This is a genomic window from Uliginosibacterium silvisoli, assembly GCF_036017035.1.
GTDB lineage: Bacteria > Pseudomonadota > Gammaproteobacteria > Burkholderiales > Rhodocyclaceae > Viridibacterium > Viridibacterium silvisoli.
In genome coordinates this window covers 359324-414485 of sequence record NZ_JAYXHS010000001.1, presented here as the reverse complement: position 1 = coordinate 414485, position 55162 = coordinate 359324, and the positions used below count along the sequence as shown (strand labels likewise).

Sequence of the window (55162 nt, the reverse complement as noted above, 5' to 3'; positions counted from 1 at the left end):
GCTGCTGCTCCGGATCACCTCGACAAAGCTGCGCAGTTTGGCTGGGTAGAAGGGGGCGAATGGGTAGATGAGGTGGACGGGCAGGGCGGGGGCTTGCCAGTCGGGGACGAGTTGCACGAGTGCGCCGCTGGCGAGGTCGTCGGCAACGATCCAGGCGGAGATGGCTGCCACGCCTACGCCGCGCACGGCGGCACTGCGCAGGGCGTAGACGCTGTCGGTGATGATGCGCGGGGCAATCGTCAGCACGTGCTCTTCGCGGCGCGCGTTATGCAGCATGACTTCCTTGCGGTAGTAGGGGCCGAGGGCGATCCATGGTAGTGCGGCGAGCGCTTCGGGCTTGCGTGGGGTTTTCTGGTTCTGCAGCAAGGCGGGTGCGGCAACGACGATGCGCGGCACTTCGGCGATCTGGATGGCGACGGAGGAGGGGTCGGGCACGCTGCCGACCTGGATCGCGCAATCGACGCCCTCGCCGATGAAGTCCGGCGGCGTGTCGTGCAGCAGCCACTCCACGGCAACCTTCGGATAGCGCGCGAGGAATTCCGCCAGCGGGCCGACCAGCTGATGCTGGCCGAAGGCGTGCGGCACGACGACGCGCAGCGTGCCTTGCGGCTCGTCGACGGCGCCACGCAGATCCGCTTCGAATTCGCTCCATGCGACCAGCAGCTCGCGGGCGCGCGCGTAGTAGCGTGTGCCGGCTTCGGTGAGCTTCATCGCATGCGTGGAGCGATGCACGAGCTTGAGCCCGAGCGAGCGCTCGAGGGCGAGCAGGCGGCGGCTGATGGTGGGCTGGGTGGTGCTCATCTGCGCCGCTGCGGCCGACAGACTGCCGGCCTCGACGATGCGGATGAAGGTCTGCATGAGGGTCAGGCGGTCCGGGGCTGACTTTGACGCGGGGGTTTGCATGCGGGGCTCCGTCGGCGCTTGCTCGAGCTCGTTGAAAAGCGGCCTGTCATCCAGGCCTTGTCGGGAGGATGACGGGCTTGTCGGCGTGCGCCCCGGCCTGCTGCTCTTGAAGCGCGGGTGCGAGCCGGTCTGCTTCATGCGCTGAATGTATAACAGTTCTGTACTGCATACGTCTTCCGTTCTGCTGCGCTGCGTCGCAGACTGCGCTCCATCCTGAACGCATCCGGCAGCACGCATCATGAACGCTCGACTCGATACACCGCCCCTGACCACGCCACCGCTCGCGCCGCCCGCCGCGCCGGCCGTGACGCTGGACAAGGCACTGGTCTTCCTGCTGGCCTGCGGGGCCGGTCTGGGGGCGGCCTCGCTGTATTACAACCAGCCCATCCTCGGCACGCTGGCGACGGAATTCAATGCATCGCCAGCGGCCATCGGACGCATTCCCACGCTGACGCAGGTCGGCTACGCCATCGGTATCCTGCTGCTGGCGCCGATTGGCGATCGCTACGACCGTCGCAAGATCATCGTAGCCAAGGCGGCTGTGCTGAGTCTGGCGCTGTTGGCGACGGCCGCAGCGCAATCGCTGTTGCAGCTGGGTTTGCTGAGCGTGGTCATCGGTATCGCGGCTTCGCTGGCGCAGGACTGCGTGCCCGCAGCTGCGGCGCTCGCCCCTGAAGCGCGACGCGGCAAGATCGTCGGCATGGTGATGACCGGGTTGCTGCTGGGCATCCTGCTGTCGCGTGTGTTCAGCGGCGTGGTGAGTCAGATGTTCGGCTGGCGCAGCATGTTCGTGCTGGCGGCAGGGCTCATCGCGACGCTGGCAGTGGTTGCCGCGCGGCGTCTGCCAGCTTTCGCACCCACGACAGACATGCCCTATGGCGCCTTGCTTGGCTCGCTGCTCACGCTATGGAAGCGCCATGCGGGCATGCGCCGCGCGGCGCTCGCGCAGGGTTTGCTGAGCGCTTCGTTCAGCGCCTTCTGGTCCACGCTGGCGGTGATGCTGCATCAACCACCTTTCGGGTTCGGCAGCTCGGTAGCCGGGGCTTTCGGTCTCGCCGGCGCGGTGGGGGCGCTGGCAGCGCCGATTGCGGGTGGCATTGCGGACCGCAAGGGGCCGGAGCTGGTGACGCGGATCGGCGCGGTGCTGGTGTTTGTGAGCTTCATGGCTTTTGCCATCGCGCCACAGAACCTGTGGCTGCTGGTGGCCGGCACGCTGGTGTTTGATCTCGGCGTGCAGGCTGCGCTGATCGCGCACCAGAGCATCATCTACAGTCTCGAGCCCGCCGCGCGTAGCCGCCTGACGGCTTTGCTGGTCGGTGCCATGTTCATCGGCATGGCCAGTGGCTCGGCGCTGGGCAGCATGGCGCTGAGCGTTGCGGGCTGGCGCGGGTTGAGCCTGCTGGCTGCGGCAACGGGGCTGGCTGCGCTTGGCGTACGTTTGTGGCCGGCACGTACGAAGCGGGACTGAGCTTTTCTGGCTTCGCGGTGGCCGGGCTACACTGGGATGGTTCCCCGTCCCGAAAGCTCCGCCATGCGTCACCTCGCCATCCTGCTTGCCCTGCCGCTGTGGGTTCAGGCTGCGGCCTATAGCGGCCCGCTGTTCGACACGCATCTGCATTACAACGAGGAGGCCTACACGGCCGCCTTTCCGCTGGCCGATGTGCTGGCGCGCATGCAGCGCAGTGGCGTGCGCGCCATCATTGCCAACAGTCGCCCCAATGACGGCACGAAAAGCCTCACCAACGCACGTGATGCAAGCCGGGCCATCGGCCTCACCGTCGTGCCTTTCGTGCGCCTGTATCGCAACCGTGCCGACTACACCAACTGGTTCCGCGACGAGAGTATCTACACGATGGTGGAGAGTGAGCTTGCTGCGGGTACGGCGGCCGGGCCTTATCGCGGTCTCGGCGAATTCCATCTCTACGACAGCCGCAATGCCAACGGCCCGGTGGCACGCAAGCTCATGCAGCTAGCGCAGGCACGCAACCTTGCGGTGCTCGCCCATGTCGATGATGACGCCATCGATCTGCTGATGGCGCATGCGCCACAGGCCCGATTGATCTGGGCGCACACGGGCATCGGCGGCGCGCCGGTCGAACGCGTGCGTGCGCTGTTCAAGCGCCATCCACGCCTGATGGGCGAGCTGTCGTACCGACCGGGCCTCACGGCCGCAGATGGACAGCTCAGCTCTGAGTGGCGCGCATTGATTACCGAAATGCCGGATCGCTTCCTGATCGGCTCCGACACCTGGATCAACGAGCGCTGGTCGGACTACGAAAACATCATGCAGGCGGCGCGTGTCTGGCTGGGCGGCTTGCCGCCAGAGATGGCGCGCAAGATAGCCTGGGAGAATGCGGCCGGCCTGTTCGGTCTGACGGGAAAGCCGGACTGAGCCGACAGGGAGAGAGGCGCTGACGCGTTGCATGCCTGCGTCGTCAGTGCCGCGCCCGCGCGAATCCGGGGGCGTCGCGTATCCGCAGGCTAGCCACTCGACTCTTGCGTTTGCAGGTAAAGCGCGAACGCCTGCTCCCGACAATGTGACGGTGTTTTTCTGACAAGCGCTTGTGGTTGGCAAAACAGCGTGCCGCGGCACTCAAGTTTCGTTCCCGCCGTTCCGCTATCGATTGGATATCAGTCGATCCGGGGGATAGGTGATGGGCCAGAAAGTTGCGGCAGGGGCGAGCACGCAGGAGCATGACCGTCAGGTCGTGCGTCACATGCAAGCCGTGCAGTCCTACGACGAAGGCTTCCGCAATCTGCAGACCGGCTGGGACAATCTGACCCTGCTCGGGCAGCTCTCGGGCACCGGCATCGACACCAGCAATATCCGCCGCGACTTCCACGAACTCACTGGCCAGCTCATCGAGCAGCTGGCGCAAGAGATCCTCAGCAAGACCGTGCTCGAGGGACACGCCAAGGCGCAGGTCGCCATCGACATCCTCGTGCGCAACCTCTTCGAGCGCACCGCCGACATCGGCTTTCTTGCGACCGACCAAGACATCCGCGACTACCTCGCCTCTTCTGCCGAGTCGCGCGCCCAGTACCATGCCCGCAAGGAGCTGCGGCTACGCGAGGAGCAACTGCGTGCGCGTTTTGCCGAGTACGTGGCGAAGTATTCCGTGTATCACGATGTGGTGTTGATGGACACCGAGGGCAATGTGCTCGTGCGTCTGGATGCGACGCAGGCGGTCGAGCGCTCGACGCATGCTTTGGTCGCCGAGGCGCTGACGACGAAGGCGGCTTATGTCGAGAGTTTCGGCGCGATCGACCTGCTGCCAGAAGTGCCGCGTGCCCTCGTGTATTCCAGCCGCGTCACGGATGCCGAAGGCGAGGCACTTGGTGTGCTGTGCCTGTGCTTCCGTTTCGACGACGAGACGACACGCATTTTCAGGAATCTTGTCGGCGCGGAAGACTGGTCCGTCATTACCTTGCTCGATGCCTCCGGCTGCGTGATCGCCAGCTCCGACATGCACCACGTGCCGGTGGGCGCGCGCTTCGCCTGCGTGCTGGATGCGGAGTATGGCATCCAGCGTTTCGCGGCAAGCGAGTACGTCGCCACGACAGCACAGGCAGCGGGCTACCAGGGCTATACCGGGCCGGGCTGGTTCGGTCACGTCATGGTGCCCTTGCAGCACGCCTTCGAGACGCAGGCGGCATCCTTGCTCGAGAACGTGGATCCGCAGGTGCTGCAGACCATCATGCACAACCCGACCCTGTTCGGCGAAGCGCTGCGCAACATCCCCGAACGGGCCGAGGAGATCGTGCGCAACCTGAATCTGTCGATATGGAATGGGCATATCAGCATGAGTCGCCTCAAGCACACCATCAACCCGACGTTCTCGCGCGTACTGCTGCAGGAGGTCGGCGTGGCGGGCGGGCGCACACGTACCCTGTTCCGCGAGTCGATTGCCGATCTGCACGAGACGGTTGTCTCTGCCATCCTGCAGGACAGCGCCTTCCTTGCCTCGCTGGCGATGGACATCATGGATCGCAACCTCTACGAGCGCGCCAACGATTGTCGCTGGTGGGCGCTGACCGGCGCCTTCCGCAGTGCCTTGTCGGCGGATCACCTGAGCGATGAAGCTGCCGACAACTGTGGCCAGATCCTGCGTTACATCAACAGCCTCTACACCGTGTACAGCCAGCTCGTGCTCTTCGATACGCGCGGCCGCCTGGTGGCCAGTTCGAATGCCTGCCCGGTGATGCGTGGCGAGCAGATCGGTGCCGAGTGGGTACAGCGCGCGCTGGATATCGAGAACTCGCAGGGCTACGTGGTATCGGAATTCGTGCCTTCACCGCTGTATGGTGATGCGCCGACCTATATCTACGCAGCCGCCATTCGCTCGACCGATGGCGAGCGCGTAGTGGGGGGCGTGGGCATCGTGTTCGATTCGACGCCGCAGTTCCAGGCCATGCTGCAGGACGCCTTGCCGCGCGAGAAAAGCGGCGAGGTGGTGCCCGATTGCATCGGCGTGTTCGTCGATGGTGAGGGCCTGGTGATCGCCAGTACGCACGCAGGCTTGCCGGCGGGCAGCAAGTTCCTGCCCGAGCGCGAACTGTGCAGTTTCTCGACCGAGGCGCGCTTCGGCATCATCTGCTGGCAAGACAAGTTCTACGCCCTGGGCATTCGAGGTGCTGCGGGTTACCGTGAGTTCAAGTCGGCCGACGACTGCTATCACGACTCCGTTCAGGCCATCGTCATGATCCCCGTGTGCGACAGCGTCGAGCATGTGACGCAGTTGAGCGTGCCGGCACTGGGCGTGAAGAGCGAGCACGGCGTGCGCGACGGTCTCGAGCTTGCCACCTTGCGCATCGGTGACCGCTGGATGGCGCTCAAGCCGGTGGAGATCGTCGAAGCGATGGAGCGCCGCGGGCTGCTGGAGATTCCTGGTGCCGGTGCCGACTTCGCGGGCTACCTGATGTATCGCGGCGTGCCCGTGCCGGTGTTCAACATCCAGGGCATGGCGCAGGCGGGCCGCGTGCCGGGCGCCAGCGAGGCCACGCAGGTCGTGTTGCTACAACGCAGTGAATCGTCGTGGCTGGGCATTCTTGCCGACGAACTGGGGGCCATCATCGAGTTGTCTGCGTCGCGCATGCAGACCGTGCCGGAGATGATTGCTGGCGCTGGCGTGATAACAGATGCCATCGTGCCCTTCGGCGACAAGGAGCAACTGCTGCCGGTGCTCAGCGTCGAGCGTATCGCGCGACGCCTTGGCGCCAATCACTTCGACAAGCCGCTGTCCGAGATCACGCCGCTGCGTGTCGCGAACAGGGCCTGAGCTTCGCCACCGATCTGCCGCGTTCAATTTGCCTGCGTCACGCCGTAGCGTGTGGCCGCGTGTGCGCGTGACAGATTGGGCTGCAGGGCGGCGCGTGCTGCGGAGAATGCATTCCAGTCAGCGACATCCGGCAGGGAAGGAATGGTGACCACTTCGCCGAGTTCAAAACCGGCGAGAGCGGCGTCCACCAATTCGTGCACTTCCATGATCATCTCGGCGGGCAGCCCGTGCATGCCGACACCGGAACGATCCCAGATCTCGGTGCGGGTGATGCCCGGCAAGACGGCCTGGACCTGTACGCCAGCATCGTGCAGCTCGCTGCTCATGGATTGGCTGAGATTGAGGATATAGGCCTTGGTGCCGCTGTAGGTGCCGCTGAAACCCTCAGGCATCAGTGCCGTGACCGAGGCGATATTGATGATGGCGCCCCTGCCACGTGCGCTGAATGCCTTGGCCGCCGCGTGGGCCAGGCGGGTCGGAGCGGTGATGTTGAGTTGCAGCATGCTGTCGACGCGGTCTACATCGGTATCGACGAGCTTGCCGGGTACCGCAACGCCTGCGTTGTTCACCAGTACGCCGATGTCGGCATCTTCGCGCAGACGGCTTTCAACCCTGGCGAGATCGGCAGGTGAAGTCAGATCAGCCTGCAATACATCCACTTTCACACCTGTATCGCGTAGCCGTGCTGCCAGCGCTTCAAGGCGCGACAGATCACGCGCCACCAGAACCAGATCGTGCCCGCGCTGCGCAAGGCGTTCAGCGTAGGTGGCGCCAATTCCGGAGGATGCGCCGGTAACGAGTGCCTTGCCGTTCAATGTATTCGTGCTGTTGCTCATGTCGCGACTCCTTGAGGTTGTTTTGATGACGATCATCATGATTAAATTATATGACGGTCATCATTTATAATGTCAACAACTTCTTACCCAGGCATCCGGGAGCAGGCATGAGAGTCAGCAAGGAACAGGCGGCCGAGAACCGCGAACGCATTCTCGATATGGCGGCGAAGTTATTTCGCGAACGGGGTTTCGACGGGATCGGCGTGGCCGACCTGATGAAGAGTGCCGGCCTGACGCATGGCGGCTTTTATGGACACTTCAAGTCCAAGGAGGATCTGATGGCGCAGGCGGCTGCGCGCGCCGTGGATGCCAGCCTGGCGGGCTGGAACGAGGTTGTCGCCTCGGCGGGCGAGGGCGCGTTGGCTGCGTACGTGGATTTCTACACCAGCCCGGCGCATCGCGACGAACCGGGCGCGGGCTGCATCATGGCGGCGCTGGGGGCGGAGTCGGCGCGGCAGGTTGCACCAGTCAGGCACGCTCTCACGGAGGGCGTGAAGCGCCTCTTCGAAGGCTTGTCGCGCGTCGTGCCAGGTCGCAGCGCAGCCGCGCGACGCGAGAAGGCGATCGTTACCTTTGCGAGCCTTGTTGGCGCAATGGTGCTGGCGCGTGTGGTGGATGACGAAACGCTGTCAGAGGAAATCCTGCAGGTCGTGGGCAGTACCGCCAAGCGCTGAGAAGTTGCGCATGATCCCTGCAGACGCGCTCAGCGAAGACTCCTGAGGGGGTATTTCTCTGAACAGATGCGCCATCCCGGCTTGCAACGGGATGGCGGGCGTCTTTCAGAGAGCGTGAGCAGCCGCTGAAGCGCTTGTACGAAGTCGCGCCGTGCTTTCGCACAGCGCGAGGGGATGACTAGTGTGCGCCGGTGAGAATCTCGATCAGCGCTGGCGTCATGGCGAAAGCCAGGGAAGCGGTGACGCCTGCGGCGACTTTAAGCAGGTCAAGGGCGGTGGTAGGTTGCGTGTTCATGGTCTTGCTCCTTCAACTTCACTTCTAACGTCGGCACTGAAATGCTGCCGATGTATCCAGTATCGGCCGTAATCACAAAAGCACCATTCGATGTTTTGGATGGATTCATGCACACCGTTTATGCGCAAAAACAAGGGCTTCCGATCACAAGTTGCTGAGCCCCGGAAAGCCGCACGAGGCCTTGATTCGCAATGAGTCTATTTCTCATTCTCAAGCGTGTTTTGCGACCCATTCGCAGCTACAAAACAGCCCGGAATTTGAATGCATTGATGACTAGAGTTATCGGGTAAGCTCCACGAAAATCGTGAGGCCAGACGCAAGAGCCGGTCCGAAAATGCAGCACGCGATGCGGTGCGAACTGTTAGTCGAACGGCATTTCCGGACACGCTTTTCAACCCTTCGAATCAACTCTGGAGAGAATCATGGATGACGCAACCACAGCTACTGCCATCGACGCACTCAACAAGATCATGGAGCTCGAACTGGCGGGCGTCGTGAAGTACACGCACTACTCGCTGATGGTCTACGGCTACAACCGCATTCCCATCGTTTCGTGGCTCAAAGGCAATGCCGATGAAAGCCTCGCGCATGCACACAAGGCTGGCGAACTCGTCACCCTGCTGGGCGGTCATCCATCGTTGAAGATCGGCCCATTGCTCGAGACGGCACAACATGACATTGGCGATATCCTGCGCGAGAGCCTGGATCACGAGAAGGCCGCACTCGCGGCCTACTACGATCTGCTGAAAATTGCCGAAGGGCAATCAGTGCTGCTCGAAGAGTATGCGAGGGAGATGATCGTGCAAGAAGAGCTGCATCTCGATGAAGTGAACAAGATGCTGCGCCGCCCGGGATCGATCGACTCCTTCAAGCCCTGAGGGTCAGACAAGCCCGCTTCGGGGCAAGCCAGAAAAGGCGGGCACATGTGCCCGCCTTTTTTATTGGCGCTTTCGTCGCCTGACGATCCAGAGGGTTGCTCTGCGGTGCCGGGTATTGTTGCGTGTGAAAGGCTGCTGGATGTGTTGCATCAGCAGCCGAGCTTCATTCGCTTTCGCTCTTGGAAAATGCAAGTGGAATTTGTCGTCGCGCATCGCGGGCCAGGTCGGCGCGACCGGATGCCGCGAATACGATGCCATTCGTGAGCCTGATCATGAACTTGACGTAGGTCGTTTCGTCGACCATGGTGAATGGCGATATGACGCCGTGTGGGTGCGGTATCTGCTAGGCGGACATCGCGATCCGGCAGGCGGGAATAGGGCTATCGATCCCGGCCGCCATGCCGAAGCAGACAAAAACCACACCCAGGAGACACGTCGTGAAAATCCATCAACTTGCGTTGACTGCCTTGCTATGCGTGCTTGCAAGCAGTGTCCAGGCGGCCAACCGGCCCACCGGTTTCGTCACCGTCTGCAACGAGGGCAAGACCTGCAGCGTTGCAGCCTCCACCAATGTGGCCTTCGGCCGCGCCGATACCTTCTTCTACAAGGTTCTCAGCGGTAGCTTCGTGTGCAATGAAGCTACGTTTGGCGGCCGCGTGGCTGGCGGCGTCAATGAGTGTTCGCGTGCCGGCACCAGTTCGTCCAGTACGTCCGCCAGTTCCAGCAGCAGTTCATCCTCGTCGTCCTCTTCGGTGCCGTCGTCTTCATCGTCTTCATCGTCATCTTCATCGAGCTCCAGCAGCGCTCCGCCGAGTTCGTCCTCCTCCAGCAGTACCTCCAGCATCCCGATGGCGGCCGGCCTGGTCGGTTTTGCGACGCTCAACCGCGACGGCCGTAACGGCACCACGGGTGGTGCAGGCGGCCCCACGGTGGTGGTATCGACGTTCGCAGCGCTGCGCGATGCCATCGCTGACAACAACCCGCGCATCGTGCAGATTTCCGGGGCGATTGCTGCCGAGGGTGGTGTGAAGATGCTCAACGTCGGCTCCAATAAATCCATATTGGGTATAGGTGTAACAGCGAAACTGACCGGTTTTGGTCTCGACGTGAGCGGTTGGACGGTGGCTGTGCGCGCGGCCAATGGCGGCACGGAGTGCACGCCAGACAAGGCCGCGCTGTTCACGCATGTGGAGAACGTCATCATCCGCAACATCACCTTCAGCGCGCCGACCGATGATGGCATCCAGGTGTCTTGCTACTCGCACCACGTGTGGGTCGATCACAACACCTTCACCAAGGGCTACGATGGCTCCGTCGACATCAAGCGCGGGTCGGACTGGGTGACCGTCTCCTGGAATCACTTCTCCGGTACCGACAAGACGATGTTGCTGGGGCACGACGACAACAATGCCGCGCAGGATACCGGCAGGCTGCACGTTACCTATCACCATAACTTCCTCGACAAGAGCACGCAGCGCAATCCGCGTGTGCGCTTCGGTCAGGCGCACGTATACAACAACTACGGCAACCAGATCAGCAGCTACATGATAGGTCTCGGTGTGGGTTGCGATGTCTATGCAGATGGCAACTACCTGCAGTTTGCCGACAACGTCACTGATGATTTTGGTGGCAGCAAGTTCACATGGGCTGCCAGCAATGTGGTGATCGAAACTGACAAGGCCGCAGTCTCCCTTAATAACGCGTTCAGCCCCGCCAGCTACTACAGCTACACGCTGGATGCGGCGGCGAACCTGCCGACGGTCGTGCCGTTGGGGGCGGGGGTGGGCAAGATCGTTCCCTGATTTTCTTGTCTTTCTGAATGAGAAGAGCGCCCCGTGGGGCGCTCTTTTTCCTGGTGCGATGCCTGCGTGATGCTCAGCCGCGGCATGCCTGACGGCCGCCTTCGTGCGGGCTCTCCTGCAGCGGTGTATCTGGATCCGTCGCGTGTCTCTGCGGTATTGCTTCCGTCCAGTGCGCGATCTCGCGCGTGCTCATATTGCCGAAGGGCCGCATACGGCCATCCCGATACCCCTGTTGTTCGATGTCGTGAAGGTATTGCTCGCGCGACAACAGCGTGCCCTGACACAGGCGTGCGGGCGGCTGCTCGCCATGCGTCTCCAGCGTCAGCCGGTCGTTCAGGTAGTTCATGACCCATTGCGGAATGAGCGTCTGCTCGTCGGGGTAGATGAAACCGAAGAGGACCAGGTGACTGAGCAGCACGCGCCAGTGCGTATCGAAGCGGCGCAGCAGGCGCTCCCAATCGAGCTGTCGCGAGCGTACGTGCAGCAGATGTGCCACGTCGGCGCCGTCGTAACGCTCGCGCTCCATGATGAAGGCCTTGGACCAGATCATCTCTTCGACGGGGGCAATCCTGACTGGCACGCCCAGCACTTCGGCATCGCTGGCGTATTCGAACCATTCGTCATCCACGGTGGAGATGCCATTGCCCGAGCTGAAGATCACATCGATGAAAGCCTCGTCGAGACGGATCTTCGCCAGCCAGTGCGAGTAGGTCAGGTCTGTCTCGTAGCCGGCTTCGCGCATGATATTGGAGATGTACGGGTAGTCCGATTTGCGGATGAAGAGATCGAGGTCCTTGGTGGGGCGCTGACTGCCCGTGTAGCAACTCTGCGCATAGGTGCCGCCGACAACGAAGGGCGCGCTCGCGGCCTGCAGTATCTCCAGCACGCGACGATAGAAGGCCGCCGTCTCCACATCGAACTCCTTGCAGCATGAGGACAGCACCGGTGGTTGCACGGATGGCTGCACGAGTGGCTGTGAACGCGACGACATGTGCTGCGCGGCACTGTCGTTCATCTTGTTGTTCATGATTTCTCGCATGGTCTCTCTACCGTGAAGGAACGTTAGATGCTTCTCTGCAAGTGCTATGCCGCACATCTGCAGGCTCGCTCAGTGTTCATAGGTACGCAGGCGCTGTTGCAGCGCGACGAAACCGCTTTTCTACCGACACCAGGACGAATTTACATACTGCTCGGGCAGTGGAGGCAATGATGATTTCTGAAGACAGTGTTCGCTTCGCCGCCGTGGGCGACATCCATTGCAAGACGGAGTCCGTAGGAAAATTGCGCGAACTCTTTGCACAGGCAGCAGCAAGTGCCGACGCGCTATTGTTATGTGGCGACCTCACCGACTACGGCTTGCCGGAGGAGGCAGACGTGCTCGTCGCCGAACTTGCTGCCGCCTCGTCCATTCCCATCGTTGCCGTACTCGGCAATCATGACTTCGAGTCGGGCAAGCAGGATGAGGTGCGCGAGATCCTCATCAAGGCCGGGGTGCGTGTGCTCGATGGCGAGGCTTGCGAAATACATGGCGTCGGCATAGCCGGCGTGAAGGGGTTTGCGGGTGGTTTCGGGCGTGGCTCGCTCGGGCCTTGGGGTGAGGGTGCCATCAAACTGTTCGTCAATGAGGCGATCCAGGAAGCGCTGAAGCTGGAAGCCTCGCTGGCCAAGCTGCGCACGCCGCATCGCATCGCGCTGCTGCATTACTCGCCGATCGCCGCCACGGTCGAAGGCGAGCCGCACGAGATCTTTCCGTTCCTCGGCACCAGCAGGCTGGAAGATCCGTTGCTGCGCCACCCCGTCACGGCGGTGTTTCATGGGCACGCGCATCGCGGTACGCCGGAGGGCAAGACGGTGAACAATATCCCCGTCTACAACGTCGCCAAGCCGCTGCTCGAGCGGACGTTCCCCGATCAACCCGCGTTCAGGATCTTCGACGTGCTGCGCAGTGCCGAGCCTGCCGCCAGCGCGGCCGAGATGGGTGTCAGCGTATAGCGCGTGCTGCGGGGATCAACTCGCCGCGCGGCTGAGTTCGAGGATGGTGCTGATCAGCACGTTGGGCCGCATGGGCTTGGCGCAGTGCGCATCGAAGCCTGCCGAGATGGCAACCTTCTGGTCCTCGGGCCGGGCGAAGGCCGTCAGCGCGATGGCAGGCAGGTGGTGCGTGCCGGCAAGCGCTTCACGTCGGCGCAGCTCGCGGATGAGCGCGTAGCCGTCCTTGCCCGGCATGCCGATGTCGCTGACCAGCACGTCGGGTCCATGCTGGCCGATGCAGCGCAAGCCCTCTGCGTAGTCGCCAGCCTCGGTGACCAGCGCGCCGCGGTCGCGCAGGATGACGCCAAGCATCTCGCGCGCCTCGGCGTCGTCGTCGACCACCACGATGCTCAGGCCGGCCAGGGCCGCGTGCAGGATGTCTTTGTCATTCAGTTCGGCATCCGCAAGGATCACCGGTGAAGGCGACGCGCGTGATGCGTGGCGCGCAGGAATGGTGACGACGAACGTAGCGCCTTGTCCGATGCCTGCGCTGAGTGCCGTGACCTGCCCGCCGTGCAGCTCGACCAGCTGCTTGACGATGGATAGTCCGAGACCCAGGCCACCGTGATAGCGATTGCTGGAGGAGTCGCTTTGCGTGAAGCGGTCGAAGAGATGCGGCAGGAAGTCCGGCTTGATGCCCTGGCCTTCGTCCTGCACGGTCAGCGTCAGCCCGCCATCGTTCTTGCCGCCTTCTTCCTGTATCAGACTCACGTAGATGTGTCCGCCGCGGCTGGAGAACTTGATCGCATTGGTCAGCAGGTTCCATACGATCTGCTGGAGGCGCGCGGCATCAACGATAACGGGGCGTGCGACGCCGGCCACGTCGACCACTACATCCAGCTCCTTTATCTGCGCCGAACCGCTGAGCGCGCTGACCGCGGAGGTGACCAGCTCGGCGGCGTCGACTGTCTCCAGATCGAGGCTGAGCTTGCCGAGGTCCATGCGCGACACGTCGAGGATGTCGGAGATCAGGCGCGTCTGCGTCTTGGCGTTGCGCTCGATCGCATCCAGCCCACGTTCCAGGCTGGACGTGGCGGCCGGTTGTTTGAGCACATGCACCCAGCTGAGAATCGCATTGAGCGGTGTGCGCAACTCGTGCGACAGCACCGCCACGAACTCGTCCTTGGAGCGGCTGACGCGTTCGGCGGAGGCGCGTGCTGCCTGTTCGCGTTCGAGCAGATCCTCACGCTGGCGTGACAGGGCCATGCGCTCCGATATATCGGAAGCGATGGCCATGTTGAGACCCGGTTCGACGTGGGCCGAAAGGCTCCACTCGAGATAAACCGGATTGCCGGTCGCATCCTGCAGGGGAAACTCGCCGCCCCAGTTGCCTTGCTGGCTCTCTTCCAGATAGCCGGTGATGCGGGTAACCCATTCCGGCGGCGCAAAGTCGACAATGCGCTTGCCGACTACGCCGTACTGATCGCGCTTGAGCAAGGCCAGCATGGCGGGATTGGCTTCGATGAAGGTGCCGGCCGTGTCGATCAGGCAGATGCCGTTGAGGGCCTGGTCGTAGATGGCGCGGAAGCGCGCCTCGCTGCGGCGCATGCTCTCCTCGGCCGTGCGTGCGCGTACCAGTGCGTGTAGCGTGGCCACCAGCAGGGCCGGATCGGCCGGGTGGGTCATGTAGGCATCTGCGCCGGAATCGAGGCCGCGTACCTTGTCCTGATTGCCGACATAGGCTGCGGAGAGATGGATGATGGGCAGGCGCGCCGTGTGGTATTGCTCGCGCAACAGGCGGCACACTTCGAAGCCGCTCATGTCGGGCAGATGCACGTCGAGGATCACGCCGGCGATCGTGCCGTCGGCCTTGTCGAGCGCATCCTGGCCCGTGCTCGCATCGCGCGTGCGATAGCCAGCCGCACGCAGAACGCGCGAGGTCGAGTAGCGCGTTACGGGGTTGTCATCGACGACCAGCACTTCGGGCGCCAGCGGTGCAGCTTGCTCCGGGGCGGGCGATCCAGCCGATCCAGTAGAAATGGGCTGAATCTCCTGATCGCTCATGACTGCGTATCGCTTTCTGGCGCGGCGTTGCCCACTTCGGAGGGCATGGGAAAGCGTAGCGGCACGGTGACCGAGAACGTGGACCCGACTCCCAGCTCGCTGCGCAGTGCGACCGAGCCGCCCAGCAGTTCGGCGAGCCGCTTGCTCAGCGACAGGCCCAGCCCGGTGCCACGCAGGCGTTGCTGGATCGGCGAATCGACCTGCACGAAGTCCTGGAAGATGGCGTGGTGGAATTCCGCATCGATGCCGATGCCGGTGTCGGCCACCGCGAAGGTGACGGTGTCATTGTCGTTGCGTCGCGCCGAGACGCGCACTTCGCCCCGCTGCGTGAACTTCAGCGCGTTCGACACGAAGTTGCGCAGGATCTGCGCGAGCTTGCGATCGTCATTGAACAGCGGCGGCACATCCTGCGGCTCCTCGAAGACGAGTTGCACGTCGGGGTTGGTCAGCACTGGCTTGAACATGCCACGCAGGGCGGAGAACAGGTCGACCATCTCGAACCATGCCGGCGAGATCTCCACGCGACCGGCTTCCACCTTGGCGAGGTCGAGCAGGTCATCGACCATGTCGGAGAATTCGCTGGCGGAGCTCTGGATGAAGCGCACCTGCGTCTCCTGCTCTTCGGTGAGCGGGCCATCGACGCGGTCCATGAGCAGGCGGGCGATGCTCAGGATGGCGCCGATCGGCGTGCGGAATTCATGGCTCATGTAGGCCAGGAAGCGGCTCTTCAATTCAGTCGTGTGACGCAGCTCGTCCGCTTGCACGTCGAGTTCGGCGTAGAGCGCCAGCACGCCGCGATTGGTCTCGTCGAGTTCGGCGCGCAGGGCGTCGAGCTCGCTCGTGCGTGCGTCCAGTTCCGCTTGCAGTTCGGCAGCCGAGCGTATCGGCGTATCGGCGGTGTGGGTCTCGCCCATCATGCAGTCCTTCTTTTCAAGACCACGACGGTTGCATCGTCGCGGCCACGGCAATGGTCGCGGATCAGCCAGCCGGCGATCAGCGCGGGGTGATGTTGCAGGATCTCCACGGCATCCTCGAGTTTCCAGCGCGTGGTCAAACCGTCGGAATGCATGACGAGGATGGCGTGCGAGGGCCACTCGTAGCGCACGTCCTGCAGGCGGCCGATCTGCATGCCCGCCGTACCATGTTGCGACATCAACGAGCGGTCTTCGATACCCGAGATCAGGCGCCCGACGATATTGCCGGCGCCGGAGAACAGCACGACCTCGTCATTGCTGTCGATGTCGGCCATGGCCACCGCCGCACCACGTGTGGCGCGCAGGCCCTCGTGCACCTTCTCGATCACGCCGCTGGGCCCGGCAAACGGCATGCGTTCGAACACATCCGTGGCCGCAACCGAAGCCTCTGCCGCATACGGGCCATGTCCCAGCCCATCTGCCACCAGCAGGGCGGCACGATCATCGTGCCGTACGACTGACCACGCGTCACCGCAGACGATCTCGCCGGGGGCTGCCAGTGCTACACCGGCGACGGAAAACGCGGAAGGTGTTGCGCTGTCGCCGGGGGCAGCGCCGCTGACGTGTGTGAGTCTTGCCGCCACGCGCGACAGGATCACCGTGCCTGCAGCGGTGCGCGAGAAAACGTCGAACTCGTCGGAGAGGCGTTGAACGGCACCGAGCCCGGTGCCGGGCGTGCCGCCAGTCGAGTACCCGTCGGTCATGCACATGAGCGTGTTGGCGATGCCGGGGCCATGGTCGAGCGAAAGGATCTCTACCACCATGGCGCCGCTGTCGTTTGTCACTGCGGCGACGAGCAGTCGTCCGCGTTGCGCATGCCGCACGAGGTTGTTGCCTAGCTCGGTGACAACCAGCGCCACGCGTCCGGCAGCGGACTCGTCGAAGTCGAGCCCCTCCGCTATGCGCACGGCGGCACGGCGCACCTCACCAACCTGGCTCGCTTCGGTAACGTCGAAGCTTACATGGCAAGCGGGCCGCATTACTTCCAGCGTGTAATCGTGACGCAAGTGCCTTCACCCACAGCCGTGCGAACTTCGAATTCATTGACGAGGCGCTTGCTGCCCGTCAACCCCATGCCGAGGCCACCGCCCGAGGTCCAGCCATCCGTCATGGCCTTCTCCATATCGGGAATGCCGGGGCCCTTGTCCTCGAAATGCAGGCGCAAGCCGCTGCGCAGGCCATCGCTTAGGATCTCCCAGCGCATCTCGCCGCCGCCGCCGTAGACGACGGTATTGCGCGACAGCTCGCTGGCGGCCGTAATCATCTTTGTCTGGTCAACGATGGAGAACTTCAGCTCCTGCGTCAGCTTGCGTACGGTCTGCCGGCTTACCACGATGTCCTGCTCGTTGCGCACCGGCATCGCGCCACTACTGGTCGGCGTCAAGTTGCTTCCCCTGGTGCGTCTTCGCTCTCGGCTTGTTCCTCGTCGTCTGCGTCGAGTGCGAAGGCCGCGTTGAGCAGCTGCATGCCGCGTTCGACATTCAGTGCCGTGCGCACACCTTCGAGCGACAAGCCTAGCTCGACCAGCGTGATCGCCACGGCGGGCTGCATGCCGACGACGACGGTGGTGGCGTCGAGCACGCGCGCGATGCCGGAGATGCTGGCCAGCATGCGGCCGATGAAAGAGTCGACGATCTCGAGTGCAGAGATATCGATCAGGACGCCCTTGGCGCCGGTCTTTTCGATCTGTCCTGCGAGATCATCCTGCAGTGCGAGCGCGGTCTGGTCCTGCATGTCGACCTGGATGGTGACTAGCAGGCATTTGCCCATGCGCAGAATTGGAATGCGGTCCATCGCTGATCTCCGTCAGGCTTTTTTGGGACGGGTGACGACAAAGCCGTTGGTCTTCAGCGCCAGTGAAAGCGCGTCGGCCAGCGTTGCCTTGGTGATGATGCCCTGCAGGTTGATGCCCAGATGCACGATGGTCTGCGCGATCTGCGGACGGATGCCACTGATGATGCAGTCGGCGCCCATCAGGCGGATCGCCGTGACGGTCTTGAGCAGATGCTGGGCGACAAGCGTGTCGACGGTGGGTACGCCGGTGATGTCGATGATGGCCAGCTCGGAGCCGGTCTCCACGATACGTTGCAGCAGGGCCTCCATGACCAGCTGCGTGCGGCTGCTATCGAGCGTGCCGATCATGGGTACGGCGAGCACACCGTCCCACAGCTTGATGACGGGCGTGGACAGCTCCAGCAACTCCATCTGCTGGCGACGGATGACATCTTCACGTGTGCGCTGGTAGGCGCCCACAGTGAACTGCGCCATGCGGTCGGCCAGCGAGGTGCTCCACAGGATGAGATCCATCAGGCTTTGCGGGTCTTTGGCGCGTTCCTGCAGGCCGATGAAGAGCGGCTTCTTGATCGCCAGCACGAACTGGCTGGTGTCGGCGGCAGAGGCGCCCTGCGCCGCTCGCGTGGAGGACAGCGAGGAAAGTGCTTCACGCAGGCCGGCCCATGCGGGACCGTCGAACTGGGCCGCTTCGCCGTCGGCGCGCACACCTTCGCGCAAGGCAGCCAGCAGGGTCTTCGCTTCGGCAGCCAGCGAGCCGGCCGCCTTCGACGAGCCGCCGCTGGCGATCGATTCGGCAAGCCAGTCGCTCAGAAACTTGTCCTGATCGACCTGCAGCAACTCGTCGATCGCAATGTTCTGCGTTTTCATAAAGTCCCTCTTGTTGTATTCAATTGTCTTCGGATGTCAGGCGTGAGCGAACGCAAATAGGTGAGCGCCGTCAGGCTTTCTGGCTCTCGCACGCATGATGGCACGCAATCGGCGCTATTCCGTTGTGCCAGACCGACAGCGACGAGAAACACCTGCGGATTGAAAGAATGAACAAGCTTTGTTCACTATTTACAATTCCGACCGTGTAAATCTTTCCGATCTGCCTGTCATGCAGAGAGTGAGCAAGGGCAAAAGCAGGCTTCGTGCCGTGTTGGCAAAACGCCCGGAACAAAAGGGCGAACCGTGGTTCGCCCCTTACTCATCCAGCACGGATGTGTCCCACATGCAGTGAGGTTTTTCAGGTCGAACGCGCAAAGGCCTCTGCATCGATCAGGGCGGTCGGTAGGTCGCCTGCGAGATGGCGCCGGATGTTTTCCAGCGCGAAGGCGCCTGCGTCGCGCTGGCGGTCGGTAGTGGGGCCTGCCAGATGTGGCAGCAGCGTGACATTGGACAAACCGCGCAGGCCGGAGTCCAGCGGCAAGGGTTCTTCGGTAAAGACGTCGAGCGCGAACTGCACCTTGCCTTCGCGTGCCACGCGGACCATCGCCGCCTCATCCACCACGGCGCCGCGGCCGATGTTCACGAACACACTGCCGGGGCGCAGACGACGCAGCATGGCTTCATCGACGATGCCGCGATTACGCGGCGTCAGTGACGCGAGTTCGATCACCACCTCGTTGTCGTCGAACAGGGCTTCGAGAGAAGCTGCGCGTTGCACCCCGAGCGCAGCCAGTTCGGCCTCCGGCACGCTGGGCGACCAGGTCTGCAGCTTCACGCCGAAAGGCTGTATGAGGCGCAGCAGTTCGCGCGCGATCGCGCCGAAGCCATGCAGGCCGACACGGCGTTCGAAGAGCGAGAAGAATTCCGTGTTGCCGTCTTTCCAGCTGCCTTCGCGATGCATGGCGAGCGCCCAGTGGCTGGCCCGGCGCAGCGCGGCAATGGTGAGGAACAGCCCGCACTCGGCCATCACGCGACTGACCGAGTTGCCCCAGTTGCTGACCAGCAGGCCGCGCCGCAAGTGCGTGTCGCTCACCAGATGCTTCACCGAGCCAGCCAGATGGCATACGTAGCGCAGCCCATCGCCCCCGATTGCAATGTCGTCCGGCAGCATCGGCGTCTTACGGCCGGTGATGATCAGCTGCGGGCGGAATTCCGCGAGCAGTGTGGCCCAGTCATCTGCCTTCAGGCTCAGCGGATCGACGATGCGATGTGCAGGTAGCAGCGACAGCAACTCGTCGATGAGGGGCGCGGGCAGGAAATGCTGCCGCTCGTGATCGGTGATGACAATCAGGGTGCGTGTCATGGAAAAGCCAGAAAGGTCGGGTGCGGAGAGGGCGAGAGGACGCACTCAGGCGCCGTCCAGCATCTCCCGCACCTTGTTCGCCAGCCCGGCGATCTCGAAGGGTTTTGTCATCACCTGCATGCCGTGCGCCATCAGACCGTTGCCGACTGCGACGGTCTCGGCGTAGCCGGTGATGAACAACACTTTCAGCTCGGGGCGATGTTCGCGGCCTGCGTCGGCGACCTGACGGCCATTGAGGCCACCGGGCAGGCCGACGTCAGTGATCAGCAGGTCGATGCGGCCCGCGCCCTGCAGGATGCGCAGGCCCGAGGGGCCGTCCGGCGCCGACAGCACGCGGTAGCCCGCTTCGCCCAGCACTTCGGTCATGACGCTGCGGATCGTCTCTTCATCCTCGATCAGCAATATGGTTTCGTCATCACCTGTCGCGACCAGCCGTGCGGATGTGTTCTCTTCGCTCTCGTCGGCATTGCCGATGTGGCGCGGCAGGTAGATGCACATCGTCGTGCCACGACCGAGTGCGGAATCGACACGCACCTGGCCGCCCGACTGGCGCACGAAGCCATACACCATCGACAGGCCGAGGCCCGTGCCCTGGCCAAGCGGCTTGGTGGTGAAGAAGGGATCGAAGATGCGTTTGACGAGGTCCGGCGGAATGCCGCTGCCGGTGTCGGTGACGCTCAGCGAGACGTACTCGCCGGGCGGCAGTTCGCGCTCGCGTGCGGCGCGCTCGTCGAGCGATCTGTTGGCCGTCTCTATCGCCAGCTTGCCGCCCTGCGGCATCGCATCGCGCGCGTTGATGCACAGGTTGAGCAGGGCGTTTTCCAGCTGTGGTGCATCGACCTTGGTGGCCCACAGGCTGTCAGCGCCGCGCACTTCCACCTCCACCGATGGCCCGACGGTGCGACGTACCAGTTCTTCCATGCCGCTCATCAGACGATTGATGTCCGTGGGTTTGGGGTCCAGCGTCTGGCGGCGCGAGAAGGCCAGCAGGCGTTGCGTCAGTGCAGAAGCGCGTCGCACCGAGTTCTCGCTCATGTCGATGTAGCGATCAATGCCCGCCGTATTGCCGCGTTCGAGCTTCACCTTGATCAGCTGCAGGCTGCCGCTGATGGCCGCCAGCAGATTGTTGAAGTCGTGGGCGATGCCGCCGGTGAGCTGGCCGACCGCTTCCATCTTCTGCGCCTGACGTAGTGCTTCCTGTGCGGAGAGCAGTTCGCGTTGTTCGCGCAGACGCTCGGTAATGTCGGTGCTCATCATGAAGGCGCCGATCTGCACGCCGAACTTGTCGCGCAGCACCTCGAAGCGCATTTCGTAATAGCGTCGGTCGAGCGACGGGTCGCCAAACTCGTCCTGCTCCGTGAAGGATTCGCCTGCCATGGCTCGGCCCCACAGGGCGCGGGCGTTTTCGCGATCACGCGGGCCTGCCGCGTTGTCGAGCAAGGCCAGCAGGTTGTCGCCCACGGCGGGCCTTACGCCGAACACGCGTTCGTACTCATTCACGTTCGCCTTGTTGATGGCGAGGAAGCAGTAGTCGAGATCGAGCACCTGAATGAAGGCGTCCGTCGTGCCGACGATCTCCGCCAGCACGTCGCGCTCCGCCGTGCGCTCGGCCAGCGCGGCAGCGTGTTCCTTTTCTTCCTGCACGTCGCGCGTGATGCAATACACCTTACCGTCTTCCGGCACGGCCACCCATGACAGCCAGCGGTAGTTGCCGGTCTTCGTGCGGTAGCGATTCTCGAAGCGCAGCACCGGCAGCCCACGTTCGCTGGCGTCGATCCATGCGCGGTGAGATGGTTCGATGTCTTCCGGATGTACGAAATAGGTATACGGCGCGCTGGCCATTTCTGCTTCCGTCCAGCCCAGGGTGCTCTCCCACGCCGGGTTGGTGAGTTCGAAATATCCATCGGCGTTGATCACGCAGAGCATTTCCGGGCTGACCTGCCAGGCGCGTCCGCGCGCCAGCGTGCGCTCGACCACGCGGCGCTCGAGTTCGATGTTCAACTCGCGCAGGCTCGTCTCAGCCACCACACGGTCGGTCACGTCGTAGCCGCCGACGAAGATGCCGGTGACGACACCGTTCTCGTCGCGAATCGGTTCATAGATCAGATCGACGAAGCGCTCTCCCGGCTGCTGGTCGAGGCGGACGGGGTTGGCTGATACGCTCAGCCCCTTGCCGGTGCTGAAGACGCGATCGAGTCGCTCGTAATAGCCCTGACCTTGCAGCTCAGGGAATGCCTCGCGTACAGAGCGGCCGATCAGTTCGCGTGGACCGACAAGCTTGATGTAAGCGTCATTGACGTAGGCGAAGACATGCTCAGGCCCCGACAGCAGGCAGGCAAAGCCGGGCATCTGTGCCAGCAGCGCCTGCTGGCGTTCGCTGTCCTGACGGGATTGCCGCTCGGAAAGGACTTTCTCGGTCGTTTCCACGACCGTGTCCAGCATGCCGGCCACGTTACCGTGCTCGTCGAAGACAGGGCTGTAGCAGAAGGTGAACCACGCGTCTTCGATAAAGCCGCGGCGCGCGACCGGGACAAGGAAGTTCTCGATGAAAGTCGACTCTCCAGCGAGCGCTTTGTCCGTGATGGGTTTCAGATCTGCCCAGGCCTCGCTCCAGGTTATGCGTAGCGGCTGGCCGAGCGCTTCTGGCTTCTGGCCCAGAATGGGTATGAAACTGTCGTTGTAGATCGCGATGAGGTCTGGGCCCCAGAACAGGCAGGTCGGGAAACGCGACGCCAGCATCAGATCCACCGCGACACGCAGCCCGGTCGGCCAGCTCTCTATCGGCCCAAGCGGGCCGGAGGCCCAGTCAAAGCTACGGATTCTGGCGCCCATGGCGCCACCTCCCGAGCGGAAAGCGGAGGCTGCAGCGGGGGAGGGAAGCGTAGGCATGCTGCAGGATAGCATCGACGTAATGCGGCTGATCGCTTCAGGGGTGGGTGCCGTGAAGGTGCCGGCCCGGGTCTCACAAAGAAAAAGGGCGGGCCCCTGACAGCGGGCCCGCCCTTTGACTACTTCATCAACTCACGCTGCTTCCAGGTGTGCTGGCAGCTCGCCGATCGCATGACTGACTGCATCCTCTACGCGATCCAGCAGCACGAAGTTCAGCTTGGCACGCGCTTCGGCCGGCACGTCGTCGAGGTCGCGTGCATTGCGCCTCGGCAACATCACCGTGGTGATGCCGGCACGCAGCGCCGCCAGCGTCTTCTCCTTCAGGCCACCGATCGGCAACACGAGGCCACGCAGGCTGATCTCGCCCGTCATTGCCACGTCGGAGCGGATCGGCTTGCCCGACAGCAATGACACCAGCGCGAGGTACATCGCCACGCCTGCGCTCGGCCCGTCCTTCGGCGTCGCACCGGCCGGGATGTGCACGTGGATGTCCCACTTGTCCAGCGCATCGCCCGTCCACGTTTTCGCCAGGGTCAGCGCTGCCTGTGCGGACTCCTTCATCACGTCGCCGAGCTGCCCGGTGAGAATCAGCTTGCCGCTGCCCGGCACCTTGCTCGCCTCGATGAACAGGATGTCGCCACCCACCGGCGTCCACGCCAGGCCTGTTGCCACGCCGGGCATGCTGGTGCGCAAAGCCACTTCGCTCTCGAAGCGCGTGGCACCGAGAATCTCGGCGATGTCATCGGCATCAATCGTTACCGATGCCACTTGCTCTTCAGCAATGCGCATCGCCACGCGACGGAACACCGCGCCCACTTCGCGCTCCAGATTCCGCACGCCGGCTTCCCGCGTGTACTCCGCCACGATGCGTGTCAGCGCTGCGTCGGTGATGCCTGCTTGTTCCGCAGTGAGGCCATTCGCTTCCAGCTGACGTTGCACGAGGTAGCGGCGCGCAATCTGCACCTTTTCCTCCTGCGTGTAACCGGCGAGCTGGATGATCTCCATGCGGTCGCGTAGCGGGCCGGGAATCGTGTCGAGCTGATTCGCCGTGCACACGAACATCACGCGTGACAGGTCGTAGTCCACGCCGAGGTAGTTGTCGCGGAACTTGTTGTTCTGCTCCGGATCGAGCACCTCCAGCAAGCCACTCGACGGGTCACCGTGGAAGCCGCCACCACCGAGCTTGTCGATCTCGTCGAGCATCAACAGCGCATGCGTCGACTCGGCGCGCTTCATCGCCTGGATGATGTTGCCGGGCAGGGCGCCGACGTAGGTGCGCCGGTGTCCGCGAATTTCCGCCTCGTCATGCACGCCACCCAACGCCACGCGCTGGAAGGCACGCCCCGTCGCCTTCGCGATCGACTGGCCGAGCGAAGTCTTGCCCACGCCGGGCGGGCCGACGAAGCACAGGATGGGGCTCTTGCCTTGCGGGTTGAGCTTGCGCACAGCGAGATATTCGAGAATGCGACGCTTGATCTTGTCGAGACCGAAGTGATCCTCGTCGAGAATGCGGCGTGCCTCAGCCATGTCGATGGCGTGTTGCGGCGCCGCCGTCCAGGGCAGCTCCGTCAGCCACTCGAGATAGGTGCGCACCATCGAATACTCGGTGCCGCTATCGCTCATGCGCTTGAGGCGCTTCACTTCCTTCTCGGCGTGCTTGAGCACATCCTCCGGCATGCCGGCAGTAGCGATGGCTTTCTCCAGCTCCTCGACTTCGGCCGCGTTGTCGTCGTCCTCGCCAAGCTCCTTCTGGATCTGCCGCAACTGCTCGCGCAGCACGTGCTCGCGCTGGCGCTCATCGAAGCTCGCCTGCGTCTTGTCGCGGATTTCCTTGGTCAGCTTGAGTACCCCGACGCGTGCCGACAGCAACTCGATCACCTTGTCGAGGCGCCGCACGAGATCGAAGGTTTCGAGCAAGTCCTGCTTGTCTTCGAGTTTGATGTCGAGCAGGTTCGCCACCATGTCGGCGAGTGCTGCAGGCGCTTCGAGCGCACGCACCACGTCGGCGATCTCATCCGGCACATGCGGCAGTAAGGCCACGGCCTCGAGCGCCTGCTCCTTCAATTGCAGGAAGCGTGCTTGTACCTCCGCGCCGCCGGTGTTGGCCTGCTCGATGCTCTGATCGATCTTCGCCACGCGCGCCACGAGGAAGGGCCAGCCCTCGATGAACTCACGCACCTGGAAGCGCGATTCGCCCTGCACGACGAGGTGATGACCGCCGTCCTTGCCGGTGATGTAGCGCACGATGGGACCGCTTGTGCCGACCCAGTAAAGATCGTTCGGCCCGACCACGTCCTGCGTTGCATCGCGCTGCAGGAGAAAGCCCACCGGCAGGTCGTTCTTCACCGCTTCCTGTGCGGCCATGACGGACGTGGCGCGGCCCACCGTGACCGGCGAAAGATTGCCGGGGAACAGCACGGCATTGCGCATCGGGATCAGGATCATCGTGTCTTCGGGCAGGGGTTTGAGCGTGCTGCCAGCCGCCGTAGCGGCAGCCTGCACGGCCTCAGCCACGCCCGGTGCATCAAGTGCCCACAACGGTTCTTGTGCTGTCCAGTCTTTCATCACGATTCCTTCTCTTCGTTGCTCGACGCGCCGGGCGATCTTGCGAGGGCGGGGTGGTCGGGAATGAGAAGTAGGTGGTGATGCGGGGAAGACGTTTCAAGAGGGCTGCTTCGACCCGTTCGATCAGGGCGCGGAAGAATTCACACCGGACTCGAGGTCGAAGCCCGCAAGGATGGATCGCATGAGCTGCGGCTCGATCGGCTTGGTCAGGTGCCCCGTGAAGCCCGATGCAAATGCCATGTCACGCGCTTCCGGCCCATAGGCTGTCAGTGCGATGACAGGAATGTCCCGCGTGACTTCCGAGCGTCGCAGCCGCCGGACCAGTTCGAAGCCGTCAAGGTCGGGCAGCCCGATGTCGCTGAGGATGAGGTCAGGCTTCGCACTGACGGCTGCACTGAGCCCCGCTTCGCCGGAATACGCCACGTCAACCGCGTAGCCGAAGCCCTCGAGAATCAGCTTGAGGCTGTCTGCGGCTTCGCGATTGTCTTCGATGACGAGAATCCTGCCCTTGGTCTGCGCGGTTTGCATTTTCTTCCATGGATGGTGTCGATGCTGTGGCCTGAGCAAGAGACATTCCCCGCCTCATGGCTGACACGGGGATGGACGGAAGATGGAGATGCGCGAAGCGGACTTCAAGAGCGGCGGGCACTTGAAAGGCCTGCCAGGGCTGGATTGACCTGCCTCAGGCACAGGCGTGCCGGGCGACGGGCAAGGATGTTTCGCCTAGAACGCGCTTTTCGTACAACCGCCGTCGACGCGTAGCGCCGCCCCGGTCGTGCCGGATGACAACGGGCTGGCGATGTAGGCCACCATGGAGGCAATCTCGGCGGGCGCTTCGAAGCGCTTGATGAGGGAGGTCGGGCGCACCTTCTCGAAGAACTCCTTCTCGAAGTCCTCGAAGGACTTGCCATCGGCCTTGGCGAGTGTCTCGACGAATTCGCCCACGCCGCGCGACTTGGTCGGGCCCGGCAGCACGCTGTTGACGGTGATGCCCGTGCCGGCGACCGCTTCGGCCAATCCACGCGATACAGCCAGTTGCGCAGTCTTCGTCATGCCGTAGTGGATCATCTCCGCAGGAATCTGCACGGCACTCTCGCTGGAAATGAAGATGATGCGGCCCCAGTTCGCGCGCTTCATCGCGGGCAATACCAGACGTGCCAGGCGCACGCCGCTGAGCACGTTCACATCGAAGAAACGCATCCAGTCCTCATCCGGAATCTCTTCGAAGGGCTTGGGTTCGAAGATACCGAGGTTGTTGACCAGAATCTCGATGCCGGGGTGCTTCGCTGCCAAGGCCTCTGCGGCAGTGGCGGTGCTCAGGTCGCCGGCGAAACCGATGACTTCACCGCCTTCTGCTGCCTTGATCTGGCCAACTGCCTCGTCCACCGAGCCTTGCGAGCGCCCGTTGACGATGACGCGCGCGCCCTCTGCCGCAAGCGCTGACGCGATGGCGAATCCGATACCTGCCGTGCTGCCGGTGACCAGCGCCAGCTTGCCTGTGAGTTGGAGATTCATTGTGCGTTCCTTTCAAGGAAGAATATGGAGCCTTGCCAGATGCTTGGTGCGCCGCTAGCGCGTGAGGTTCAGCGTAGGCTAATTTCAGGCTCTCGCCGAGCAGCCTTTTTGTGGGTGTGCTCAGGAATTGGGGGCTGCTCATGATCTTTGAAAGAACAGCGTCATCCCGGCGAAGGCCGGGATCCAGCTACCACGCGTTGCTCTTCATCCATGGCTTGAATGCCCAATTCAGCGGCTTTAACGAGGGTACGAAAACGCCACTGGATTCCCGCTTTCGCGGGAATGACGGCGTGACGGTGTGTAGCTCTCAACCGAGGCTGAGTGTGTGCGATGACTGGATCCCGGCCTTCGCCGGGATGACGAGCGTTTTTCAAGGATTGGGAACGAGTCCTCAGATCTTCGCCGCTGCCGCGATGATTGCGTTTGCCACATCCTTCGGCTTCGACAGCATCGGCACATGGCTCGTGTCGAGCGTCGTGAGGCTGGCGTTCATGCGCGTTGCAAACAGCTTCTGCGCGGCGGGTGGAATCATGTGGTCTTGCGCGGCAAGGATGTACCAGCTCGGCTTGGTCTTCCACGCCGGTGCGCCGACTTTCTCGTCGAAGCACTTGGCAAAAATCGGGTTCTGCGTCGCCGCGATCAGCTTCTTCTGCGCGGGCGAAACATCCTGCGCGAAATGCTCGGCGATGTTCTCCGGTTTCTGCCAGAGATAGCCCGTTGCGTCGGGATACACACCCCCCAATCCTGCAGGTGGCGGGATGTCCTTGTTGCCGAGCAGTGCACTCACCGATTCGCCCTCGTCGGGACCAAACGCCGCGACGTAAACGAGGCCCGCAACTTTCTCGTGACGGCCTGCCTCGGTAATGACTACACCGCCCCATGAATGCCCGACCAGCAGCACTGGCCCAGGCTGCAGGTCGATGGCGCGACGCGTGGCGGCCACGTCGTCGGCGAGCGATGACAGCGGGTTCTGCACGGACACGACCGTCAGACCCTTGTCGAGCAGCAGCGGGATGACATCGTTCCAGCTCGAGCCATCCGCCCAGGCACCGTGCACGAAAACGATGGAGACGGGCTTGGCCGCAGCGCCGTCGGCAGCGACTGCAGCAGGACTGAGGAAGGCGTGCATCCCTGCGATGAGGGCAAGCGGCGAGAGTTTCGATTTGCGCAGGCTATTCATGATGACTCCTTGAAGCTGGGTGAGGGCGGCGACGAGCTCTCATGTCGAGCCCGGCGCCGCCAGCTTTACTCGTCGGCCATTACTTGTTCAGGAAGTCGACCAGCTTCGGCACGACCTTGTCAGTAGCCTCTTCCATCAGCCAGTGACCGGAGCCCGGGATGATCACGCCCTCGACGTTGGTAGCGACCAAGCGGCCCTGGTCGATCAGGGTGTTGCCGGAAGCTTTCTCGCCGGCCAGCACGAGCATCGGCATGGGCAGAGGCGTCTTGGCCTGCTTTGCGAAATCGGCGGCATCCTGCTCGAAGGCGCGGAACACCTCGAAGCCGGCGGCCATGCGGCCGGGCTTGCCGTAGGCCTTGGCGTAGAACTGACGATCAGCTTCGGGAAGCGAGTGCTTGGGGTCGGCCGCGAAGTCGTTCCAGAAGTGCTCGAAGTAGATGCGTTCGCGACCGGCGACGAGGGCCAGCGGCGTCTTGCCGTAGAAGTGGAAATGCCACAGGTCGCGCAGCAGCCAGACCTTGGTCCAGTCGCCGACACCGGGCAGGAAGGCATCCATCAGCACGATGCGGTCTACCTCGGACGGGTATTGAGCGGCATAGGCATAGGCCACCATCAGGCCAATGTCATGACCGACGATGCGCACCTTGCCAAGCTTCAGTGTGGTCGCCAGCGCGTGCACATCCCGCGCCATCGCTGCCTTGGTATAGCCGGAAGGCGTCACTTCCGTGTCGCCGAATCCACGCAGATCCGGCGCGATCACCAGGTGGTTCTTCGCCAGTTCCTTGATCAGCGGGCGCCACATGTGGCTGGTCTCCGCATAGCCGTGCAGGAGGATGATGGGGTCGCCCTTACCCGCCACCAGATAGTGCATGCGCAGGCCGTCGGCGTCGGCGAACTTGCTTTGCGGCGCTTGTGCCCAGGCCGTGCCCGCGAGCGTCATGGCAATGAAGATCAGCCCGGCGCGCGCGCAGCGCGTCAGGAGCGAGAGAGGCGATTTGTTGAAGAGTTTCATGATTGCTCCGGTCCGAGTGGATGAACAGACCTGAGTATCTGTATCCTCGACCGCACGCGCCTCTCCCATGTGAGGGGGGAGGGCATCACTCCGATGGCGCTCGCGCGTTCATCACACGAAGGTATTGTGGGTTCTTCCAGTTAATTGCCATGACGACTCGCCTAGAAGCATCAGGGGATGTGCCCCAGAACATTGAATCACTGCAGCGTGAGCTCGAACGTATCCGGCTCGAACGCGAAGTGGCTCAGAACGAGGTGGAGGCGTTGCGGCGTACGAACGCCATGCTTGAACAGCAGTGTGCTGACACCACGACACATAATGCGGAGCTTGCTGCGCGCATCGAGCATCTGAGCCGCGCAATGGACGCCAGTGGCGTGGGCCTGTGGACCTGGGATTCGTCTTCGGCCAACAACGCGGGTGAGTGGTCGCCGCACTTGCGCACCATCCTCGGCGTGCCACAGGACATTGCTGTCACGCACGAGCTGTTTCTGCAGTGCGTGCATGAACAGGACAGGGAGCGCGTCAACGCGGCCATCTTCGAGGCTTTCAGTGGCGCTACCGGCGGCAGGTACGTCGAGGAGTATCGTACCGCTGCTTCGCCTGAACGGCCGGCGCGCTGGGTGTCGGCGCAGGGCCAGGCATTCCTCGATACGGCAGGCAGTCCGGTATGGTTCGTTGGTGTGCGCGACGTTACCGAGAGCAAACGCCTGCAGGCGGAGATCGAGCGACTGAGCGAGGACTTCCGCGACCTGTTCGACGAAGCACCGATCCCCTATGTGCATGAAGCCATGGACACGCGCTTCATCCGTGCGAACCGTGCTGCGATGAGCTTGTTGGGTGTTGGCCCTGACGATCTCTCCGGCACATTCAGCCACTCGTTCGCGGTCGATAGTCCGGAGAATCTGCAGCGGCTCACCAGTGCGCTGGAGTCGGTCGAACGTGGCGAGGCCGTGCAGGGCGTCGTGCTCGAACTGCGGCGCAAGGACAACCAGCCCGTCTGGGTGGAGTGGTGGTCGCGGCCTGCTGCGAGCGGAGGCTTCACGCGCACGATGCTGGTCGACATCACCGAGCGCGTGCTGCTCGAGCAGGCCAAGAATGCGCTGGAGTTCACGCTGAAGTCCGGCCTGGTGGGCGACTGGAACCTCGACCTGGTTCATGACACCTCGCGCAGGTCGCTGCGCCATGACCAGTGCTTCGGTTACGACGCGCCGATTCCCGAGGCCAACTGGGGTATCAAAGAATTCATCAAGCATGTTCATCCCGACGATCGTGTGCGGGTCGAAGAGAGTCTGCGCCATGCCGTGCAGGCATTGCTCGACTGGAGCCAGGAGTTCCGCGTGATATGGCCGGATGGCAGCCTGCACTGGCTCGCCGCGCGTGGCAGCATCTACCGCAGCAGCGAGGGGCGCGCGACGCAGATGCTCGGCATCGTCATGGACATCAGCGAACGCAAGAGCGCAGAGGAAGCGCTGAGGGCTTCCGGGCAGATCGCACGCGGGCAGGTCAGGGCGCTCGGCAGCTCGCTGGCCCTGCTCGCCAGAGAGCCCTCCGCAGACAGACTCGTGGGCCACATGCTGTGTGCGCTCAACGAGCAGTGCGGTGGGCACAGCAGCAGCGTGTGGCTGCGCAACAAGGTGACGGGCGTCATCGAATTCGAGTTTGCCTTCGAAGATGACTTCGTCGTGCCGAAGAGCGATGTACGCTTCGCTGGCATGTCGCTCGGGCTGCCGATGGAGGAAGTGTGGCCGTGGCCCGAGGTGTTTCGCACCGGCAAGCCGAGCCTCATCGAAGACATCCGCGAAGTGCCGCCCTTTCCCCTGCGCGACCGCCTGTTGGACCTCGGCATCGTGACCGTGCTGCTGGTGCCGATGTTCAGTGGTGGCGAACTGGAGGGCGCGATCGGTATACGTTTCGTCGGCAGTCGCGAGTTCCGCAACGAGGAAGTGGATCTCGCCCAGGCGCTCGCCAATCAGGCCATGCTCGCCATCCAGCTCGCGCGGCTGTCGGCAGAGAGTCGTGATGCGGCTGTCATGGCCGAGCGCAACCGCATGGCGCGCGACATTCACGACACGCTGGCGCAGGGCTTCACCGGCGTGATCGTGCAACTGGAGGCAGCCTCCGAGGCCCGTTCCAAGAGCCTGCCGGCCGAGGTGGAAATGCATCTGCAACGCGCCAGCGAACTCGCTCGCGAAAGCCTCAACGAGGCACGTCGTTCCGTGCGTGCGCTGCGCCCGCTGGCGCTGGAGGACAAGGATCTCGCCGCTGCGCTAGACAGCCTGTTCACTAGGATGACGGCAGGGACTGCGCTGCAAGCAGCATTCAATGTGAAAGGGCCGGTGAAGAAGCTGCCACCGGAGTGGGAAGAGAATCTGTTGCGCATCAGTCAGGAAGTGCTGACCAATGCGCTGCGCCACGCCCATGCCCGCCACTTCCAGGTCAGCCTTGCATTCGCAGACGGTGCGTTGTCACTGCTCCTGCGCGACGATGGTCAGGGCTTCGACCCCGAGGGGCGACATGATGGCTTCGGCCTGATCGGCATCAGGGAGCGCGTGAACGTCATGGGCGGCGCAGTGTCCATCGAAAGCGTCATCGGGGCAGGCACGCAGATCGCGATCGACCTGCCTTATGCGCAGCGGAAGGCGACAGCATGACCAAAAGAACTTCCCGCGCTGTCGCCACAGCCGCTACGGCCGCACCAGAATCCGGCTCGACCCGCAGCATCAGCGTGCTCATTGCCGATGACCACGTCACGGTGCGCGAAGGCCTCGCGGCCATCATCGGCCGTCAGGCGGACATGCATGTTGTTGCGCAAGCCGTTAACGGTCGCGAAGCGGTGACGCTGTGGCAAGCGCATCGTCCGGACATCACCCTGCTCGATCTGCGCATGCCGCTGCTTGACGGGGTCGAGGCAATCGAAGAGATATGCGCCGTGGATTCATCGGCACGCCTGATCATGCTGACTACCTTCGATACCGACGAAGATATTTCCAACGCCATCAAGGCCGGGGCACGTGGCTACCTGTTGAAGGACGCGCCGTGGGAGGCGCTGCTCGACTGCATCCGCAAGGTGCATGCGGGCGAGATCAGCATTCCTCCATCGATGGTGGCGAAACTCGCGGTCGGCATGAGTCGCGAAGCACTGACGGCGCGCGAGACCGGCGTGCTGAGCCTGCTCGCACAAGGCAAGAGCAACAAGGAAATTGCCACCACGCTGCAGGTCAGCGAAGCGACGGTCAAATCGCATCTGCGCAATATCTTCACCAAGCTCAACGTGCTCAGCCGCACCGAAGCCATCTCGGTCGCCATTCAGCGCGGACTTGTTCAGGTCTGATTCACAGGCGCCAGAAGAGTCGTCCATTTCTGTAGGAGCGGGCCATGCCCGCGACTGTCGCAGGCATGGCCCGCTCCTACATGACAGGGGCCTACGCGGACAAACTGTCTCCGCATCGAAGATTTCTCATCCAAAAGGATGAGTCCCGCCTCACCCTTTCTCCACACCGGAATCCGCTCCATCCCATCTATGGTGCTCGCGCCCGCATGGCGTCATTCTGCGGAACGCGTCGATGTTGCTGCACTGCAGAGACATGACGCAGACAAGCCGCACTGCGGGGCTCAATCAGCGCATCACCCGGAGAGAGAAATGTCTGACAGAAAACTCATCAGGACCCTCGTGCTGTATCAGGACCCGCTCGTGGCGGCAGGCTTACAGAGCGCGCTGGCGCGGCAGCCCGATGTCGTCATGGTTGAGCAGGAGATGGCCTCCACGGTCGAGGCGGACGTCATCGTGACCGACTACCCCGGCGGGCTGAGCCTCCTCGCCAGCATGCACACGGCATCCCTCTCCGTGCGCTTGCCGTATCCGCGCATCCTCATCCTGACGGACCGCGACACCGAGTGCGAGATACGCCATGCGCTGGAGCAGGGTGCGCGTGGCTACCTCACGCTCGGCTGTGGCGTCGAGGAACTGGCCGACGCGGTGCGCGCCCTGCATCGCGGCGCGCGTCACATCGGCGCTGCAGCTGCCAGCCGCCTCGCCGACAGCGTCGCCTCCGAATCGCTGACTGGCCGGGAGCTGGACGTGCTGCGCCTCCTCGTCGAGGGTCTCCCCAACAAGGCGATTGCCACGCAGCTGAACATCGCACCCGGCACCGTGAAGTCACACATGAAGGGCATCTTCCAGAAGCTCGGTGCGAGCAGTCGCACGCAGGTGGCGACGTTGGCCGAGCGGCGCGGCTTGCTGTCTCTTGCTGCGAGCAGTCAGGCGCAGGTCAGGACTGGCGCGATGTCGCTTGCAGCACGGCCGCAAGCGCATCGCCATACAGAGCTACTGTGATTGATGCGCGTGATTACTTGCAGTCGCACACCCTCCCAACCCGTCATTCCCGCGAAAGCGGGAATCCAGCGACGTTGCAGTGCTCAAGCCACTGGATCCCCGCTTTCGCGGGGATGACGATGCGTAAGTCTGAGCCCAAGAAATACCTCTCAGCGCAGACGCGTGATCTCCTTGCGCTTGCTGATCTGGAACGGCTTTTCAATGCTCTCATTGCAGCGGGTACGACTCTCATCCCTGAGCTCAAACGCCGCACAGCTACGATTTCCCGCCGGGTCTTCAAGATCCGGGTGGACCACCACAGCATAAGCACCCGCAGACCAGACCCGATCAGGCGTAAAGCGCCACATCGTCTCCGCGTCAGCCAGCGAAATGCGACCTTTCGCGCGCTTGCCGTCAGGCCCGCGCACAGCAATCAGCGATTCCGCAGTCGAGCTGATCGTCGCATCCAGGCGCACGCTCAGCGTCTGCCGACTGCCCGCAGCAGGCGCATCAAGAGTCCAGCGTGTCGGCACAGGTGCAGCGGCATCGAAAGCACTCACCTGCCAGGTCTTGCGCACTGGCGTTGTGAGTGCCGGATCATCGACCACTAGTGTGACGGCAGAGCCTGCCACAAGCGCGCGCCCGAACAGCACGTTCGCACCCACACCCGACTTCACGCGACCGGGGTGTAGCAACAGCGTAACGCTGCGCCTATCCGCGCTCGGCAAAGGCAAGTCGAGAAAAGCATCCTCAATGGCGCGCCCCTCCGCATCGAACAGCTTCACATGCTCGATGCTCAAGGGCGCAAGCAGCGGCGCAGAAAAGCGCAGCTCGATGCGCAACAGGTTTTCCGGCACCGTCGGCCCTGACGGATAGACGATGGCGGTAGCTCGTGAAGCCGCGCCCACAGGCGCCACCGCGCACAACATCAAACCGCATGCCGCCACCCAGCTGCGCAACACGCTCACGGTTTGGCTCTTGCCGCCAGTTCCGGATAGCCTTCGTCCGTGCGCAGCACCTGATGCACGCCGCGGAAATAGTCAGTCGGCAGATAGGTGAAGTCTGCGAAGTCATACTCGTTGATGAAGTCGCTCACGCGGAGGAAGGCACCCTTGCGGATCGAGACGAGCTCCATGTGTCCCGTGGCTTCGTCGCGACGCAGCGCGCCGAGGAAATCCTTGTTCTGGTTGCCCAGCTTGGCGATGCCGGAGATCGGCACGGGTATCGCCTTCAGGCCAAGGTAAGGCTCGCTCGGCCACTTGATCGGCGTGCTCAGTCCCGGCTGCTTGGAAGCCGCAGCGATGGATTCCAGCGTCATCAGATCGGCTGACTTGTGCGAGTTGGTCAGCAGCACCATCGGCCCTTGACCCGCATCGAAGGTCACCATGTCGACAGGCGCGCTGCCCCAGCCCAGTTCGGCAATTGTCTTGCCAACGATGTGCGCGCCATCCTTTAGGTCCTTCAACGCAACCGTCACCAGCGGCGTGCAGGTGTAGGCCGCAATCAGGGTCGGCTCGCCGTCGAGCGTTGCAATCGTCATCTTGCGGATCGGCGCGCGCGTCTCCACCTGGTTGTGCACGGCGTGATACATCTCGATGCTGGTCGTCGTCGATGCGCCATTGAACGGGAAGTCATACACGCGCAGCGTCGACGCGAAGCTCGCATTCGACAACCCGGCGACATAGAGCTTGCCCGCGTTGAACACCATGTCCGTCACCGTATAGCTCGCGGCCGGAATGTCATTCCAGAACTTCTGGTCAGCAGCAGGGCGCTGCTTGATCGCGACGGAAGTCTGCGGTGCCTTCGCCAGATTGATCACAGCCACCTTGCCGCTGCTATCGACCGACACCAGCGCCGGTACCGACGCCTTCCCGCGTTGCACCGACAGCGTGATGTACGCCAGCTCCGTACCGGGCCGGAATGCCATGTCCTCGAAGCGCAGGGCATCAGGCTGCACATGCAGGGCTTGTGCAACAGGCGATGAAATGTTCTTGAGCCTGAAAGGCTGAGCCGCAACCGAGGTTGCTGGCGCGAGCTGCAGCGCATGAATCTCGCCACCCACCCAGTCCGCCACGATTGCCGTATTGGCATCGGCGAAGGTGATCGAACCCACCGAGCGCACCGGCCCGGCAGAAGCCATGCCGGCGACGGCGCCGAGAGACATCGCGAGGACGACGGATTTCAGGCGCGGCGCGCACAGGCGTTTGGTGGACGGGCTGGCCATGGCAGTCATGAGAAGAACCCTTTCGTTGGCAGTGAGTGCTAGCAGGATCGTGGCGATCCCTCACAGCCCGTCATGAGCCGCTTGGCGAGTTTCGGGTTTTGCGGGTTCGGGCGCATGGCTCGTGCGCAGGAGGATGGGCTCTCCCATCCGGGCGAGGCGACCTTCAGCCGGGATCGCGCGCTTGTGTGGGCTCCCGGATGGCCATTCGCTTATCCAGGCCATGTAGCTCAAACAGATTCAGCGTGCTTCCCTCCGCTTTCGAAAGCTGAGCACAAGACACCCGTTCGTCATCTCCGGTGTTTGCGGCTCCAACTCGGTGAGCGGTAGCGAGATGTGTCGCTCGAAGCGGCCATACGGAATCTCGATGCGATGGATGCGTGACGCGCTGGTTGCAGGAAAGCGCCGCAAGCCGACGATATGTACGCCGTCCTCATCGAAGCGGACTGCCACGTCGTTGGTCGAGACGCCGGGCAGGGCGACCAGTATCGTCAGGGCTTCCTGGCTTTCCAGCACGTCCACGGGAGGTTCCCAGCAGCGCACCTCGGCGCCGCCAGCGTGGAAGAACTGCCGGTGCAGGCGGTCGGCCTGTTCCAGCAGGGAGAGCGCATCGCCCCACATCCAGGTGGTGAGATCGCGTGAGGTCATCTTGTTCGGGTCTCTTGTGGTGATCTTCGGAGGTGATTCATAGATGGCACTGGCGGGCGGGCTTTCAAGAGTGCGCGTCGGGCGTCCGGGTTGTGCCCGCAGGAGCTTGAAAGTCATCTGCTGACAAGGGCTTGCCGCAGGAGGGGGAGGTCCGCGACCATCTTCCGGTTCTTCCGGTCTGGTCATGTCGATCCGCCAAGGGGGCGGGGCTTGCAAATACCTTATATTTCGATAATTATAGAAATATGGAAGAAAGCGAAGTGATCAAAGCCCTGGCAGCCCTGGCCCAGCCTGTTCGCCTGCAGGTGTTCCGCGCCCTGATCGCGGTAGGCAAGCCGGGGCTGACGCCGGGCACGATTGCCGAACATGTCGATGTTGCTCCGGCGACGCTGTCCTTTCACTTGAAGGAGCTGACCCATGCAGGCCTCATCACGCAAGAGCGTGACGGGCGCAGCCTTATTTACCGCGCTGCTTTTGACGTCATGAACGGCGTGCTGGGCTATCTCACCGAGAACTGTTGTCAGGGTGAGGCATGTCTTGATGGCGCTGTAGCTTCCTGCAAGTGCTGAAGGAGTCTTCGCGATGAAGAGATTCCACGTACATCTGCGTGTCGAGGATCTGGCAAGGAGCATCAGCTTCTATTCGAGGCTTCTCAATGCGCCACCGACGCGTGTGGAAGACGATTACGCCAAATGGATGATCGATGATCCGGCACTCAATTTCGCGATTTCGACACGAGGTGGTCGAGTAGGTGTCGATCATCTCGGCATTCAGGCTGACGGGGCTGCAGATCTGCTGGAGTTGAAAGCGCGCGCGCAGGCAGCCGACATGAGCCTGCTCGATGAAGGCGAAACCACGTGCTGCTATTCACGTAGCGACAAATACTGGGTCACTGATCCACAGGGTATTGCGTGGGAGCACTTCCAGACGCTGGACAGCGTGCCGGTTTACAGCGAGAGCAGCGCCGCTTCCAGCGTGTCTGCTTGCTGCGGGCCCGCAAAGCAGCAGGGCATACCCCTCAATATCGCCGTGCGCGTGGCCGGGCCAGCAGCGCCTTGTTGCCAGCCCGGCATCTGATCATCACGAAGCCTGCAAAAATGAGCACCAATGTACTGATTCTCTGCACCCACAATTCCGCCCGCAGTGTACTGAGCGAAGGGATGTTGAATCACTGGGCGCACAAGCTGGGCAAGGATGTGCGTGCCTACAGTGCGGGGAGCGCGCCGAGCGGCAAGCTCAATCCGTTTGCGCTGGAAGCACTCACCCATGCGGGCGTCGACGTCAGCACCTATCGCAGCAAGAGCTGGGATGAATTCGTGGGAGATGACGTGCCGAAGATGCGCGTCGTCATCACGGTGTGCGACAGCGCTGCGGCCGAGTCCTGCCCTTACTGGCCGGGCAGCCCCGTGAAAGTGCACTGGGGTTACGCAGATCCTTCCAATGCGAGCGGTGGGGACGAGGGCAAGCGCCTCGCGTTTGCGCTGACGCGCGAAGCCATTGGCTACCGCATGCTGCAATTGTTGCAGCTGCCACTTGATACCCTGGGTGACGAGGCGCTGCAGCAGGCCTTGATCGGCATCTCCAGGAGCTGATCATGATTGCGCTGGCTCGCAGGCTGTTCGCAGAGGCGCTCGGTACGGCTCTGCTGCTCGCCGTCGTCATCGGCTCCGGCATCATGGCCGAGCGTCTTGCCGGAGGTAACGCGGCAATTGCGCTGTTGGCGAACACCCTGGCGACGGTGTGCGGGCTCTACGTGCTTATCGAGGTGTTCGCTCCGGTGAGCGGTGCGCATTTCAACCCCGTGGTGAGTCTCGTCATGGCGACGCGCAAGCTGTTGTCGTGGCCCGACCTGCCGCTCTACGTGCTTGCCCAGCTCGTTGGTGCAATGCTGGGGGCGTGGCTGGCGCATGCGATGTTCGACATGGAGATCCTGCAGTGGTCGACCCGGCAGCGCAGCGGAGCGGGACAAATGATTGCGGAAGCCGTTGCGACAGCGGGCCTGATCCTGGTTGTGTTGTGTGCACCGGCGGCTCGCGTATCGAGCATGGTGGCGGCCTACATCGGCGCGGCTTACTGGTTCACCGCCTCCACGGCCTTCGCGAATCCGGCCGCTGTATTCGGGCGCATGTTCAGCGACAGTTTTGCGGGCATTGCACCTGCCTGTGCGCCCGCGTTCGTCGCCGCGCAGATCGCGGGGGCGGGCCTCGGCTGGGGCGCGCATCACATGCTGAAGCCACGCGTGCGGGCCTTGCAGCAGGAAGCAGGCTGAGCCAGCGCCGCGGCGGCGACCTGGCTGCGCCAGAAGGTAAATGGGCGGCACGGGGCCGCCCATTTTTCGTGCTGTCCGTGTCGCCTAGTTCTGGATGGAGCACTTGTTCGGGTTGCCACCCGGATCGCTGCCAAAGGCGGCTGCCGTGCAGGCGATGCTCTTGCCGACGCCCACATTTTTCGCCACCCACTTGCCCTTGCGGCCGTAGGCCACCCAGCCAGTGCCCTTGCTGACGCTGCAGGTGGCGCCCTCTTCGGCGCATTTGTTGAAGCCGCTCGGGTAGTCGCCCGTGCCGCCGAGAACGGGGCCCGAACCTGCCGAGCTGGATGATGCACTGCTGGATGCCCTGGAGCTGGAGGAGCTGGATGCAGGGGCGCTGGAGGATGAGGACGATGCAGGCTTCGAGGAGCTGCTGGAAGCCTTGCTGCTCGACGACGAAGAGGCGCCTTCGAGGAACGCGTCCATTGCAATCGTCGGCCGGCCATTACTCGCGAAGGCGGCTTTGCCGTAGCCAGCCCAGTTGTTGTAGGACTCGGGCTCCCAGTAGAAGACGCCGATGGCTCCTGCCGAACGTGCCTTGGCGAGAATGTCCTGCAGGAAGGACTTGCTGGTACTGGCCGGGCTGGCATCCAGACCCACCTCGACGATCATCACGTCCTTGCCGTAGCGCGAGCGCATGTCCTTGATGTTGGAGGCAGCCTGGCTGTTCAGCGTCGGCCAGTCGCTGGTCGTCGGGTAGAGCGACATGCCGATGATGTCCCACTTCGCACCGTTGTTCTTCAGGCCATCGAACATCCAGCGGAACAGGGCGTTGTCGTAGGCGTTGGACAGGTGAACGATGACTCTGGATGAGGCGCTGACGGCCTTCACCGCGTCGTAGCCGCAGTTCACCAGCCAGGCGAAGTTCTTCATGTTGGCGGAGGCCTTGCCCTGGTCCCACAGCATGCCGTTATTGGTCTCGTTGCCGACCTGTACCCATTCCGGGTAGATGCCCTTGTTGGCGAGCGCCGTCATCACGTCTTTGGTGTGGTTGTAGGTGGCCGTCATGAGCTGCTCGAAGCTGTAGTTCTTCCACGCTGCTGGCTTGGTCTGCTGGCCGGGGTCGGCCCATGAGTCGCTGTAGTGGAAGTCGATCATGATCTTCATGCCGGCCGCCTTGGCGCGCTGCGCTTTTGCCACGACGTCGCTGGTGCCGTTCCAGCCGCTCGCGGGATTGACCCAGACGCGCAGGCGCACGGCGCTCATGCTATAGCCCTTGAGGATCTGCAACAGATCCTGCTGCGTGCCGTTGGCGTTGTAGAAGCGCAGGCCGGAGGATTCCATCTCCGTCATCCAGCTGACGTCCGCGCCCTTGGTGAACTCGGCGGCGGTTGCAGTGGCGCCCGTGCCGCAGAAGATGCTGCCCGCGAGGCAAGTGCCAAACACGAGGCGTTGCAGTGCCGTTTTCATGAGGGTTCTCATGACTGTCTCCTTTGTAATGTCTCTTGTGTGTCGCAACGCTCTGAGTGGTGTCTCATTGCGTTGCATGCCCGGCCCTCTGTCGGGGCCATCGTGAGGCGTATGTCCGCGCCTGCAAGCAGGTCGGCAGCGTGCGAATGTGGCCGTGGCCCGTGTGCAGGTCAAGCCGCAGCGCAATGTCGCTCATCTGCGGAAAGTGCTTGTCTGAAGGTGTTTTCCGCGCATCGTGGTCTGAATCTGCCAGATTTCGTATGTTTGGCGGATGTGTTGCGCAGCCGGAACAAAAGCCCTGTCGCGAAGTCTGCTGTCAGGGGCGCACCTGACAGCGCGAGGGAGGTCCGCATGACACGCAACGATTTTCTCCGGCTGACAATGGGAGCGGCAGCGGCGCTGGCTGCGCCGCCAGGCTTTGCGCGGCAAAGCAGCCCCGCAGGGGATACGAAGATGAAAATGAACACGCGCAGGATTCCTGCCTCTGGCGAAGCGCTGCCCGTCATTGGCTGCGGCACCTATATCGGTTTTGACGTAGCGCCGGGCTCCACGGAGTACCAGCGCTTGCCGGGCGTGCTGCAGGCACTCTTCGACGCTGGGGGCTCGGTGTTCGACAGCTCGCCAATGTATGGGCGCTCGGAAGAGGTAACGGGTGATCTACTGGCGGCCGCGAGCAGCCGCAAACAGGCCTTCATCGCGACCAAGGTGTGGACCAGTGGACGCGACGCCGGTGTGCAGCAGATGCAGCAGTCGATGAACCTGTTGCGCGTCGATCAGCTGGACCTGATGCAGATACACAACCTGCTCGACTGGCGCACGCATCTCTCCACCTTGCGTGACTGGAAGGCAAGGGGGCTGGTGCGTTACATCGGCGTTACGCACTACACCTCGAGTGCCTATCGCGAACTGGAGGCGGTGATGCGCGCGGAGAAGTTCGACTTCCTGCAGATCAACTACTCGCTCAACGAGCGTGAAGCAGAGCAGCGCATCCTGCCGCTGGCGGCGGAGCGCGGCATGGCGGTGCTGATCAATCGCCCCTTTGGGGGCGGTGGCCTGTTGCGTCGCCTGGGCAGCAAGCCCTTGCCGCCATGGGCAGCGGAGATCGGGGCGACGAGCTGGGCGCAACTGTTGCTCAAATTCGTGCTGAGCCACCCCGCGGTGACCTGCGCCATTCCTGGCAGCGGACGGCCCGAGCACATGGCGGACAACGCCGCTGCAGGTGCCGGTCAGATTGCAGGGCGCGACTTCTGGGCAAACCATGCGCAGCTGATCGAACGCTGAGGGCGGGTGGCCCTGCATCAGTCCGCCTCGGGTCGATCGCTTTCATCGTCAGGCAGTTCGGCGCTTCGCTTGATGCCGAGTGCATTACCGGTCCAGTGTTCGATGCTGCCACCCAGCAGCAGAACCAGCATGACGGCGAAGAGTGCCGTGAGGCCCAGCGCATGCAGCCCGGCACCGAAACTTGCGCCGAGCAGGGCGCACGCCCACAGATTCGCGGCGGTGGTGAGGCCGCGCACGCGCTGGGTGTGGTTGATCTGGATGATGACCCCGGCGCCGAGAAAGCCCATGCCCGTCAGCAGGCCCTGCATCACGCGGCTGGCAGCCTGCGCATCGCCGCCTGACAGCGTGCTGATTGCGAGCATCGCCAGCGCAGCGCCGAGCGATACGAGGGAGTGCGTGCGGATGCCTGCTGACTTGTGGTGCAGCCAGCGATTGAGCCCCAGCACCACGCCGGCGAGCAGGGCGAGGCCGAGCCGGATGAAGAGTTCCTGCGAGAAGTCCCAATTGCCTGGCTGCATGTCTGCTTCGTGGAGCGCGGGTGAGCGCCCTAGTGTAGAGCCGGCGGCGCGTGCGTTCCAGCGGAGAAGGGCTGGATTCGTGGCGCAACAAAAAGGCGCCCCGGAGGGCGCCTCGCGTATTGCAGTTGGGGGTGTGGGTGCTCAGTCCACAACCTTGCCTGCACCTGCACCCTGGGTCAGGATGGTCGGGATGCTGGTCGCTGCGTCCAGCGTGTAGCTGTAGAAGCTGCGCGGATTGAAGGCGTTGCCGGTGTTGAACTCCACACCATCTCCGAGCTGGATGTAGTTGCTCGCATCCCAGGTCAGCTTGGCCAGCGGGCCGGCGTCACCCATGTCCTGCGTGGTCTCGCCGTAGCAGTTGATGTAGTTGCCATCGGCATAGATGTTGGCGGACATGCCGACACCGATCACGTAGTTGTTGGTGCTCGTCGGGTTGTCGCACCAGTTGTTGAAGAAGTGCGCCATGCCGAAACGCACGCGTGGATGGCGCTGGCGTGTCTGGTTGAACCAGTTGTGGTGGTAGCTCACGTGCAGCTTGCCGGTGTCCTGCGCCTGGGCATCGTTATCGTGCGACAGCAACATGGTCTTGTCGGTCAGCACGAACTTGTTCCACGACACCGTCACCCAGTCCGAGCCCCGCTTGATGTCGACCGAGCCGTCGCCAGGCTTGTTGAAGGTGTTGTGATCGATCCAGACGTGATGCGACCAGCACTGCACGTTGATGTTGTCGTCGCCGGCATTGACGAAGTTGAGGTTGCGGATGATCACGTTCTTCGCGTACTCGAACTTGCCCTCCGTCGAGACCTCGCAGATCTTCTCGCCGAGCGGCTTGACGTGTTCATCGCGGAACCCGCTCACGTTGAGGCCGAAGCCGTTGAGCGTCGCCGTCGAGCCGATGCCCACGATGGTCTTGTTGGAACCGACCGGCACCATCTCGGTTGTACCGCCATTGGTGATCGTGCCCGATACCTTGACGATGCGCGGCGTGTGGTCGGCAATGGCTGCGACGAAATCAGCATAGGTCGTGACAACTACTGTCGGGCCGCCGGCACCCCCCGTGGTTGTTGCGAGGCCGTTGGCATTCACTGCGGCAAAGCCGACCAGACCCATCGGTGGCAGCGTGACGGAAGAGGTCGAGCTGCTGCTGGAGCTGACGGAACTGCTGCTGACCGAACTCACCGAGCTGGACGACTTGCTGGAACTGGAGGAAGACGGGGCGCTGCTCGAGCTCGAGGACTTCGACGACGAGCTCGAGGATGTGGCTGGCACCGAGCACTCATTGGTACCGCCGCCAATGCGACCGCCGAATGTCGCTTCGTTACAGGTGAAGGCGCCGCTCAGCGCTTTGTAGAAGAACTGATCGGCGCGACCGAAAGCGACGTTGGTGGTGCTGGCGACCGAGCAGGCCTTGCCCTCGGTACAGATGGTCAGGTAGCCGGCAGGTCGGTTGGCGGCCGACGCCGGGGTCGAGACCCCGGCGGCGACAGCAAGGAGCGCGATGTGCGCGAGGACTGTTTTTCTCATGTGTGTCTCCTGGTGTGGTGATGCGTGGGTAAAACATCGACGGAACTCAAGGACTGGATGCGTCGCGGCAGACGCGCGTGCGCCGCGCCTGCCGCGACAATGTGCGCGGCGAATGGATCGCCGCGCATGGGTGCCGGACGATCAGTAGATCTCGAACTCGGAGATCGAGGGCTGGCCCGAGGCGCTGGTCACGAATACCCGCACCGCCGTCGTACTCACTGCGCCGAAGCCATAGCTCTTCGCCGCACCGACGCTGGTACCGGTGGCGAGCGTGGTCCACGTGGATCCATTGAGGTACTCGACGCGGTGTCCGGTGATGCGGCTTGCATACTCGCGCAGCGTCACGCTACTTACTGATCTTGCCGAGCTGAAGCTGATGCGCAGCCAGGTGCCGGGGCTGCTGTTGCTGGCCTCCCAACGCGTCGCGGTATTGCCATCGTTCGACATCGCCGCAGTCCGCGAGCTACCCGACTGGCCCGACGCCGTGGCGGTGCCGCTCAATGCCAGATTTGCGCCATTGGGTGCGGACGAACTGCTCGACGACGAGGGCGTGCTTGAAGAGGAACTACTGGAGCTGCTCGACGAACTTGAGGAAGAGCTTGAGGAGGAGCTGGAAGGTGTGCTGCTCGAAGACGAACTGCTTGACGAGCTGCCACCTCCGCAGCCTGCGGCGACCGCGACGGCTTCCTTCAAGCCCTTGCCGGCACCGGCGGTAGCCAGCGTGATGCACTTGGCGCGGATCCCGGGGTAGGCGGTATACGCGTACGGCACGGCTGCCGGATAGGGCTTGGTGGTCTGCCAGTCGTCGGCGTTCTTCTTGGTGTCGGAGTCGGTGGTCCAGGTAATGCCGTAGCTGGCGAAATCGGACGGGCTGGCGATGTTGTTGTTACGCAGGTCCCAGTAGCCGATGGTGCTGCTGTAGCGGGCGACTACCGGATTGTTGGAGTTCTCGAAGTAGTTGCCCTCGATGAGCATGTTGCCGTTCACCCGCGAGTTCATGCCACTGCCTACGACGCCCGTGTAGTAGTTGTTGTACATGTGGTACAGGCCACCCCGATTCATCGGTGCCCGCTCCTGTATGTTCTTCACGATGTTGTACGCCCAGGTGACCTGACGCGTGGTCGACACATCGCTATCGCTGGAGCCACCGAGGCTCACCTTCTGGTGGTCGCGCAGCAGGTTGTAGGAGATGGTGATATTGGTCGCGCCGGACTTGATGTCGATCATGCCGTCGAAGGTCGTGTCGTCACCCGGCGTGCCGGAGCAGTGATAGTTCTGGCTGTAGAGCTCGTTGTGGTCGATCCAGACATTGCTGGCCGAGCCCTCGATGCCGATGATGTCGCCATCCGAAGCGCCGCCGGGCAGCAGCCCCATGGTCATGTTGCGCACGGCAATGTTCTTGGCCGTGCCTTTGATGCGGATGCCGAAGTTTGCCGACGATCCATCTGCGCCAAGAATGGTGATGTCATTCTTGTTCTGGATCGTCACCTCCTGCTTGGACTTGCTCCATTGCCCACAGATGTTCGCGAGGATGGGGGCGGGGTCAAAACTGCCGGTGTACTGGATGACCAGACCACCGCTGCCCGAGTAGTTGTTGATGGCGGTCTGGATGGCGGACATTGAACTGGCAACAACGGGTGTTGCGCTACCGCCGCCCGTTACGTTGCCTGCATAGCCGGGTACTGCTGCGCCAGCCTGGAAAGCTGCGGCCAGTGCCGCAAAGGCCAGCGTGCTCCTGAGAGTGAGATGCGTCATGACTAGGGTCTCCTTTGGTTGTTTTCACAAAACCCCCGGGGTGCCCGCAGTCCTTGTTTGTTGCCTTCCTGATCGTTGTGTGGGCGCGGCAGTGTGTAAGACTTTTCCGTGAACTGCAACGTGGAAAGCAGCAATCATTTTTCAGGAAAATGGTCTATGGATAGCCTCCCCGAAATGCATAAATTGCGAAATTCCGGAATATTGGAATTGCGTTTCCATGGAGTCAGAGGCGAGGAGTGAGAACGAGCGGAGCGTCTGGCCAAGGTGGCCCGTGAAAAGATGACGCCTCCCTTGCCAGTGAGGCAAGGGAGGCGTCAGGCGGCGAGACGATGGATCAGTGAACGATGCGCTCGGGGCGGTTGAAAAGCGTGCGCAGTTCCCCCTCTACCGCTTCGAGTCGGCGGCGTTGGCTGGCGGAGAGGGCGTCGCCCGCGCGATCCATGTAGACCTTGAGTCGTGACATGGCGGCGCGGAACGATGCGCTCTCGCGTGACTCGCCGGGAGATGCGTGCTTGAGTGCCTGCGCGATGCGCCGGGGGTCGGTCTGCGCAAAGAGGCTGTGCTCCGTGTCGAGTGCTTCGACCCGTCCGGCGACAGCCTGCTGACCTCTTCTGGTTCTCTGTTGTGGCATTGCGCTCTCCTTGCCCATCGGCTGCGATCCTGTCTCGCTGACGCGAGGCGTGATGTCCGGCTGTATGTCAGACTGCGTGCCGGCCCGCCTCGTCGCGTGTACGACGGATGTCGCAAACCTTGTTCCCGTTGGTGTGCCGGAACAGCATTTGCAGCGGGCTTTGAGAACAACGCGTGAAGGACGGACATGTCAGCTGATATTCCCTATGCAGAAGTCGCGCCCACGCGCGACGAGATCGACGCCATGACGGGCCCGGTGGTGGTTGATTTCGGCACGAACTGGTGCGGCTTTTGCCGGGCCGCCCAGCCCTTGATCGGTCAGGCCTTCGATGGCTATGCGGGTGTGCGCCACATCAAGGTGGAGGACGGGCAGGGCAGGCGCTTGGGGCGGAGCTTCAGTGTGAAGCTGTGGCCCACCCTGGTGTTCATGCGCGATGGCAAGGAAGTCTCGCGACTGGTGCGTCCGGGTAGCGTCGACGAGATCGCACGCCAACTCGCGACGATCGACGCGCCCGGAGTGTGACGCGAGGGGACAATACAAGGAGAAAGGGCCCGCAGATTCGTCGGGCCTTTTTTCTGATACATGCGGCGAGGAGCGTGCCTATTGCATGAACCAGCCGTGACTGACGACTACGGACTGGCCGGTCAGCGCATTGCTCGGGAATGAGGCAAACATCAGGGCAACCTGCGCTACATCGTCCGTGGTGGTGAACTCGCCATCGACGGTCTCCTTGAGCATTACGTCCTTGATGACCTGCTCTTCGGTGATGCCCAGCGTCTTCGCCTGTTCCGGGATCTGCTTGTCCACCAGCGGTGTGCGCACGAAGCCGGGGCAGATGACATTGGCACGTACGTTGTGCGCGGCACCTTCCTTGGCAATGACCTTGGCGAGGCCGATGAGGCCGTGCTTGGCCGTGACGTAGGCCGACTTCAGCTTGGATGCCTCCTTGGAGTGCACCGAGCCCATGTAGATGATGGAGCCACCCTTGCCGGAGGCATACATGTGCTTGATGCAGGCCTGGGTGGTGAGGAAGGCGCCGTCGAGGTGGATGGCCAGCATCTTCTTCCAGTCGGCAAACGGAAACTCCTCGATGGGATGCACGATCTGTATGCCGGCATTGCTGATGAGGATATCGATGCCACCGAAGGCATTCACGGCCTTCTGCACCCCTGCATTGACCTGCTCCTCGCTGGTGACGTCGACCGTGACGCCAATCGCCTGAGCACCGGTCTTCACGAACTCGGCCGCGGTCGCCTCGGCCGCCTCCTTGTTCAGGTCGGCAATGACGATCTTCGCGCCTTCACGTGCGAAAACGACAGCGATCTCGCGACCGATGCCGCTGGCCGACCCGGTGATGAACGCGACTTTGTCTTTCAGCAACATCTTCGACTCCTTGTGGGTTCAAATGAATGCAGCGCCGCAGAGGCGGGCTGCACGTGAGGGTTCATTGACGCAGTCCATCAACGTCAATGGCATGGATTCATTTCGGCTTGCCTGTTTGCAGGCGGCCGCTCGCGCCCTGGCCGGGTTGCAGGTGATCGTGGGCCAGGTCGTAGACGGTGACGCCATCATCGACGGCGGATTTCCTGAGCAGGTCGGGGTGCTCGATGGTGCGATGCATGTCGCGTCGGCCTGATTCCCAGTGTTCGAGTACGGAGCGGCGAGAAAATTCGTAGTCTTTCGACTCCAGCTCGAAGCGGCTCTGGCGGTAGATGAGATGCACGATGTCGATGTGCGTCGTCTGGTTGGCCGCGGCGAGCTGCTTGATGTCGTCGCTCTCGCGCTCCGCCTCCGGCAGCATGGCGATCAGCTTGAGCAGGGTCTTCTTGTTGCGCTGGATCTGCGCCAGCTTGTCAGTGTTGAAGCGCGTGCGGCTCGAATACATGATGTCCTTGTGGCGCGACATCACGTTGCCGATATTCGTCGGCATCGCGCCTCGCGCGCTGAACAGGTCTACCTGGGCGATCAGGATCTTGGCGCCATCGCGTTTATCGAGCACGTATTGCAAGGGGGTATTGGAAACGATGCCGCCGTCCCAGTACGGCTCGCCATCGATCATGACAGGCGCAAAAGCCGGCGGCAGCGCACCGCTTGCCATGATGTGCTCCGGGCCGATCTTCTGGAAATGATTGTCGAAGTACACCGAGTTGCCGGTGCGCACGTTTGCTGCGCCCACTGACAGGCGCAGCTTCTTGCTGTTGATGAGGTCGAAGTCGACCAGCCTTTCCAGCGTGGCCTTGAGCGGCGCGGTGTCATAGAAACTGAGCGCCGCGTCGCTGCCTTCCGGTTGCAGGAAGGGCGGTGGCATACGTGGCTTGTAGAAACCTTCAACGCCGAAGGTGGAAGCAACTGCTGCGTGGAATTGATGGTTCAGGCTGCCATGGCCCTCCCACCACATGGGAATGCCACTGGAGCACGACGAGACGAGATCCCAGAACTCGCGCAGGCGCTCAACGCGTCTGGCCGGCGGGTTGCCAACGATGAGGGCCGCGTTGATGGCGCCTATGGATACCCCGGCGACCCAGTGCGGCTCACGTGGAAACTTTGCGATCTCCTCGAATACGCCGGCCTGATACGCACCTAGGGCGCCGCCGCCCTGCAGCACCAGCACGATGTGCTCGTGATCGATCTTGAGCGTTTCATGGACTGTCAGTTCACGCTCGCTGGCCAGCTTGCCTGTCATATCAACGCCCTCGCTTTGTCGCAGTGCAATACATTAGCACGCAGCTTGTGACAGCGAGATTGGGGCTTTGTAACGACAGTTTGCAGCGGCGTGATTGCGGTGCCTTGCCGCCGGATGAAACGTGTCAGGCGGCGAGTTCTGCGGCGTGGCCTGCTGCCGCGAGCGGCCATTCATCGACGACCGGATCGGATTGCTGCTGGCGGTCCAGCCCGGTGGGCGAGAGCAGTGGTTCCTGGATGCCGACCGGCTCGATGGCGACAGGGCGGGGCGGTGGCGCGCCGTAGATCATGCCGAACAGCAGGGCGATGAGGACTGCCAGCGTGCGGCTGGCAAACAGCAGGCTGCCTTGCACGAAGGCGTGCAGCTCCCGGTGCAGTGTGCGCGCATGGGCGGCGAGCGAGGCAGCGCTTTCCGAGGCTGCGGGTGTGAGCCTGGGGGTGAGTCTTGGGGCAAATAGCATTTCGGGTACCTCTGTTTCTCTTCCGCACCGGAGCCGTCTTGGCCCCGGTGCGCGGAGCAAGGTCAGTGCGTAAATAATGCAATCAGGATGACGAAAGGAAGCGGAACACCTAGCAGCAGCAAGAGGATCGAACGCATGGCGGGAACTCCTTTTTAATGGGTATGAATGGGTGAGAGATGGTGTGGATCAGCGTTCCGCGATCACTGCAGCTTGTCGCGCAAGCGGCCACCGAACAAAGCCATCAGGCTGGCCAGGAAGGCGCCGGCAAGCAGCGCGACGAACATCCACAGTGCGGCGTAGGCGGTCGCCTTGCGAGTCTTGTCGGCGGCCTCCCTGGCGTGCGTCTCGGCGGCGCTGATCAGGTTGGTCACGCGTGTGTAGGTGTCGGCCACACGCTTCTCCGCATCCGCCTGGCTGAGGCTGGTCTGCCGCGCCACAAGCTGGCCGATGTAACGCTTGTCGTCATTCGGCAGCTCACCCTGGCGGATGTCGTTGGCCAGCACCTTGGCCACTTCCACGCGCGTCGCTGGGTCGAGTTGCGTCACGACAGGCGCCTCGGAACGGAACAGCGAATCCACGTAGTAGCCCACGGCGTCTGAACCTGCGGACGAGTTGCGCGAGATGGCGCTGGTTGCCGTTGCCTGCACGGTGGTTTGCGCCACCGCCGCCCCCGCCCGTATCGAACCGCCCAATGCTGCCGTGACGGCGGTCGACAGGAAGGCCGCCGTCGCCAACGAGGCAATGGCCCAGGCGAGGAAGCCATGCGCGGTGTCGCGGAAATAGACTTCATCGGCATGCACGTGCGTCCAGCGCGCGCGCAGGCGGCCTGCGAGGTAGCCCCCGAGCCCGGAGGCCGCGAGTTGCGTGAAGGTCAGCCAGAGGATCGTCGAGGTGCCGATCGTGCCTGCGCTGGCACCGGTGTTGGCCCACGGTGAAATGGACGATAGCCCGAGGCCGAAGCCGAGGATGACGAGGATCAGGGAGAGTGCAGCGGCGCCCGCTGCGCCAGCGAGAACTGCGGCCCATGATATGCCGTTGGCGTTTCTTGCATCGACGTCAAGCGGCGCGAGTTCTGGCAGGGTCTGGGGAGAGAGAATTGATGTCGCCACGGTGTGTGCTCCTGTTGTTGTATGTGTTTGAGCCTTTGTCATAAGTCTCACAGGCAGCATCAGCACCCGGCGTGCCTGAAATCCAGGTGCTAAAGCAGCAGGAGTGCGGGGGATGAAGGAGCTCGTCGCTGCGTGCGGAGGAGGCGAGGCCTGCCTAGGTGCGGAGCTTGCTGCGACCTGCGTATCAGCCACGCATCGCGCTTTCATTCGCGATTTCATTTACGTCAGGAGTTCAAGTATGGTCACCATCCTTCGCCCGCACCGTCATATCCCTCGTGATGATGAAATAGAGGTCGCACCGGCGGAGTCGCCGGACACCGACGCCCCAACAGAGTCCGCTGCGCGCAAAGGCATCGAGCTCGGTAAAAAAGACAGTACTGAAAACGTTGGTAGCGGAACGGCCAGCGGACCCGGTGAAGGGCCCAATCCGACGGCCTGAGCGTGCGCGTCGCCCGCGCGTCTCGGGCTGAGAGGCCCGTCGCTGCTGCGTGCGGGGTGCTGGGCACGCTGCGTGCTGATGAGCTCCGTATCGATTCATCACGAGCCATGTTTCGAATCAATTCGAGCTCACTCAGAGAGGGAAACACCATGTCTTCAGCACTTCGTACCGAAAGCAATCGTCCTGCGGTCACCAACCGTAACCGCGCTGGCAAGAAAGCCAATGCCGCCCAGGCCTATGTCGCCCGCATCGCCAAGCAGCTGGCGAAGTCCGGCATGCTGGCCGACATCCTGAATGGCGGGCAGGACGTCCATGCCAAGCTGCGTCACGTCGCCCCAGAAGTACGTGAGGAGCTCATCAAGATCGCGCGTGCCGTGCGCTACGCATTGCTGCAAGGCGGCGATGCAGGACTCGGCTCACGCGCCTGATCTTTCACCTGAGGCATTTCTTCCTGCGGAAGAAGCGTAGTTGCGTGCTGCCTGACGTCGCGGATTGATCCGGCTGACGCCTGCCGACAGCGCGTGGAGGTACAAGCATGTCGCAATGGAGTAATGCCCGGAACATCCTCTGCGTACGTCTCGACGGCATGGGCTCGGTCCTCATGACGACCCCCGCGTTGCGCGCACTCAAGCAGGCCGTGCCCGATCGCTCGCTGACCTTGCTTACCTCGCCCGCGGGCGCCAGCGTGGCGGCCTACCTGCCCGAGGTGGATCAGGTCATCACCTACGACGCCCCCTGGTTGAAGGGCGCCAATACGCACGACGCGATGGCGGACAAGCGCATGATCAGCCGCCTCGATGCGGCCGACTACGACGCAGCCGTCATCTTCACCGCACGCGGCGAGAACGTCCTGCCTGCTGCAATGCTGTGCCTGATGGCGGACATCCCCTTGCGTCTTGCGCACAGCGCCGAGAACCCGCATCTGCTGCTCACCGACTGGGTGCGTGAGGCGAAGGACAAGCGCACAAGCGATAAACACTACGGACGTCATGTCCGCCACGAGGTGCAACGCCAGCTCGATCTGGTCGCGTCGATTGGCGCACGTGCGCAGGACCAGAGGCTCGGCTTCGCCTTGAGCGATGCGGATCACGGCAGCCTGATGTCCAAGCTCCGCCGCCGTGGCGTCGATCTGGAGCGCCCCTGGCTGGTTCTGCATCCGGGCACGCTTGCAGCGGGCGAGAGCGTCGCTGATTTTCAGGATGTCGAGCAGCGCGGTTTTGAAAAATATGCGGCCACGCTGCAAGGGCTTCAGTCGCACCTCGATTGCCAGATTCTGCTGACCGGCGGTGCGCAGGAGATACCGCTTTGTCATGCCTTGCAGGAGAGCGGCGATTACGGTGCAACCTCTCTCGCTGGCGAGTTGAGTCTGGGCGAGTTCGGCGCGCTCATCGCCCATAGCGCCGTATTGCTTTCCAACGGCTCGGCTTCGGTGCACATCGCAGCGGCAGTCGGAACGCCAGTGGTCGATCTGCAGGCGCGCATGCAGCCGCAGCAGACGCCGTGGCAGGTGCCCAGCCGCGTGCTGAGCACGGTGGATGCGCAAGGTGATGCAAGCGACTGCCTGGCGCGGCTTGATCCGCAGGACATGATCAGCGCCGTCTGTGAGCTCTGGCAAGAGCGGGGGCAACAGCCTGCCCAGCCGCATCGCGCGGCCGCGGCAAGCCGCGCCTGAGCGCGTGCACATGCTTCCCCTCCAGAACGAACATCCGGCAGAAATTCGCACCCAATTCGTGGGCACGCGCATTGCGTATCGACGGCATTACCCCTGAAGGAGTCGTCATGCAACAAATGTCCAAACAGCCCGCGCCACAGGAGTTCGTCTACCTGCTTCACGCCGCCGTTAAACCGCCCGCAAATTCTTCAGCAGAGGTGCCAGATCTGAGCGATACAGAAGAAGGCAAGGAGAGCGTCGAAGACGAGGAAGATGAAGAGGACGATGGCGGCCTGAAGGAAATCAATTTCGACGACTGATCCACCGCCACCAAGGCCAGCAATGGCAATCGAGGGGCGATGGAGCTGCGATGGAAAAGCGAGTGCGGCCAGCGCCGAGTGCCCTTGCAGATGGCCCTGGTTGTCGCGCATCACCGGAGGTAAGGAACATGCCCACACATACTGCAGACAAGCCCAGTGCTGCGCCACTGGCACAGGACGACGAGCCGGAGCACGACGGCAGTGAAGACCCGGGCGTCGGGCTCGAGCTGACCCGCAACGCCGGCGTCAAGCTACCGCTTTCGCCAAGCACCGCGGAACACGTCGACGTACGTTCGGTGCGGCATGGCGGGCTTCCTGTTGGCGATGGCGGGAAAACGGAAACCGTGGGTGTAGGCGAAGGCGCGACGGTCAGTCACGTCCAGCGTCCTCGTCCATGACGACAAAGCAGTCGACAACAGGAAGGAGACAAAAATGTCATTCGCACTCTACATGCTGGGATTTGCCTTCGTCATAGGCGGCGTGGCCTGGGCGCTGGTGCTTGCCGGCCTCTCCACGCAATACGTAGTAATCGTGTCCATCATCCTGCTGGGGGTCGCCGTGCTGACCGGTGTGACGCGCACGCGACTCAAGGATCCTCCATGAGGAGGCTGGGCGATAGCAGGGCAGTGGTATTGCTGCCCTGCTAACCAGGTGTAGCCGGATTGACCAGCAAAAAAGTGGCCGCTTCTGCATGAAGCGGCCACTTTTTTGGGATTACATGCTTGATTCTCTCTATTTTCCCTGACGTCCGTCCTTCCCGCGAGCGCGGGAAGGACGGACGTCTGCGCATGATCAGGATTTCAGAACATGCCCACGGAGGCAGGCATGTAGTTCCTTTTTCCGCGGCAAGGGTGGTCGGTTGCGGCGTCAGTCCTTCACCGATTCAAGCAGGTCCGACATGTCTTCCGCGTGCTCCTCTTCGGTTGCCAGAATGCCTTCCAGCATGCGACGCGTCGTCGGGTCATTTTCGCCGACGTATTGGATCAGGTTGCGGTAGCTGTCGATGGCAATCCGCTCGGCGACCAGGTTTTCCTTGATCATCTCGCCGAGGCCACTGCACTCGACATAGTCGGCGTGGCTGAGGGAGCTCAGCTTGTCCGGGTTGAACTGTGGCTCACCGCCGAGTTGCACGATGCGGGCAGCAATCTCGTCGGCGTGCCCTTGTTCCTGCAGCGCATGCTCCATGAACTCTGCGGCAACGCTCTTCGAGTGGATGCCTTTGGCCATGAAGTGATGGCGGCGATAGCGCAGGACACATACCAGTTCAGTGGCCAGCGCTTCGTTGAGGCGACTCACCACCGCATCGCGATTGGCGGCATATCCGGCAGTTACCGCGCCCTCGTCGATATGCTCGCGGGCTTGCTGGCGTAAGGTTTCAATTTCACGGGGTTTGGTTTCGGTCAGCATTGTGTCAACTCCTGTTGGGGGCGAGGCAGAAGCGCTTCGCCCCAAGTGCTGTGATCAGATCTGTCCCATCAATACGAGGACAAGGATGACGAGCAGGACGAGGCCCAGTCCACCCGATGGGCCGTAGCCCCAGGAGCGGCTATGTGGCCAGGCCGGTACGGCACCCACTAGCATCAGCAGCAATACGATCAGCAAGATTGTTCCTAAGGTCATGTCACTTCCTCCGGTGCGTGCCCGTCGTGAGATTCCGTCGTCGGGCTACAGGCGGCGCGCGAAAAGCGCATCGCCGGTCATGGTTCGAGATATGTAAAAAGCATTTGTAATGAGTGCTCTTCTACGTACTACAGCAGGAGTTCAGCAAATATCGCTCCCGCTGTGAGAGGCCTGACAGCACGGATATTCCGTGAAGAGAGCCGCGCGACGAGCGAGGCTGCAATAAAAAACGGCCTGCATATCAGGCCGTTTGTTGTGTCGCGCGAGCAGGTTCGGGAGGTCCATTGGCGGCCTCCATTGCTGCCTGTTGCGCCCTCGCTGCAGCGTCTATTTGCAGGCCCTGGATGTAGGGCCCGAGCAAGGCATGTACGCTGGAAATGATCGGCCGTGCAATCGCAAGATAGTGCAGCAGCAACTGCAGGATGCCGGGGGATTCCACCTCTTCTTCGAGCGCTTGCCGTGCAGCATGCTGCTGGCGTTCCGCAGGCTCTGGCCGGCGTTTGCGTGTCAGCTCGCCGAGAATGAAACCGCTGCCAGCGCCCCACAGCAAGACGTCCGGCGAAGTGAGGCGTTCGCGAACGGACGCATCTACCGCCTGGATGTCTTCATGAAGCTGTCGCTGGCGTTGTGTGAGCTGCGACTCTGCCGCTTCCAGCTGACGCAGCAGCGAAGCGTCCTGACCATTCATTCCGAATATCATGGCGACCCCTTGCCGGCTGGCGATTCGTTGCTGTCACCGCCTCCGAGGCTTCTCAGCGTTGCCGGGAAGCCGAGATTCCTGCTGGTCTCGATGATCACCTGATAGAGCACGTAGGCAATGCCGAGGTTGACGGCGATTGCCATCAGCATCGCGAAGACGATGCCGATGCCGCCGCTGACCATCAGCATGACGCCGATTGCAACCAGCATCAGCCAAGCGCTGACCAGCAGCACGGCGAGCACGACGCTGGCAGCGATCATGTTCACCAGGCTCTGGCCCGCGAGGCGCGTCTCGAGAGCGATGATGCGCAGATGGTCGTGCGCCAAGCCGCGCAGCGAAGTCCCCAGCGACCTCACATTGTCGAAGACGCCGGGTGCGTCGCCGGATGGCTTGTCATGCGCATGCAGCGCGGCAAGCTCATCCGGGGAGAGTTCTGCTCCCATCACGCAGAGACTCAGCGCGAGCTGCTGCTCAGCAGACGGCTGAGCAAGAAGCCTACGCCTACTGCAATGCCAACCGTTGTCAGCGGATGTGCGCTGACGTAGCTGCGTGCCGAGCCGGTCAGCTTGACCTGTGCATCGCGGATCTGTGCGCCACGTACGCTCAGCGTATCGGCTGCACTGGCGGCCACGCTGGCCAGACGGTCAACCGCCTGATGAGCTCCGTCGGCGATGCGATCCACGGCGGGGCGCGCTGCGTCCGCTGCCTTGT

Annotated in this window: 55 protein-coding genes (2 of these 55 cut by a window edge); 22 read left to right on the top strand and 33 right to left on the bottom strand. The window is 62.7% G+C overall.

Annotation, left to right across the window (positions count from 1 at the left end; genetic code table 11):
* A protein-coding gene (locus VVD49_RS01960) for a LysR family transcriptional regulator (protein ID WP_327597445.1) crosses the window boundary here: on the bottom strand, window positions 1-903 show its 5' portion. The gene continues 42 nt to the left of window position 1, outside the view; the window shows 903 of its 945 coding nt (coding positions 1-903); the start codon lies at window positions 901-903; the stop codon falls past the left edge of the window.
* Between the two features lie 238 nt (window positions 904-1141).
* Between VVD49_RS01960 and VVD49_RS01955 the strand changes: the two genes are divergently transcribed.
* The 3 genes from VVD49_RS01955 to VVD49_RS01945 all read left to right on the top strand — a co-directional run bounded on the left by VVD49_RS01955 (window position 1142) and on the right by VVD49_RS01945 (window position 6182).
* Window positions 1142-2371 carry an MFS transporter gene (locus VVD49_RS01955; protein ID WP_327597444.1) on the top strand — a complete coding sequence of 410 codons (1230 nt, stop codon included), beginning with the start codon at window positions 1142-1144 and terminating at the stop codon, window positions 2369-2371.
* Between the two features lie 63 nt (window positions 2372-2434).
* Window positions 2435-3295, top strand: coding sequence for an amidohydrolase family protein (locus VVD49_RS01950; RefSeq protein WP_327597443.1), 861 nt, complete (start codon window positions 2435-2437; stop codon window positions 3293-3295).
* Window positions 3296-3557: 262 nt separating this feature from the next.
* On the top strand, window positions 3558-6182 hold the full coding sequence (locus VVD49_RS01945) for a chemotaxis protein CheW (RefSeq protein WP_327597442.1): 2625 nt from the start codon (window positions 3558-3560) through the stop codon (window positions 6180-6182).
* A gap of 23 nt (window positions 6183-6205) precedes the next feature.
* Here VVD49_RS01945 and VVD49_RS01940 read toward each other — a convergent pair whose 3' ends face one another.
* The gene (locus VVD49_RS01940) at window positions 6206-7018 is read right to left on the bottom strand and encodes an SDR family NAD(P)-dependent oxidoreductase (protein ID WP_327597441.1); all 813 of its coding nucleotides are present in this window, start codon (window positions 7016-7018) and stop codon (window positions 6206-6208) included.
* A gap of 107 nt (window positions 7019-7125) precedes the next feature.
* Here VVD49_RS01940 and VVD49_RS01935 point away from each other — a divergent pair, with 107 nt between their 5' ends.
* The 3 genes from VVD49_RS01935 (at window position 7126) to VVD49_RS01925 (ending at window position 10667) form a co-directional block, all read left to right on the top strand.
* Window positions 7126-7692, top strand: coding sequence for a TetR/AcrR family transcriptional regulator (locus tag VVD49_RS01935; protein WP_327597440.1), 567 nt, complete (start codon window positions 7126-7128; stop codon window positions 7690-7692).
* Between the two features lie 717 nt (window positions 7693-8409).
* Window positions 8410-8865 (top strand): ferritin-like domain-containing protein, encoded by a 456-nt coding sequence (locus VVD49_RS01930; RefSeq protein ID WP_327597439.1) that lies wholly within the window; start codon window positions 8410-8412, stop codon window positions 8863-8865.
* Window positions 8866-9302: 437 nt separating this feature from the next.
* Entirely contained in the window at window positions 9303-10667 is a 1365-nt protein-coding gene (locus VVD49_RS01925; protein WP_327597438.1) for a pectate lyase family protein, read from the top strand.
* A gap of 73 nt (window positions 10668-10740) precedes the next feature.
* Here VVD49_RS01925 and VVD49_RS01920 read toward each other — a convergent pair whose 3' ends face one another.
* Window positions 10741-11694, bottom strand: a complete 954-nt coding sequence (locus tag VVD49_RS01920; protein WP_327597437.1) for a nucleotidyltransferase — start codon at window positions 11692-11694, stop codon at window positions 10741-10743.
* Window positions 11695-11873: 179 nt separating this feature from the next.
* Between VVD49_RS01920 and VVD49_RS01915 the strand changes: the two genes are divergently transcribed.
* Window positions 11874-12659: a metallophosphoesterase family protein gene (locus VVD49_RS01915; protein WP_327597436.1), complete on the top strand. Its 786-nt coding sequence runs from the start codon at window positions 11874-11876 to the stop codon at window positions 12657-12659.
* 15 nt (window positions 12660-12674) lie between these two features.
* Here VVD49_RS01915 and VVD49_RS01910 read toward each other — a convergent pair whose 3' ends face one another.
* From VVD49_RS01910 to VVD49_RS01850, 13 genes are all read right to left on the bottom strand, one after another.
* Window positions 12675-14702, bottom strand: coding sequence for a hybrid sensor histidine kinase/response regulator (locus tag VVD49_RS01910; RefSeq protein WP_327597435.1), 2028 nt, complete (start codon window positions 14700-14702; stop codon window positions 12675-12677).
* Complete coding sequence (locus VVD49_RS01905) at window positions 14699-15619, bottom strand: sensor histidine kinase (RefSeq protein WP_327597434.1); 921 nt, start codon at window positions 15617-15619, stop codon at window positions 14699-14701. The genes VVD49_RS01910 and VVD49_RS01905 overlap by 4 nt, the downstream gene beginning before the upstream one ends.
* Window positions 15616-16683 carry an ATP-binding protein gene (locus VVD49_RS01900; RefSeq protein ID WP_327597433.1) on the bottom strand — a complete coding sequence of 356 codons (1068 nt, stop codon included), beginning with the start codon at window positions 16681-16683 and terminating at the stop codon, window positions 15616-15618. The genes VVD49_RS01905 and VVD49_RS01900 overlap by 4 nt, the downstream gene beginning before the upstream one ends.
* Window positions 16656-17060 (bottom strand): anti-sigma regulatory factor, encoded by a 405-nt coding sequence (locus tag VVD49_RS01895; RefSeq protein WP_327597432.1) that lies wholly within the window; start codon window positions 17058-17060, stop codon window positions 16656-16658. The genes VVD49_RS01900 and VVD49_RS01895 overlap by 28 nt, the downstream gene beginning before the upstream one ends.
* Window positions 17057-17470 carry an STAS domain-containing protein gene (locus VVD49_RS01890; protein WP_327597431.1) on the bottom strand — a complete coding sequence of 138 codons (414 nt, stop codon included), beginning with the start codon at window positions 17468-17470 and terminating at the stop codon, window positions 17057-17059. Before VVD49_RS01890 ends, VVD49_RS01895 begins: the two co-directional genes overlap by 4 nt.
* Before the next feature lie 12 nt (window positions 17471-17482).
* Window positions 17483-18337 (bottom strand): STAS domain-containing protein, encoded by an 855-nt coding sequence (locus tag VVD49_RS01885; RefSeq protein ID WP_327597430.1) that lies wholly within the window; start codon window positions 18335-18337, stop codon window positions 17483-17485.
* A 358-nt stretch (window positions 18338-18695) separates the two neighbouring features.
* Window positions 18696-19700: a hydroxyacid dehydrogenase gene (locus VVD49_RS01880; RefSeq protein ID WP_327597429.1), complete on the bottom strand. Its 1005-nt coding sequence runs from the start codon at window positions 19698-19700 to the stop codon at window positions 18696-18698.
* A 45-nt stretch (window positions 19701-19745) separates the two neighbouring features.
* On the bottom strand, window positions 19746-22532 hold the full coding sequence (locus VVD49_RS01875) for a PAS domain-containing protein (protein ID WP_327597428.1): 2787 nt from the start codon (window positions 22530-22532) through the stop codon (window positions 19746-19748).
* Between the two features lie 189 nt (window positions 22533-22721).
* Window positions 22722-25154: an endopeptidase La gene (lon, locus tag VVD49_RS01870; protein WP_327597427.1), complete on the bottom strand. Its 2433-nt coding sequence runs from the start codon at window positions 25152-25154 to the stop codon at window positions 22722-22724.
* 123 nt (window positions 25155-25277) lie between these two features.
* Entirely contained in the window at window positions 25278-25682 is a 405-nt protein-coding gene (locus VVD49_RS01865) for a response regulator (protein ID WP_327597426.1), read from the bottom strand.
* A gap of 195 nt (window positions 25683-25877) precedes the next feature.
* Complete coding sequence (locus tag VVD49_RS01860) at window positions 25878-26669, bottom strand: SDR family NAD(P)-dependent oxidoreductase (RefSeq protein ID WP_327597425.1); 792 nt, start codon at window positions 26667-26669, stop codon at window positions 25878-25880.
* Between the two features lie 391 nt (window positions 26670-27060).
* Window positions 27061-27849: an alpha/beta hydrolase gene (locus VVD49_RS01855; RefSeq protein WP_327597424.1), complete on the bottom strand. Its 789-nt coding sequence runs from the start codon at window positions 27847-27849 to the stop codon at window positions 27061-27063.
* A 79-nt stretch (window positions 27850-27928) separates the two neighbouring features.
* Window positions 27929-28861, bottom strand: a complete 933-nt coding sequence (locus tag VVD49_RS01850; RefSeq protein WP_327597423.1) for an alpha/beta fold hydrolase — start codon at window positions 28859-28861, stop codon at window positions 27929-27931.
* 179 nt (window positions 28862-29040) lie between these two features.
* Between VVD49_RS01850 and VVD49_RS01845 the strand changes: the two genes are divergently transcribed.
* From VVD49_RS01845 to VVD49_RS01835, 3 genes are all read left to right on the top strand, one after another.
* Window positions 29041-31512 (top strand): sensor histidine kinase, encoded by a 2472-nt coding sequence (locus VVD49_RS01845; protein WP_327597422.1) that lies wholly within the window; start codon window positions 29041-29043, stop codon window positions 31510-31512.
* Window positions 31509-32192: a response regulator transcription factor gene (locus tag VVD49_RS01840; protein WP_327597421.1), complete on the top strand. Its 684-nt coding sequence runs from the start codon at window positions 31509-31511 to the stop codon at window positions 32190-32192. The genes VVD49_RS01845 and VVD49_RS01840 overlap by 4 nt, the downstream gene beginning before the upstream one ends.
* 309 nt (window positions 32193-32501) lie before the next feature.
* Window positions 32502-33194 carry a response regulator transcription factor gene (locus VVD49_RS01835; protein ID WP_327597420.1) on the top strand — a complete coding sequence of 231 codons (693 nt, stop codon included), beginning with the start codon at window positions 32502-32504 and terminating at the stop codon, window positions 33192-33194.
* 149 nt (window positions 33195-33343) lie between these two features.
* Here VVD49_RS01835 and VVD49_RS01830 read toward each other — a convergent pair whose 3' ends face one another.
* The 3 genes from VVD49_RS01830 to VVD49_RS01820 all read right to left on the bottom strand — a co-directional run bounded on the left by VVD49_RS01830 (window position 33344) and on the right by VVD49_RS01820 (window position 36159).
* The gene (locus tag VVD49_RS01830; protein WP_327597419.1) at window positions 33344-34141 is read right to left on the bottom strand and encodes a hypothetical protein; all 798 of its coding nucleotides are present in this window, start codon (window positions 34139-34141) and stop codon (window positions 33344-33346) included.
* On the bottom strand, window positions 34138-35406 hold the full coding sequence (locus tag VVD49_RS01825) for a hypothetical protein (protein WP_327597418.1): 1269 nt from the start codon (window positions 35404-35406) through the stop codon (window positions 34138-34140). The genes VVD49_RS01830 and VVD49_RS01825 overlap by 4 nt, the downstream gene beginning before the upstream one ends.
* 228 nt (window positions 35407-35634) lie before the next feature.
* Window positions 35635-36159, bottom strand: coding sequence for an Hsp20/alpha crystallin family protein (locus VVD49_RS01820; RefSeq protein WP_327597417.1), 525 nt, complete (start codon window positions 36157-36159; stop codon window positions 35635-35637).
* Between the two features lie 143 nt (window positions 36160-36302).
* Here VVD49_RS01820 and VVD49_RS01815 point away from each other — a divergent pair, with 143 nt between their 5' ends.
* Genes VVD49_RS01815 through VVD49_RS01800 form a run of 4 tightly spaced genes read left to right on the top strand, consistent with a single transcriptional unit; the run spans window position 36303 to window position 38311 of the window.
* Window positions 36303-36611 (top strand): ArsR/SmtB family transcription factor, encoded by a 309-nt coding sequence (locus VVD49_RS01815; protein ID WP_465188676.1) that lies wholly within the window; start codon window positions 36303-36305, stop codon window positions 36609-36611.
* Between the two features lie 13 nt (window positions 36612-36624).
* On the top strand, window positions 36625-37119 hold the full coding sequence (locus VVD49_RS01810; protein WP_327597416.1) for an ArsI/CadI family heavy metal resistance metalloenzyme: 495 nt from the start codon (window positions 36625-36627) through the stop codon (window positions 37117-37119).
* 20 nt (window positions 37120-37139) lie between these two features.
* On the top strand, window positions 37140-37634 hold the full coding sequence (locus tag VVD49_RS01805) for an arsenate reductase ArsC (protein ID WP_327597415.1): 495 nt from the start codon (window positions 37140-37142) through the stop codon (window positions 37632-37634).
* A 2-nt stretch (window positions 37635-37636) separates the two neighbouring features.
* Window positions 37637-38311, top strand: a complete 675-nt coding sequence (locus VVD49_RS01800; RefSeq protein WP_327597414.1) for an MIP/aquaporin family protein — start codon at window positions 37637-37639, stop codon at window positions 38309-38311.
* Between the two features lie 84 nt (window positions 38312-38395).
* On the opposite strand, the gene VVD49_RS01795 is transcribed toward VVD49_RS01800, so the two are convergent.
* A complete protein-coding gene (locus VVD49_RS01795) occupies window positions 38396-39772 on the bottom strand; it encodes a glycoside hydrolase family 53 protein (protein WP_327597413.1) in 1377 nt (458 codons plus the stop codon).
* Window positions 39773-40111: 339 nt separating this feature from the next.
* Between VVD49_RS01795 and VVD49_RS01790 the strand changes: the two genes are divergently transcribed.
* The gene (locus VVD49_RS01790) at window positions 40112-41041 is read left to right on the top strand and encodes an aldo/keto reductase (RefSeq protein WP_327597412.1); all 930 of its coding nucleotides are present in this window, start codon (window positions 40112-40114) and stop codon (window positions 41039-41041) included.
* Window positions 41042-41058: 17 nt separating this feature from the next.
* Here the strand turns inward: VVD49_RS01790 and VVD49_RS01785 are convergent, their stop codons facing one another.
* From VVD49_RS01785 to VVD49_RS01770, 4 genes are all read right to left on the bottom strand, one after another.
* Entirely contained in the window at window positions 41059-41559 is a 501-nt protein-coding gene (locus VVD49_RS01785; protein WP_327597411.1) for an MgtC/SapB family protein, read from the bottom strand.
* 141 nt (window positions 41560-41700) lie between these two features.
* Window positions 41701-43083, bottom strand: a complete 1383-nt coding sequence (locus tag VVD49_RS01780) for a pectate lyase family protein (protein ID WP_327597410.1) — start codon at window positions 43081-43083, stop codon at window positions 41701-41703.
* Between the two features lie 141 nt (window positions 43084-43224).
* Window positions 43225-44838, bottom strand: a complete 1614-nt coding sequence (locus VVD49_RS01775; RefSeq protein ID WP_327597409.1) for a pectate lyase family protein — start codon at window positions 44836-44838, stop codon at window positions 43225-43227.
* A 334-nt stretch (window positions 44839-45172) separates the two neighbouring features.
* On the bottom strand, window positions 45173-45469 hold the full coding sequence (locus tag VVD49_RS01770; protein WP_327597408.1) for a DUF3175 domain-containing protein: 297 nt from the start codon (window positions 45467-45469) through the stop codon (window positions 45173-45175).
* 186 nt (window positions 45470-45655) lie between these two features.
* Between VVD49_RS01770 and VVD49_RS01765 the strand changes: the two genes are divergently transcribed.
* Window positions 45656-45991 carry a thioredoxin family protein gene (locus VVD49_RS01765; RefSeq protein ID WP_327597407.1) on the top strand — a complete coding sequence of 112 codons (336 nt, stop codon included), beginning with the start codon at window positions 45656-45658 and terminating at the stop codon, window positions 45989-45991.
* A gap of 78 nt (window positions 45992-46069) precedes the next feature.
* Here VVD49_RS01765 and VVD49_RS01760 read toward each other — a convergent pair whose 3' ends face one another.
* The 4 genes from VVD49_RS01760 to VVD49_RS01745 all read right to left on the bottom strand — a co-directional run bounded on the left by VVD49_RS01760 (window position 46070) and on the right by VVD49_RS01745 (window position 49721).
* Window positions 46070-46852, bottom strand: coding sequence for a 3-hydroxybutyrate dehydrogenase (locus VVD49_RS01760; RefSeq protein ID WP_327597406.1), 783 nt, complete (start codon window positions 46850-46852; stop codon window positions 46070-46072).
* Between the two features lie 97 nt (window positions 46853-46949).
* Window positions 46950-48152: a patatin-like phospholipase family protein gene (locus VVD49_RS01755; protein ID WP_327597405.1), complete on the bottom strand. Its 1203-nt coding sequence runs from the start codon at window positions 48150-48152 to the stop codon at window positions 46950-46952.
* A gap of 124 nt (window positions 48153-48276) precedes the next feature.
* Window positions 48277-48612, bottom strand: coding sequence for a hypothetical protein (locus VVD49_RS01750; protein ID WP_327597404.1), 336 nt, complete (start codon window positions 48610-48612; stop codon window positions 48277-48279).
* Between the two features lie 200 nt (window positions 48613-48812).
* Complete coding sequence (locus tag VVD49_RS01745; protein WP_327597403.1) at window positions 48813-49721, bottom strand: hypothetical protein; 909 nt, start codon at window positions 49719-49721, stop codon at window positions 48813-48815.
* A gap of 112 nt (window positions 49722-49833) precedes the next feature.
* On the opposite strand from VVD49_RS01745, the gene VVD49_RS01740 reads away from it, so the two are divergent.
* From VVD49_RS01740 to VVD49_RS01715, 6 genes are all read left to right on the top strand, one after another.
* Window positions 49834-50160: a hypothetical protein gene (locus VVD49_RS01740; RefSeq protein ID WP_327597402.1), complete on the top strand. Its 327-nt coding sequence runs from the start codon at window positions 49834-49836 to the stop codon at window positions 50158-50160.
* Between the two features lie 149 nt (window positions 50161-50309).
* Window positions 50310-50588 (top strand): hypothetical protein, encoded by a 279-nt coding sequence (locus tag VVD49_RS01735; RefSeq protein ID WP_327597401.1) that lies wholly within the window; start codon window positions 50310-50312, stop codon window positions 50586-50588.
* 107 nt (window positions 50589-50695) lie between these two features.
* A complete protein-coding gene (locus VVD49_RS01730; RefSeq protein WP_327597400.1) occupies window positions 50696-51832 on the top strand; it encodes a glycosyltransferase family 9 protein in 1137 nt (378 codons plus the stop codon).
* A gap of 107 nt (window positions 51833-51939) precedes the next feature.
* A complete protein-coding gene (locus tag VVD49_RS01725; RefSeq protein WP_327597399.1) occupies window positions 51940-52131 on the top strand; it encodes a hypothetical protein in 192 nt (63 codons plus the stop codon).
* A 128-nt stretch (window positions 52132-52259) separates the two neighbouring features.
* Window positions 52260-52529 carry a hypothetical protein gene (locus VVD49_RS01720; protein ID WP_327597398.1) on the top strand — a complete coding sequence of 90 codons (270 nt, stop codon included), beginning with the start codon at window positions 52260-52262 and terminating at the stop codon, window positions 52527-52529.
* Between the two features lie 34 nt (window positions 52530-52563).
* Window positions 52564-52734, top strand: coding sequence for a hypothetical protein (locus VVD49_RS01715; RefSeq protein WP_327597397.1), 171 nt, complete (start codon window positions 52564-52566; stop codon window positions 52732-52734).
* Between the two features lie 264 nt (window positions 52735-52998).
* Here VVD49_RS01715 and VVD49_RS01710 read toward each other — a convergent pair whose 3' ends face one another.
* The 5 genes from VVD49_RS01710 to VVD49_RS01690 form a co-directional block, all read right to left on the bottom strand.
* Window positions 52999-53538, bottom strand: coding sequence for a ferritin-like domain-containing protein (locus tag VVD49_RS01710; RefSeq protein WP_327597396.1), 540 nt, complete (start codon window positions 53536-53538; stop codon window positions 52999-53001).
* 54 nt (window positions 53539-53592) lie between these two features.
* On the bottom strand, window positions 53593-53751 hold the full coding sequence (locus VVD49_RS01705) for a DUF3309 family protein (RefSeq protein ID WP_327597395.1): 159 nt from the start codon (window positions 53749-53751) through the stop codon (window positions 53593-53595).
* 241 nt (window positions 53752-53992) lie between these two features.
* On the bottom strand, window positions 53993-54451 hold the full coding sequence (locus VVD49_RS01700; protein WP_327597394.1) for a hypothetical protein: 459 nt from the start codon (window positions 54449-54451) through the stop codon (window positions 53993-53995).
* Complete coding sequence (locus VVD49_RS01695; protein WP_327597393.1) at window positions 54448-54897, bottom strand: hypothetical protein; 450 nt, start codon at window positions 54895-54897, stop codon at window positions 54448-54450. Before VVD49_RS01695 ends, VVD49_RS01700 begins: the two co-directional genes overlap by 4 nt.
* A gap of 8 nt (window positions 54898-54905) precedes the next feature.
* Window positions 54906-55162, bottom strand: the 3' portion of a protein-coding gene (locus VVD49_RS01690; RefSeq protein ID WP_327597392.1) for a glycine zipper domain-containing protein. 73 nt of this gene lie beyond the right edge of the window; the window shows 257 of its 330 coding nt (coding positions 74-330); the start codon falls outside the window, past its right edge; its stop codon occupies window positions 54906-54908.

Bases quoted from the DNA above. Each gene is read 5' to 3' on its own strand.
- VVD49_RS01955 (WP_327597444.1), top strand. From the start codon at position 1,142: ATGAACGCTCGACTCGATACACCGCCCCTGACCACGCCACCGCTCGCG.
- VVD49_RS01950 (WP_327597443.1), top strand. From the start codon at position 2,435: ATGCGTCACCTCGCCATCCTGCTTGCCCTGCCGCTGTGGGTTCAGGCT.
- VVD49_RS01945 (WP_327597442.1), top strand. From the start codon at position 3,558: ATGGGCCAGAAAGTTGCGGCAGGGGCGAGCACGCAGGAGCATGACCGT.
- VVD49_RS01940 (WP_327597441.1), bottom strand. From the start codon at position 7,018: ATGAGCAACAGCACGAATACATTGAACGGCAAGGCACTCGTTACCGGC.
- VVD49_RS01935 (WP_327597440.1), top strand. From the start codon at position 7,126: ATGAGAGTCAGCAAGGAACAGGCGGCCGAGAACCGCGAACGCATTCTC.
- VVD49_RS01930 (WP_327597439.1), top strand. From the start codon at position 8,410: ATGGATGACGCAACCACAGCTACTGCCATCGACGCACTCAACAAGATC.
- VVD49_RS01920 (WP_327597437.1), bottom strand. From the start codon at position 11,694: ATGAACAACAAGATGAACGACAGTGCCGCGCAGCACATGTCGTCGCGT.
- VVD49_RS01915 (WP_327597436.1), top strand. From the start codon at position 11,874: ATGATGATTTCTGAAGACAGTGTTCGCTTCGCCGCCGTGGGCGACATC.
- VVD49_RS01910 (WP_327597435.1), bottom strand. From the start codon at position 14,702: ATGAGCGATCAGGAGATTCAGCCCATTTCTACTGGATCGGCTGGATCG.
- VVD49_RS01905 (WP_327597434.1), bottom strand. From the start codon at position 15,619: ATGATGGGCGAGACCCACACCGCCGATACGCCGATACGCTCGGCTGCC.
- VVD49_RS01890 (WP_327597431.1), bottom strand. From the start codon at position 17,470: ATGGACCGCATTCCAATTCTGCGCATGGGCAAATGCCTGCTAGTCACC.
- VVD49_RS01885 (WP_327597430.1), bottom strand. From the start codon at position 18,337: ATGAAAACGCAGAACATTGCGATCGACGAGTTGCTGCAGGTCGATCAG.
- VVD49_RS01880 (WP_327597429.1), bottom strand. From the start codon at position 19,700: ATGACACGCACCCTGATTGTCATCACCGATCACGAGCGGCAGCATTTC.
- VVD49_RS01875 (WP_327597428.1), bottom strand. From the start codon at position 22,532: ATGGGCGCCAGAATCCGTAGCTTTGACTGGGCCTCCGGCCCGCTTGGG.
- lon (WP_327597427.1), bottom strand. From the start codon at position 25,154: ATGAAAGACTGGACAGCACAAGAACCGTTGTGGGCACTTGATGCACCG.
- VVD49_RS01865 (WP_327597426.1), bottom strand. From the start codon at position 25,682: ATGCAAACCGCGCAGACCAAGGGCAGGATTCTCGTCATCGAAGACAAT.
- VVD49_RS01860 (WP_327597425.1), bottom strand. From the start codon at position 26,669: ATGAATCTCCAACTCACAGGCAAGCTGGCGCTGGTCACCGGCAGCACG.
- VVD49_RS01855 (WP_327597424.1), bottom strand. From the start codon at position 27,849: ATGAATAGCCTGCGCAAATCGAAACTCTCGCCGCTTGCCCTCATCGCA.
- VVD49_RS01850 (WP_327597423.1), bottom strand. From the start codon at position 28,861: ATGAAACTCTTCAACAAATCGCCTCTCTCGCTCCTGACGCGCTGCGCG.
- VVD49_RS01840 (WP_327597421.1), top strand. From the start codon at position 31,509: ATGACCAAAAGAACTTCCCGCGCTGTCGCCACAGCCGCTACGGCCGCA.
- VVD49_RS01835 (WP_327597420.1), top strand. From the start codon at position 32,502: ATGTCTGACAGAAAACTCATCAGGACCCTCGTGCTGTATCAGGACCCG.
- VVD49_RS01825 (WP_327597418.1), bottom strand. From the start codon at position 35,406: ATGACTGCCATGGCCAGCCCGTCCACCAAACGCCTGTGCGCGCCGCGC.
- VVD49_RS01820 (WP_327597417.1), bottom strand. From the start codon at position 36,159: ATGACTTTCAAGCTCCTGCGGGCACAACCCGGACGCCCGACGCGCACT.
- VVD49_RS01810 (WP_327597416.1), top strand. From the start codon at position 36,625: ATGAAGAGATTCCACGTACATCTGCGTGTCGAGGATCTGGCAAGGAGC.
- VVD49_RS01805 (WP_327597415.1), top strand. From the start codon at position 37,140: ATGAGCACCAATGTACTGATTCTCTGCACCCACAATTCCGCCCGCAGT.
- VVD49_RS01800 (WP_327597414.1), top strand. From the start codon at position 37,637: ATGATTGCGCTGGCTCGCAGGCTGTTCGCAGAGGCGCTCGGTACGGCT.
- VVD49_RS01795 (WP_327597413.1), bottom strand. From the start codon at position 39,772: ATGAGAACCCTCATGAAAACGGCACTGCAACGCCTCGTGTTTGGCACT.
- VVD49_RS01790 (WP_327597412.1), top strand. From the start codon at position 40,112: ATGACACGCAACGATTTTCTCCGGCTGACAATGGGAGCGGCAGCGGCG.
- VVD49_RS01785 (WP_327597411.1), bottom strand. From the start codon at position 41,559: ATGCAGCCAGGCAATTGGGACTTCTCGCAGGAACTCTTCATCCGGCTC.
- VVD49_RS01780 (WP_327597410.1), bottom strand. From the start codon at position 43,083: ATGAGAAAAACAGTCCTCGCGCACATCGCGCTCCTTGCTGTCGCCGCC.
- VVD49_RS01775 (WP_327597409.1), bottom strand. From the start codon at position 44,838: ATGACGCATCTCACTCTCAGGAGCACGCTGGCCTTTGCGGCACTGGCC.
- VVD49_RS01770 (WP_327597408.1), bottom strand. From the start codon at position 45,469: ATGCCACAACAGAGAACCAGAAGAGGTCAGCAGGCTGTCGCCGGACGG.
- VVD49_RS01765 (WP_327597407.1), top strand. From the start codon at position 45,656: ATGTCAGCTGATATTCCCTATGCAGAAGTCGCGCCCACGCGCGACGAG.
- VVD49_RS01760 (WP_327597406.1), bottom strand. From the start codon at position 46,852: ATGTTGCTGAAAGACAAAGTCGCGTTCATCACCGGGTCGGCCAGCGGC.
- VVD49_RS01755 (WP_327597405.1), bottom strand. From the start codon at position 48,152: ATGACAGGCAAGCTGGCCAGCGAGCGTGAACTGACAGTCCATGAAACG.
- VVD49_RS01750 (WP_327597404.1), bottom strand. From the start codon at position 48,612: ATGCTATTTGCCCCAAGACTCACCCCCAGGCTCACACCCGCAGCCTCG.
- VVD49_RS01740 (WP_327597402.1), top strand. From the start codon at position 49,834: ATGAAGGAGCTCGTCGCTGCGTGCGGAGGAGGCGAGGCCTGCCTAGGT.
- VVD49_RS01735 (WP_327597401.1), top strand. From the start codon at position 50,310: ATGTCTTCAGCACTTCGTACCGAAAGCAATCGTCCTGCGGTCACCAAC.
- VVD49_RS01730 (WP_327597400.1), top strand. From the start codon at position 50,696: ATGTCGCAATGGAGTAATGCCCGGAACATCCTCTGCGTACGTCTCGAC.
- VVD49_RS01725 (WP_327597399.1), top strand. From the start codon at position 51,940: ATGCAACAAATGTCCAAACAGCCCGCGCCACAGGAGTTCGTCTACCTG.
- VVD49_RS01720 (WP_327597398.1), top strand. From the start codon at position 52,260: ATGCCCACACATACTGCAGACAAGCCCAGTGCTGCGCCACTGGCACAG.
- VVD49_RS01715 (WP_327597397.1), top strand. From the start codon at position 52,564: ATGTCATTCGCACTCTACATGCTGGGATTTGCCTTCGTCATAGGCGGC.
- VVD49_RS01710 (WP_327597396.1), bottom strand. From the start codon at position 53,538: ATGCTGACCGAAACCAAACCCCGTGAAATTGAAACCTTACGCCAGCAA.
- VVD49_RS01705 (WP_327597395.1), bottom strand. From the start codon at position 53,751: ATGACCTTAGGAACAATCTTGCTGATCGTATTGCTGCTGATGCTAGTG.
- VVD49_RS01700 (WP_327597394.1), bottom strand. From the start codon at position 54,451: ATGATATTCGGAATGAATGGTCAGGACGCTTCGCTGCTGCGTCAGCTG.